The 57,671-nt window shown below is 52.4% G+C and carries 48 protein-coding genes and 1 pseudogene (2 of these 49 only partly in view); 35 read left to right on the forward strand and 14 right to left on the reverse strand.

Annotated features, from left to right (window positions below; genetic code table 11):
* Together L6H70_RS19990 and L6H70_RS19995 are read left to right on the forward strand one after the other, a co-directional pair.
* A protein-coding gene (locus L6H70_RS19990) for a glycosyltransferase family 39 protein (protein WP_236335825.1) crosses the window boundary here: on the forward strand, positions 1-1,744 show its 3' portion. It extends 377 nt beyond the left edge of the window; only the last 1,744 of its 2,121 coding nucleotides appear in the window; its start codon lies off the left edge, out of view; it ends in the stop codon at positions 1,742-1,744.
* A gap of 54 nt (positions 1,745-1,798) precedes the next feature.
* A complete protein-coding gene (locus tag L6H70_RS19995; RefSeq protein WP_236335826.1) occupies positions 1,799-2,782 on the forward strand; it encodes a glycosyltransferase family 2 protein in 984 nt (327 codons plus the stop codon).
* Positions 2,783-3,207: 425 nt separating this feature from the next.
* Here the strand turns inward: L6H70_RS19995 and L6H70_RS20000 are convergent, their stop codons facing one another.
* From L6H70_RS20000 to L6H70_RS20010, 3 genes are all read right to left on the reverse strand, one after another.
* Positions 3,208-3,774, reverse strand: a complete 567-nt coding sequence (locus tag L6H70_RS20000; protein ID WP_236335827.1) for an FAD-dependent oxidoreductase — start codon at positions 3,772-3,774, stop codon at positions 3,208-3,210.
* 207 nt (positions 3,775-3,981) lie between these two features.
* Positions 3,982-5,685 (reverse strand): sensor histidine kinase, encoded by a 1,704-nt coding sequence (locus L6H70_RS20005; RefSeq protein WP_236335828.1) that lies wholly within the window; start codon positions 5,683-5,685, stop codon positions 3,982-3,984.
* On the reverse strand, positions 5,682-6,368 hold the full coding sequence (locus L6H70_RS20010) for a response regulator transcription factor (protein WP_236335829.1): 687 nt from the start codon (positions 6,366-6,368) through the stop codon (positions 5,682-5,684). The genes L6H70_RS20005 and L6H70_RS20010 overlap by 4 nt, the downstream gene beginning before the upstream one ends.
* A 474-nt stretch (positions 6,369-6,842) precedes the next feature.
* Between L6H70_RS20010 and L6H70_RS20015 the strand changes: the two genes are divergently transcribed.
* From L6H70_RS20015 to L6H70_RS20025, 3 genes are all read left to right on the forward strand, one after another.
* On the forward strand, positions 6,843-8,006 hold the full coding sequence (locus L6H70_RS20015) for a glucose-1-phosphate adenylyltransferase (RefSeq protein ID WP_236335830.1): 1,164 nt from the start codon (positions 6,843-6,845) through the stop codon (positions 8,004-8,006).
* A 22-nt stretch (positions 8,007-8,028) separates the two neighbouring features.
* A complete protein-coding gene (gene glgD, locus L6H70_RS20020) occupies positions 8,029-9,132 on the forward strand; it encodes a glucose-1-phosphate adenylyltransferase subunit GlgD (RefSeq protein WP_236335832.1) in 1,104 nt (367 codons plus the stop codon).
* Positions 9,133-9,239: 107 nt separating this feature from the next.
* On the forward strand, positions 9,240-11,669 hold the full coding sequence (locus tag L6H70_RS20025; RefSeq protein ID WP_236335834.1) for a glycogen/starch/alpha-glucan phosphorylase: 2,430 nt from the start codon (positions 9,240-9,242) through the stop codon (positions 11,667-11,669).
* Between the two features lie 89 nt (positions 11,670-11,758).
* Here L6H70_RS20025 and L6H70_RS20030 read toward each other — a convergent pair whose 3' ends face one another.
* Positions 11,759-12,238 carry a GAF domain-containing protein gene (locus L6H70_RS20030; protein WP_206103007.1) on the reverse strand — a complete coding sequence of 160 codons (480 nt, stop codon included), beginning with the start codon at positions 12,236-12,238 and terminating at the stop codon, positions 11,759-11,761.
* Between the two features lie 210 nt (positions 12,239-12,448).
* Here L6H70_RS20030 and L6H70_RS20035 point away from each other — a divergent pair, with 210 nt between their 5' ends.
* Positions 12,449-12,748 (forward strand): hypothetical protein, encoded by a 300-nt coding sequence (locus tag L6H70_RS20035; protein WP_236335913.1) that lies wholly within the window; start codon positions 12,449-12,451, stop codon positions 12,746-12,748.
* Positions 12,749-12,888: 140 nt separating this feature from the next.
* Positions 12,889-13,440: a GNAT family N-acetyltransferase gene (locus tag L6H70_RS20040; RefSeq protein WP_236335836.1), complete on the forward strand. Its 552-nt coding sequence runs from the start codon at positions 12,889-12,891 to the stop codon at positions 13,438-13,440.
* A gap of 150 nt (positions 13,441-13,590) precedes the next feature.
* On the opposite strand, the gene L6H70_RS20045 is transcribed toward L6H70_RS20040, so the two are convergent.
* Positions 13,591-14,058 carry a MarR family winged helix-turn-helix transcriptional regulator gene (locus L6H70_RS20045; RefSeq protein ID WP_236335838.1) on the reverse strand — a complete coding sequence of 156 codons (468 nt, stop codon included), beginning with the start codon at positions 14,056-14,058 and terminating at the stop codon, positions 13,591-13,593.
* A gap of 367 nt (positions 14,059-14,425) precedes the next feature.
* Between L6H70_RS20045 and L6H70_RS20050 the strand changes: the two genes are divergently transcribed.
* The 3 genes from L6H70_RS20050 to L6H70_RS20060 all read left to right on the forward strand — a co-directional run bounded on the left by L6H70_RS20050 (position 14,426) and on the right by L6H70_RS20060 (position 17,835).
* Positions 14,426-15,739 (forward strand): MFS transporter, encoded by a 1,314-nt coding sequence (locus L6H70_RS20050; protein WP_236335841.1) that lies wholly within the window; start codon positions 14,426-14,428, stop codon positions 15,737-15,739.
* Between the two features lie 72 nt (positions 15,740-15,811).
* Positions 15,812-16,543, forward strand: coding sequence for an ABC transporter ATP-binding protein (locus tag L6H70_RS20055; RefSeq protein WP_236335843.1), 732 nt, complete (start codon positions 15,812-15,814; stop codon positions 16,541-16,543).
* The gene (locus L6H70_RS20060) at positions 16,540-17,835 is read left to right on the forward strand and encodes an ABC transporter permease (RefSeq protein WP_236335844.1); all 1,296 of its coding nucleotides are present in this window, start codon (positions 16,540-16,542) and stop codon (positions 17,833-17,835) included. Before L6H70_RS20055 ends, L6H70_RS20060 begins: the two co-directional genes overlap by 4 nt.
* A gap of 90 nt (positions 17,836-17,925) precedes the next feature.
* Here L6H70_RS20060 and L6H70_RS20065 read toward each other — a convergent pair whose 3' ends face one another.
* Positions 17,926-19,188 (reverse strand): BaiN/RdsA family NAD(P)/FAD-dependent oxidoreductase, encoded by a 1,263-nt coding sequence (locus L6H70_RS20065; RefSeq protein ID WP_236335846.1) that lies wholly within the window; start codon positions 19,186-19,188, stop codon positions 17,926-17,928.
* A gap of 210 nt (positions 19,189-19,398) precedes the next feature.
* On the opposite strand from L6H70_RS20065, the gene L6H70_RS20070 reads away from it, so the two are divergent.
* The 3 genes from L6H70_RS20070 (at position 19,399) to nadE (ending at position 22,633) form a co-directional block, all read left to right on the forward strand.
* A complete protein-coding gene (locus tag L6H70_RS20070) occupies positions 19,399-21,069 on the forward strand; it encodes a two-component system sensor histidine kinase NtrB (protein ID WP_236335848.1) in 1,671 nt (556 codons plus the stop codon).
* A 121-nt stretch (positions 21,070-21,190) separates the two neighbouring features.
* The gene (locus L6H70_RS20075) at positions 21,191-21,625 is read left to right on the forward strand and encodes a BrxA/BrxB family bacilliredoxin (protein ID WP_236335850.1); all 435 of its coding nucleotides are present in this window, start codon (positions 21,191-21,193) and stop codon (positions 21,623-21,625) included.
* A 198-nt stretch (positions 21,626-21,823) separates the two neighbouring features.
* Positions 21,824-22,633 (forward strand): ammonia-dependent NAD(+) synthetase, encoded by an 810-nt coding sequence (nadE, locus tag L6H70_RS20080; RefSeq protein WP_236335852.1) that lies wholly within the window; start codon positions 21,824-21,826, stop codon positions 22,631-22,633.
* A 117-nt stretch (positions 22,634-22,750) separates the two neighbouring features.
* On the opposite strand, the gene L6H70_RS20085 is transcribed toward nadE, so the two are convergent.
* Entirely contained in the window at positions 22,751-23,584 is an 834-nt protein-coding gene (locus L6H70_RS20085) for an alpha/beta hydrolase family protein (RefSeq protein ID WP_236335853.1), read from the reverse strand.
* A 238-nt stretch (positions 23,585-23,822) separates the two neighbouring features.
* On the opposite strand from L6H70_RS20085, the gene acpS reads away from it, so the two are divergent.
* Entirely contained in the window at positions 23,823-24,239 is a 417-nt protein-coding gene (acpS, locus tag L6H70_RS20090) for a holo-ACP synthase (protein WP_236335854.1), read from the forward strand.
* A gap of 53 nt (positions 24,240-24,292) precedes the next feature.
* Entirely contained in the window at positions 24,293-25,531 is a 1,239-nt protein-coding gene (gene mutY, locus L6H70_RS20095) for an A/G-specific adenine glycosylase (RefSeq protein WP_236335855.1), read from the forward strand.
* A gap of 444 nt (positions 25,532-25,975) precedes the next feature.
* Here mutY and L6H70_RS20100 read toward each other — a convergent pair whose 3' ends face one another.
* Positions 25,976-26,584 carry a superoxide dismutase gene (locus L6H70_RS20100; RefSeq protein WP_054943040.1) on the reverse strand — a complete coding sequence of 203 codons (609 nt, stop codon included), beginning with the start codon at positions 26,582-26,584 and terminating at the stop codon, positions 25,976-25,978.
* Between the two features lie 597 nt (positions 26,585-27,181).
* On the opposite strand from L6H70_RS20100, the gene L6H70_RS20105 reads away from it, so the two are divergent.
* The 5 genes and pseudogenes from L6H70_RS20105 (at position 27,182) to folE (ending at position 31,231) form a co-directional block, all read left to right on the forward strand.
* Entirely contained in the window at positions 27,182-27,601 is a 420-nt protein-coding gene (locus L6H70_RS20105) for a GNAT family N-acetyltransferase (protein WP_236335856.1), read from the forward strand.
* A 199-nt stretch (positions 27,602-27,800) separates the two neighbouring features.
* On the forward strand, positions 27,801-28,418 hold the full coding sequence (gene lepB, locus L6H70_RS20110; protein WP_236335858.1) for a signal peptidase I: 618 nt from the start codon (positions 27,801-27,803) through the stop codon (positions 28,416-28,418).
* Between the two features lie 52 nt (positions 28,419-28,470).
* Positions 28,471-30,232, forward strand: a pseudogene (queG, locus tag L6H70_RS20115) (tRNA epoxyqueuosine(34) reductase QueG).
* Positions 30,233-30,334: 102 nt separating this feature from the next.
* The gene (locus L6H70_RS20125) at positions 30,335-30,586 is read left to right on the forward strand and encodes a YneF family protein (RefSeq protein WP_206103028.1); all 252 of its coding nucleotides are present in this window, start codon (positions 30,335-30,337) and stop codon (positions 30,584-30,586) included.
* A 51-nt stretch (positions 30,587-30,637) separates the two neighbouring features.
* The gene (folE, locus tag L6H70_RS20130; protein ID WP_236335864.1) at positions 30,638-31,231 is read left to right on the forward strand and encodes a GTP cyclohydrolase I FolE; all 594 of its coding nucleotides are present in this window, start codon (positions 30,638-30,640) and stop codon (positions 31,229-31,231) included.
* Positions 31,232-31,369: 138 nt separating this feature from the next.
* Here folE and L6H70_RS20135 read toward each other — a convergent pair whose 3' ends face one another.
* Together L6H70_RS20135 and L6H70_RS20140 are read right to left on the reverse strand one after the other, a co-directional pair.
* Positions 31,370-32,554: a Fe-Mn family superoxide dismutase gene (locus L6H70_RS20135; protein ID WP_236335865.1), complete on the reverse strand. Its 1,185-nt coding sequence runs from the start codon at positions 32,552-32,554 to the stop codon at positions 31,370-31,372.
* A 176-nt stretch (positions 32,555-32,730) separates the two neighbouring features.
* Entirely contained in the window at positions 32,731-33,771 is a 1,041-nt protein-coding gene (locus L6H70_RS20140) for an alpha/beta hydrolase (protein ID WP_236335866.1), read from the reverse strand.
* A 225-nt stretch (positions 33,772-33,996) separates the two neighbouring features.
* Here L6H70_RS20140 and L6H70_RS20145 point away from each other — a divergent pair, with 225 nt between their 5' ends.
* Together L6H70_RS20145 and L6H70_RS28725 are read left to right on the forward strand one after the other, a co-directional pair.
* Positions 33,997-34,740: an IclR family transcriptional regulator gene (locus L6H70_RS20145; RefSeq protein ID WP_206103034.1), complete on the forward strand. Its 744-nt coding sequence runs from the start codon at positions 33,997-33,999 to the stop codon at positions 34,738-34,740.
* A 133-nt stretch (positions 34,741-34,873) separates the two neighbouring features.
* Entirely contained in the window at positions 34,874-37,099 is a 2,226-nt protein-coding gene (locus tag L6H70_RS28725; protein WP_279306777.1) for a response regulator transcription factor, read from the forward strand.
* Positions 37,100-37,180: 81 nt separating this feature from the next.
* Here L6H70_RS28725 and acnA read toward each other — a convergent pair whose 3' ends face one another.
* A complete protein-coding gene (gene acnA / locus L6H70_RS20155) occupies positions 37,181-39,925 on the reverse strand; it encodes an aconitate hydratase AcnA (protein WP_236335867.1) in 2,745 nt (914 codons plus the stop codon).
* Positions 39,926-40,247: 322 nt separating this feature from the next.
* Here acnA and L6H70_RS20160 point away from each other — a divergent pair, with 322 nt between their 5' ends.
* The 9 genes from L6H70_RS20160 to L6H70_RS20200 all read left to right on the forward strand — a co-directional run bounded on the left by L6H70_RS20160 (position 40,248) and on the right by L6H70_RS20200 (position 47,975).
* On the forward strand, positions 40,248-41,276 hold the full coding sequence (locus L6H70_RS20160; protein ID WP_236335868.1) for an amidase domain-containing protein: 1,029 nt from the start codon (positions 40,248-40,250) through the stop codon (positions 41,274-41,276).
* Positions 41,277-41,295: 19 nt separating this feature from the next.
* Complete coding sequence (locus L6H70_RS20165) at positions 41,296-42,387, forward strand: D-alanine--D-alanine ligase (RefSeq protein WP_236335869.1); 1,092 nt, start codon at positions 41,296-41,298, stop codon at positions 42,385-42,387.
* A 51-nt stretch (positions 42,388-42,438) separates the two neighbouring features.
* Positions 42,439-42,756 (forward strand): hypothetical protein, encoded by a 318-nt coding sequence (locus tag L6H70_RS20170; protein ID WP_036723794.1) that lies wholly within the window; start codon positions 42,439-42,441, stop codon positions 42,754-42,756.
* Positions 42,753-43,760, forward strand: coding sequence for a UV DNA damage repair endonuclease UvsE (uvsE, locus tag L6H70_RS20175; protein ID WP_236335870.1), 1,008 nt, complete (start codon positions 42,753-42,755; stop codon positions 43,758-43,760). Before L6H70_RS20170 ends, uvsE begins: the two co-directional genes overlap by 4 nt.
* Before the next feature lie 161 nt (positions 43,761-43,921).
* On the forward strand, positions 43,922-44,806 hold the full coding sequence (locus tag L6H70_RS20180) for an inositol monophosphatase family protein (protein WP_236335872.1): 885 nt from the start codon (positions 43,922-43,924) through the stop codon (positions 44,804-44,806).
* A 15-nt stretch (positions 44,807-44,821) separates the two neighbouring features.
* Positions 44,822-45,112, forward strand: coding sequence for a hypothetical protein (locus L6H70_RS20185; protein ID WP_236335873.1), 291 nt, complete (start codon positions 44,822-44,824; stop codon positions 45,110-45,112).
* Positions 45,113-45,218: 106 nt separating this feature from the next.
* Positions 45,219-46,517 (forward strand): stalk domain-containing protein, encoded by a 1,299-nt coding sequence (locus L6H70_RS20190; RefSeq protein ID WP_236335875.1) that lies wholly within the window; start codon positions 45,219-45,221, stop codon positions 46,515-46,517.
* A 93-nt stretch (positions 46,518-46,610) separates the two neighbouring features.
* Entirely contained in the window at positions 46,611-47,174 is a 564-nt protein-coding gene (gene def / locus L6H70_RS20195; RefSeq protein ID WP_236335915.1) for a peptide deformylase, read from the forward strand.
* Positions 47,175-47,363: 189 nt separating this feature from the next.
* Positions 47,364-47,975 carry a hypothetical protein gene (locus L6H70_RS20200; RefSeq protein WP_236335876.1) on the forward strand — a complete coding sequence of 204 codons (612 nt, stop codon included), beginning with the start codon at positions 47,364-47,366 and terminating at the stop codon, positions 47,973-47,975.
* 126 nt (positions 47,976-48,101) lie between these two features.
* Here L6H70_RS20200 and L6H70_RS20205 read toward each other — a convergent pair whose 3' ends face one another.
* Together L6H70_RS20205 and L6H70_RS20210 are read right to left on the reverse strand one after the other, a co-directional pair.
* On the reverse strand, positions 48,102-49,418 hold the full coding sequence (locus L6H70_RS20205; RefSeq protein WP_236335877.1) for a glutamate-1-semialdehyde 2,1-aminomutase: 1,317 nt from the start codon (positions 49,416-49,418) through the stop codon (positions 48,102-48,104).
* A 101-nt stretch (positions 49,419-49,519) separates the two neighbouring features.
* Positions 49,520-50,569, reverse strand: a complete 1,050-nt coding sequence (locus L6H70_RS20210) for an LCP family protein (protein WP_236335878.1) — start codon at positions 50,567-50,569, stop codon at positions 49,520-49,522.
* Positions 50,570-50,694: 125 nt separating this feature from the next.
* Between L6H70_RS20210 and bcp the strand changes: the two genes are divergently transcribed.
* Entirely contained in the window at positions 50,695-51,162 is a 468-nt protein-coding gene (gene bcp / locus L6H70_RS20215; RefSeq protein WP_236335879.1) for a thioredoxin-dependent thiol peroxidase, read from the forward strand.
* 122 nt (positions 51,163-51,284) lie between these two features.
* Positions 51,285-55,565 carry a 2-hydroxyacyl-CoA dehydratase gene (locus L6H70_RS20220; protein WP_236335880.1) on the forward strand — a complete coding sequence of 1,427 codons (4,281 nt, stop codon included), beginning with the start codon at positions 51,285-51,287 and terminating at the stop codon, positions 55,563-55,565.
* Positions 55,566-55,624: 59 nt separating this feature from the next.
* Here L6H70_RS20220 and L6H70_RS20225 read toward each other — a convergent pair whose 3' ends face one another.
* Positions 55,625-56,329, reverse strand: a complete 705-nt coding sequence (locus L6H70_RS20225; protein WP_236335881.1) for a DinB family protein — start codon at positions 56,327-56,329, stop codon at positions 55,625-55,627.
* A gap of 265 nt (positions 56,330-56,594) precedes the next feature.
* Between L6H70_RS20225 and L6H70_RS20230 the strand changes: the two genes are divergently transcribed.
* Entirely contained in the window at positions 56,595-57,047 is a 453-nt protein-coding gene (locus L6H70_RS20230; RefSeq protein ID WP_236335882.1) for a MarR family winged helix-turn-helix transcriptional regulator, read from the forward strand.
* Positions 57,044-57,671, forward strand: partial view of a DHA2 family efflux MFS transporter permease subunit gene (locus L6H70_RS20235; protein WP_236335883.1) — the start only. The gene runs 914 nt beyond the window's last position; the window shows 628 of its 1,542 coding nt (coding positions 1-628); its start codon is at positions 57,044-57,046; the stop codon falls past the right edge of the window. The genes L6H70_RS20230 and L6H70_RS20235 overlap by 4 nt, the downstream gene beginning before the upstream one ends.

The raw sequence follows: 57,671 nt of genomic DNA on the forward strand, positions 1-57,671 counted from the left end.
TACACCCGTAGCTGCAGCAGTCAGCCGTACGAACAATATCGATGCCATGCTGGTGTTTACGCTTTTGCTGGCCGCATGGTTTTTATTCAGGGGAACTAAACAGCATACCATCGGCAGTCTTCTCATCGCCTTCGGGCTGATCGGGGTCGCCTTTAATGAGAAGATGCTGCAGGCATATATGGTTGTACCAGCCTTTTATCTGTTCTATATTCTAGCGGCAAAAGTGAATTGGAAGAAGAAAACCGGTGTACTGGCAGCCTGCACTGCTGTGCTGCTGGTGATCTCACTCTCCTGGGCGGTCATCGTTGACTCCATCCCGGCAAGCAAGCGGCCTTACATGGGGAGCAGCGGCACCAACTCTGTGCTTAATCTGGCATTCGGCTACAACGGGGTATCCCGGTTGACGGGTGACCGCAGCACTGGCGGCAGCGGGGGAGGAATGCCCGGATTTGGCGGCGGCAATTTCGGGAATGAAGGGCAGATGCCGGGAATGAATGGCGGAATGCCGGGCATGAGTGGCGGACAAATGCCGGGCATGAACGGAGAGAGGCATGTGATGGGCAGCACAGGGAGACCGGCGGGCGATGACGGCGGAATGCCTGGACAAGGTGCGGGAGGCAGAGCGGACGGAGAAGGCCGGCAGTTCGGCGATACTGATGGCGCCCAAGGCCGCGGCATTATGGACGGTGGTATGAACGGCGGCGGGATGAACGGCGGTGGCATGTTCAATACGGGTACAGCCGGACCGCTTAGGCTGTTCCAGTCGGCATTGTCCGGGCAAGCCAGCTGGCTGCTGCCCTTTGTATTATTCGGCGTAATCGGAATCTTTGCCGGCCTGCGCCGGAAGAACTTCACTATGAAGCATAAGGAGGCTTTGTTCTGGCTCGCCTGGCTGGTGCCGGCTATGGGATTCTTCAGCATCGCCGGATTCTTCCATCAATATTATCTGATCATGATGGCTCCGCCGGTTGCGGCGTTAGCCGGTGCGGGCTGGTCACAGCTCTGGAACTATTATAAGGAACGTTCAAGCTGGCTCTCCTGGCTGCTGCCTGTAGCCGTGTTGGCTACAGCAGCCTTCCAGTGGTACATTATTCATCCTTATGACGATACGATTGGCAGCGGATGGTCGGCGGGGGTTCTGGCGGCAGGTATTGCCGCGGCGCTTCTTCTGATTATCGTTAGAATCATTAAAGGCCGAGAGAAGAGAGTCTTTGCCCATGCAGCAGCGGTAATGGGGCTGCTGGTGCTTATGATTGGGCCGCTCTACTGGGCGTTTACGCCGATCACCTACGGGCTGAACAGCATGACTCCGGCAGCCGGACCCGACAGCAGCGAAAGCGGCGGCTTCGGAGGCGGGGGCAGAAATAACCCTACCGGAGTGAATGAGAATCTGCTGGCTTACCTGAAGGAGCATAACACCGGTGAACAATATCTGTTCGCTGCAATGGATTACGGAACAGCAGGTCCATATATCATTGACGAAGGCGAGCAGGTAGTCATTCTGAACGGGTTCAACAACTCAGATGTACCCTATACGACGGATACCCTAAAGGCACTCGTTGAGAGCGGCAAAGTGAAGTATTTCCTCGTTACCAGCGGCGGTATGGGCGGCGGAAGGGGTGGCGGAAACTCTGAAATTACCAGCTGGATCACCGAGAATGGTACAGCGGTGCCTACAGCGGATTGGCAGGGAACCGAAACAGGCGTGAATGGCGGAACATTGTATGAAATTACCCTTAAGTAAGGGATGAACCTAAGAACAAACATTCAGTACAAAACTTTGTAGGAGGAGCTGCTCATGAGTACCAACGTGCGCTATTCCGTAATAATACCGATGTTTAACGAAGAGGCAGTGATTCAGGAGACCTACCGGCGGATCAAAAAAGTGATGGGAACGACAGGCGAATCCTATGAATTACTCTTTGTTAATGATGGCAGCACAGACAACTGTGCACAAATGATAGAGGAATACAGCTACTGGGATGAGTGCGTGAAGCTTATTGATCTGTCCCGCAATTTCGGGCATCAAATCGCGATTACGGCCGGCATGGACTATTCCCTGGGCGATGCGGTGATCATTATCGATGCCGATCTTCAGGATCCGCCCGAGCTGATCCTGAAGATGATTGAGGAATGGAAAAAGGGTTACGAGGTCGTATACGCCAAACGCATCAAACGCAACGGAGAGTCACTGTTCAAAAAATGGACAGCCAGCGTCTTCTACCGGATACTCAGGTATTCTACGGATATTTCCATTCCGGTCGATACCGGTGATTTCCGGCTGATTGACCGCAAGGTCTGCGATGAGCTCAAACGTCTGCCGGAGAAAAACCGGTTTGTACGCGGCCTGGTCAGCTGGGTAGGGTTCCGCCAGAAGGCGATCGAATATGAGCGTGACGAACGGCTGGCTGGAGAGACCAAATACCCGCTCAAGCGCATGATTAAGCTGTCCCTGGACGGCATCACCTCTTTCTCGTACAAACCGCTAAAGCTTGCGGGTTACCTGGGAGGTCTGCTGTCAGCCGGAGGTTTTCTCTACCTTATGTATGTGCTCTACCTGGCGCTCTTTACGGACGCGGCCGTTAAGGGCTGGGCGTCGATGATCGGCATTACCTTAACCTTCAACGGGTTCGTCCTGATCATGCTGGGCATTCTGGGCGAATATGTAGGCCGGATCTATGACGAGACCAAAGGCCGTCCGCTGTACATTGTACAAGAGTTTTATGGAGGCAGGGTGCAAAATACCGGGCCGGAGCCCCGGGTAGCCCAATTAAACAAATAACGGCGGAAGGAGCTGCTGAGGTGAAGACGTGACAGGTTAGACATAACCGAAAGGGCTATTCTGAAGGACTGGCTTATTATAGTGGGAAAACCTCCCTCAAATTCTTTTATTTTCGCCTAACAACCTAGTTTAGGTGGAATTCCTCCTGCTAAGTTTATTGGAAACGCCGGTTTTACTCCGAATGGGAGGAATTAGATGGAGAAAATCCCGCTATAGACAGACTTCGTTTCGCTCGCAGGAAATTAGGTGGGGAAAATCCCTCTACTGCGCCTCCGTCCCGTCAAAGCAATTGTCGTTCATGTAGTTCCCTACCTAATAAAGGGTACCGGCCGCATGCTGAATAACCTTCCCTCATGGTACAAAAAAGGCCAGCCGGTAATTCCCGGCTGGCCTCTTACTGCGCAAACAGCAGCAAACGTAATGAATTATGCCTTCAGCAAATCGTGGTCCACATATCGGGTACCGTTCAGCTCGCTGATGATGTTAATGGCCACCTTCGCGCCGTCACCGGCAGTGATAATCGCATGTACACTGACTCCGGCCACGGTTCCCGCTGCCCAAATGCCTTCGATATTGGTTTTGCCCTCCGCATTCACGGCAACCACAGTTTTGATTCTCGGCTCCGTGCCGTCTTTGGTCTCCACGCCCGCCTTAGCAGCGAGATCTGTCAGTACACCTGTAGCCAGGATCACATGCTTCGCTTCATAGGTAGCTCCGCTTTCGCTCTCAATGACTACACCCTCGCTGCCCGCAGTGAGATTCACGGCCTGATCGTTCACAAGCTCAGCTCCGAATTTGACGGCTTGCTTATGTCCGGTTTCTACGAGGTCTGGGCCGCCGATTTCAGCGATTCCGTAGAAGTTCTCATACCAGCCTCTGCGGGTCATGCCCTTGTCATTATCGATCAACAGCGTTTTTTTGCCCGCCTTGGCGGCGAACAGGGCAGCACTTGCACCGGCAGGACCGGCTCCGATAATTGCAATTTCATACATGGATTGCGACCTCCTAAAAGTTTTGTGAGCATAGCTTCCTTGAATAGTCTTCGTACAAAACTCGCTTCGAAAGCATATGCTTAAGTTTTGTGAGCATAGCTTCCTTGAATAGTCTTCGTACAAAACTCGCTTCGAAAGCATACGCTTAAGTTTTGTGAGCATAGCTTCCTGCTTACTATTATAGCGTTGATTACAGCTTATTATCTACTAATCCAATAGACACGGTAAGGTAATAATGAAGCTTGTGCCTTCACCCGGTGTGCTCTCGACGCTGATTGCTCCGTTATGCGCCTCGATAATCGATTTGGTGATCGACAAGCCTAGGCCAGATCCGCCGTATTTCCGTGTGCGCGACGAATCGCTGCGGTAGAACCGCTCAAAAACATGGGGGATATGCTCGGCTGAGATGCCGCTTCCGTTATCACGAACGGCAAGTTTCGCTTCCGTATTCCGGGCGTGCAGCGAAATATGGATACTGCCTTTTTCGGTATCCGTATGCTGCACGGCATTATGGAATAGATTAAGAATGACTTGTTTGATTTTGTCGGAGTCAACCATTCCGTTGATCCCGTATGAAAGATCAAAAGTAACCTTGCGGTTGCCGGCAAGCACCAGCAGCTGCGGCTTCATTTCGTCGATGACTTCGTCCAGCGGCAGCTGGCTGACCCTGAGCTGGGGGGCTCCATCCATTCGGGCCAGCAGCAGGAGATCCTCAACCAGCTTGTTGATCCGCTTCGATTCCCCGTGCATGCTCTTCAGCGCATTGTAGAGCTGCTCTTTGTTATCGGCAGCTCCTCGCAGCAGCACCTCCAGGAAACCGTGAATCGAGGTGAGCGGTGTCCGCAGCTCGTGGGAGGCATCGGCGGCGAACCGCCGCATCTGTTCTTTGGCTTCACGCTCATTATGAAAGGAGATTTCCAGCCGCTCGAGCATCCCGTTGAAGGATTGGGAAAGCTTGTCGATCTCCATTTGTCCCTGATCAACGGGAAAGCGGACGTCCAGATTACCGGCATCGATACGCTGCGCCGCCTCGCCCATATTGGATAAAGGCACTAATGTTGTGCGCAGCGCAGGCAAATAGAGGAATAAACCGGCAAGCAAAGCCACTACCGACAAGGCAGCAAAGATAAGCAGCTGCTGCAGGATTACATCCTTCAGCGGTCCCGTCTCCACACTCATCTGCAGCAGGATTCTATTTCCGCCGGGTCTCCCCAGATCCATGAAAACAGCCAGATGATGGCTTCCGTCCGCGGAGGTGATCAGCTTGTATTTTCCGTTTGCCTTAGCTGTAGTATGGCTCAGCAGCTCATCGTATTCCTCATTGCTCAGCCGCGGGGCAGCAGACTCGGACAGGGTGTCCTGCTGCAGATCCTTAAACGTGCCGTCTGAGCTGTATACAGCGATGGTGGTATGGGCGTCAAGCAGCAGCGGGCGTCCGTTCTCTCCCGTCCGCTGCTTTCCCGGATTTACGCCCGGCAGTCCGCCGAGATTGCCTCCCCCGTTCTCCTCCGGCATAAGCGAGCCTTGGCTGCTGCCCGCCAGGCCATTCTGCCCGGAGTTATTGCTGTGTCCGGAGCTGCTGTCTGCTCCGCTGCCGGATGCACTGCCGGAGGCGGAGGTGTCAGCGCTTGGCTGACTTTTCTCCTGTCCTGCATTGTTAATATTCTCAGGATTAATCCCCGCATTCCGGGAATATAGCGCATAAAAAAAATCGCGCGGCACGGAATGCAGCTGGGTTTCCATGGATTCAGCCCTGTTGCTGTAGATGAAATTGCGCATCAGCACATATTGCAGTACTCCGATGAGCAGGAGGAGTACGGATAGAATAAGCAGTGAAGTGGCAAGCAGCTGCTTACGCAGGGAGCGTGGTGCGGAATGTCTGCGTAAGAGGCCAGACAGGCGGGCAATCATAACAGGTCCACCCGGTACCCTGCACCGCGCAGCGTGCGGATAATCCGGTGCTCCTTATCGCCGAGCTTCTCACGGAGGGAACGGATATAGACCTCGACGATATTTTCTTCGCCACCGAAATCATAGCCCCATACCTTGTCCAGAATCATCGGCTTGCTCAGCACGAGGCCATGGTTGATGACCAGATATTGCAGCAGCTCATATTCGGTAGGGGAAAGCTCCAGGACCTCGTCCCTGTGGCGGATTTCTTTGCGTCTGCCGTCAATCCGGAACGGGCCGCAGCGGACTTCCCCGAGCAGTCCGGGAAACTGATTCCGCAGCCGGGCCTGTATCCGGGCCAGCAGCTCATCGAAGCTGAACGGCTTAACCATGTAATCGTCGGCACCGATGGACAGACCCTTGACGCGGTCATCCACTTCGTCTTTGGCCGTGAGCATGATCACGGCTATTTCCGTTTCTTCTGACCGGAGGTAGCGGCAGACCTCGAATCCGTCCATTCCCGGCATCATCACATCCAGGATCGCCACATGAGGCTTGAAATCAGCAGCAATGGCGATTGCACTCGCCCCGTCTGGGGCGGTTTTTACTTCAAAGCCTTCGTTGATTAATCCCAGTTCCAGGAACTGGAGTATATGAGGCTCGTCATCAACGAGCAAGAGTCGTACACCTTGGGCAGCTTTCATCATAAGTTCCTCCATTTACAGTAAGCGGTAGCTACATTATTACACATCAGGTTGAAGGTTTGCTGAAGACTTCTTTTTAAATCAAAGATTAGAAAATCTCGTTCATGGTTAATCATAATGGTTAAATCTATTTATAAGGATTATGAATGTCAATATTAAGGAAAATAGTTGGAAATTTAACTTTTTGAGCCTGTAATAAAGGGTTTTGACGGCGGGCCTAGAACAATTTACAATAGGGATACTACCCGGATTGTTTAAGACTTTTTAACCAGTCCGGTAACTTGTTCCGATTCCGTTTGTTTTCCCCCGTTTGTTAATCTTATCAAATTTCCTATCAAACACATTTCTTTCATTTGACTTCTTTCTGATACACTTCTTTCTGGAATTCCGCGTTTGAGTCTGATCTGCAACATATGATTTTTTCAACCCATTTATTTACATGCTTCAATACCCATATGTCAAGGAGGCTCTTCCATGAAGAAAAAAGAAATGGTAGCCATGCTATTGGCGGGAGGCCAAGGGAAAAGGTTGAAGGGATTGACTAAATCTCTCGCCAAACCCGCTGTATATTTTGGAGGAACCTATCGGATTATCGATTTCCCGCTAAGTAATTGCTCTAACTCGGGTATTGATACGGTTGGTGTGCTGACGCAATATGAGCCGCTTGTTCTCCACTCATACATCGGGGTAGGCAGCGACTGGGATTTAAACCGTAAAGATGGCGGTGTGTTCGTCCTGCCGCCGCATGAACGGGAGAACGGAAGCAGCTGGTATCGGGGAACGGCGGATGCAATTTACCGTAATCTCAAATTTGTAGACCAGTTTGACCCGGAGCATGTGCTTATCCTGTCCGGGGATCATATTTACAAAATGGACTATAACGCAATGCTGCAATACCACAAAGCAAGAAACGCCGACTGCACCATCTCGGTCATTGACGTTTCGCTGGAGGAAGCAAGCCGCTTCGGGATCCTAAATACGGATGAAGACCTCAAGATATACGAATTTGATGAAAAACCCGCCAAGCCGAAGAGCACACTGGCTTCCATGGGTGTATATATTTTTAAATGGGATGTTCTGCGCAAGCATCTGCTGGAGGACGGCGAGAAGGTAAGCTCCTCCCATGACTTCGGCAAAGATATCATTCCTTTGATGCTCGAGGACGGCAACTCCCTGTACGCTTATCCTTATGTAGGCTATTGGAGGGACGTTGGTACGGTTGCCAGCCTGTGGGAAGCTAATATGGACCTGCTCAGCGACCATCCTCCGCTGAACCTGAATGATCCGAACTGGCGGATCTTCACCCGTAATCCGAATCAGGCTGCGCAATATGTGGCGCCTGAAGCGAAGGTGTCGAGCTGCATTATTAATGAAGGCTGCATTGTGCATGGTGAGGTTAAGCATTCAGTGCTGTTTTACGGTGTGGAAGTGGGCGAAGGCAGTGTCATTACCGACTCCGTCATTATGCCTAAGGTGAAGATTGGAAAGAATGTAAAAATTCATAAAGCCATCATTAGTGAGAATACAGTCATCGAGGATTATATGGAGATCGGTATCGAACGGGAGAATGAGGATGAAATTCTGCTGATCGACAATCGCAGTAAGAAACGGAAATCAGTCGCAGCCAAAACCATATAATCATAAAGGACGGTGACCCGCGATGAAAGAGCTTTTGGGCGTAATCAATCTTGACCATGAACTGGACAAATTGAATGAGTTAACTTATTTCCGCTGCGGTGCGGCCGTACCTTTTGCCAGCCGTTACCGGCTGATCGACTTCGTTCTGTCCAATATGATGCGGGCGGATCTGGAGAGTGTCGGGCTGTTTGTCCGCCGCAAATACCGTTCGCTGATGGACCATCTCGGTGACGGCAAGTCCTGGGATATGAACCGCAAGCACGGGGGATTGTTCATTCTTCCGCCAGACTGGAATGATCCGACGGATACATCGATCGGAGATTTGCAGCATTACCACAACAACCTGGATTTTTTCAAGCGGGCCTCAGCCAAATATATTGTATTCTCCGGCAGCCAGCATATTAACACCGTTGATCTGCAGGATGTGTTCCAGTACCACTTGGAAAAGGGAGCTGATGTCACGCTTGTCTATAAAGCGATCGACCAGCTTCAGCCGGAGCATGATCCGTGTCTGCGGCTTGAATTGAATGACGATAACCTCGTTACCGAGATTCACCAGGAGAAACATCATCCGAACGTGTACCTGGACATTTTCATCATGGAGAAGAAAGTATTCCTGGAGCAGGTTGAATACTGCATTGCGCACGGAGAGAGCTTCTTTTTCCGCGATGTTATTCAGAAGAACCGGGCTAACTTTAAAATTGCAGGCTATGAATATAAGGGTTATCATGCGGTAATCAATTCACTGGAGAGCTATTATAAGAATAGCCTTGAGTTGCTTAAGCAGGAGAATTACCGGGATCTGTTCCTGGAGAATCCGGTGCAGACAAAGATCAAGTATGAAGCGCCTACCCGTTATCTCGACAGCGCGAATGTCAGCAATTCCCTGGTCGCTAACGGCTGTATTATCGGCGGAACAGTAGAGAATAGCGTGATTTTCCGGGGTGTGCAGGTTCGTGAAGGTGCGAGGATTATTAACTCTGTCATCATGCAAAAGTGTATTATTGAAGAGAACGCTGTGATCGAGAATGTCATTATGGATAAAGATGTGCATTTAAGCAAGGAACGGATTCTCGTCGGGGATAGCAAACGGCCGTTTGTCATCGCCAAGAGCAGCAAAATTTAACCCCAGGATCAGCTGGACTGTGCACTATAGCAGTCTGGCTGGTCCTGAGTTTCAATAGAGGCCAGGTATTTCATACAAATTATGCATCTGACAGGAGGAACCTGCTGTTGTTCAACGACAAAGAAACCTTTAAAAAAGTGTTCCGCGAGACCCTCATCGGGAAGCTGGGCAAGCCGCTGGAAGAAGCATCGAATGGTGAAGTGTACAATATCATCGGTAATATGATCCGTGAGAATGCGGGGAAGAACTGGGCAGAGACGAATCAGAAGTATAAGAATAATCAGGATAAGCAGGTCTACTATTTCTCCATGGAGTTTCTGATCGGCCGGCTGCTTGGCAATAATCTGCTGAATATGGGTGTGCTTGAGGTTGTGCGCGATGGCCTTGCGGAGCTTGGGTTCGATCTGCGGGAGGTGGAGGAGGAAGAATCGGATGCAGGGCTTGGCAATGGCGGCCTTGGCCGATTGGCTGCCTGCTTCCTGGATTCCCTGGCTTCCCTGCAGTATGCGGGGCATGGCTGCGGCATCCGTTACAAATATGGCTTGTTCGAGCAGAAGATTGTGGACGGTTACCAGGTAGAATTGCCTGACTATTGGCTGCAAAATGATAATGTGTGGGAAGTGCGCCGGGAAGACAAGCAGGTAGAAGTCCGGTTCTGGGGGCGCATCGAAACCCGTGAAGAGAACGGCGAATTGGTCTTTGACCACAAGGATTATGAAGCGGTACGCGCGGTCCCTTATGATGTTCCGATTATTGGTGCCGACCGCAAGCATGTGAATACACTCCGCAACTGGAGCGCGGAGTCGATTACTCTGGCTTCCCGGATGTCCGGATCACTGACGGGCTCGGATTATCATAAGTTTCTGGAATACAAACGTTCGGTGGAATCCATCTCAGAATTCCTGTATCCGGATGATTCGCAGTACGAAGGCAAGCTGCTCCGGCTGAAGCAGCAGTACTTCCTGTGTAGTGCAGGTCTGCAAAGTATACTGCGGACATTCAGCAAGACCGGAGCTCCGATTGAATCCTTGCCGGACAAAGTGGCGCTGCATATCAACGATACCCATCCTACCCTGGTTATCCCTGAGCTCATGCGGATTCTGATGGATGTGCACGGTATCGGCTGGGATCAGGCCTGGAGCATGACGACACGGATGGTGTCTTATACGAACCATACCATTCTGAGCGAAGCACTTGAGAAATGGCCGATGGGCATGGTTAAGGAGCTGCTGCCGCGCATCTTCCTGATCATTGAAGAAATCAATGCCCGGTTCTGCGGCGAACTGATGAGCAAATATCCTGGTGATCAGAACCGGATCAATCAAATGGCGATCATTCATGATGATCAGGTCCGCATGGCTCATCTGGCAATTGTAGCGAGCCATAGTGTAAACGGAGTAGCGGCGCTGCATACCGAGATTCTGCAGAAGCGGGAGATGCGGTTATTCAATGAAATGTACCCGCACCGGTTCAATAACAAGACGAACGGGATTACGCACCGGCGCTGGCTGCTGCATGCCAATCCCGAGCTGGCCGGACTCATCAATGAATCCATCGGTACCCGCTGGATCCATCAGCCGCAGGAGATGATCGGGCTGATCAAATACTGTGAGGATGCGTCATTCCAGGAGCAGGTGGCTGCGATCAAACGCCGCAATAAGCTGCGCCTGTCTGAATACATCACCAAGAAGCATGGCATCCCGGTGGATCCTGATTCGATCTTTGATGTTCAGGTCAAACGGCTGCATGCCTACAAGCGCCAGCTGCTGAATATTCTGCATATTATGCACTTGTACAATCAGCTTAAGGATAACCCTTCCATGGATATGGTACCGCGCACCTTTATTTTCGGGGCTAAGGCAGCGCCAAGCTATCATTTGGCCAAGCGGATTATCAAGCTGATTAACACTGTCGCTGATGTTGTCAACAAAGATCCGGATATTAAGGGCAAGATCCGTATCTTTTTCCTGGAGAATTATTCGGTATCCCTGGCAGAGAAGATTATCCCTGCTGCCGATGTGAGCGAACAGATCTCTACGGCTAGCAAAGAAGCCTCCGGTACGGGCAACATGAAGTTTATGATGAACGGCGCGCTGACGATCGGCACCATGGACGGGGCGAATGTAGAAATGCATGAAATGGTCGGGGACAACAATATGTTCCTATTCGGTCTGCGGGCGGAGCAGGTGCTAGATTACTACCAGTTCGGGGGATATCACTCCCGCGATATCTATAATGGCGACGGGCGCGTCAAAGAAGTGCTGGACCAGCTGGTGACACCGGGACCCATTTGCTGCAATACCCAGGAATTCGATACGCTGTACCAATCACTGGTTGACAATAATGATGAGTTCTTTGTGCTCAGGGATTTTGCCGGCTATGTGGAGACTCATGTCAAAATCGATCTTGCTTACCGTAATCAGAAGGAATGGCTGAAAAAGTCTGTCATCAATATTGGCCACTCTGGTAAATTCTCCAGTGACAATACGATCAGCCGCTATGCCACTGAAATTTGGAACATTAATCCGGTTAAATAATGAGGTAACAGATCAGTACCAGAGCAAAGAGGCCGTCACGGGCGCAGATCATTCCTGCATCAGTGACGGCCTTATGTTGTTCGCGGTACCTACAGAACTTCGGCAACCATCTCTGCGAACCGTTCCAGAAAGCGCCGTTCCTCATCGTCAAAACGGTGTTTAAGCGGACTGTCTATATCGAGCACACCAAGCAGCCGGCCCTCTTTCAGGAGGGGAACGACGATTTCGCTGTTCGATGCGGCATCGCAGGCAATGTGTCCGGGAAAGGCATGGACATCGTCTACGACAAGCGTGCGGCGTTCCTCCGCCGATGTTCCGCAGACCCCGCGGCCCAGCGGAATGCGAATGCATGCGGGCAGTCCCTGAAAAGGTCCGAGTACAAGCTCCTTGCCGTCAAATAAATAGAAACCGGTCCAGTTGGTATCCGGTAGAGAGAATTTGAGCAATGCCGAAGCATTTGCCAGATTGGCAATAGCATTCGGTTCGCCTTCCATCAGCGCCGCAAGCTGCGTCAGCACTGCTTCAAAGCGCTCGCTGCGTGTCCCGTCGTAGGGCATCGCCTGAAACATGAAGCATCACCTTCCTGTACATGGGGTCAGTAATGAAACCATAACTGTACCTAACAACATAGTACAGCAAGACTCGATACGTCAAGTATTACCGGATTTTTGCAGAAGGTACAATGGATACCTTAAATGGAGCGGGAGCAGTGTTTCCCCATGCGCTTCCCAGGGTAATTGCTTAATATATCGAAGGCTCTTGGCCGGAAGGAGTGGAATATGCGCGCCGATGTACAGAACTTGTTCATAGGGATCCATATGCTTTATATTGCACGTGAGAGGGACTTAACATTGTCGGAGATGCTGCCGGAACTTGAGGAACTGGGGTACCGGGTAGCGGAACGGGAAGTGAAGCAGGAACTGGAACGGCTCACTCAGGAGAATTTCCTGACAGCCCATGGCGATGCGTTCAGTATCACCGGTACGGGCATCGAAGAATTCAAGGATATTCAGGTGAAGCTGCAGGTACTGTGCTCTGAGGTGCTTACACCGGCCAAAGCGGCGAAAGCCTCAGGTTAGGTCATATCAGGCTAGGAAATGAAACAGCGTCAGCATCAGGGGAGATCATTGCCTGGTGCAGGCGCTTTTTTTGTGAGAGAGGAATGCAGAAAATCCTTACTGATGAAGTATACTTATAAAGATGAAAGGGGACGAGGGTATTGTATCTAAGCCGTGGGGTAGCACCGACACTGAGCGGAACAAGAATAGAGCTGCAGCCGATTGCTGCGGACCATGCTTCTGCGCTGTTTGAGATATGGACTCATCCTGCTGTCGCCCCCTGGCTGGATACCCCGCCGCTGGCATCCGTCAGGGATGCGGAGCAGCTGATCACTCTCCTGCTGCAAATGGGCAAAGAGGAGGAGAGCCTGCGCTGGAGCATTACCCTGCCGGATGGTGAGATTATCGGCAGCTGCGGCTATAACCAATGGCAGCTGCCGGGAGCCTACCGTGGAGAAATCGGCTGCGAGCTGTCACCCTCCTGCTGGGGACAAGGGTATATGCGCGAAGCACTGGGGCTTGTGCTGGACTTCGGCTTTGGCACGATGGGCCTGAACCGGATTGAAGCCTTATGCCACCCCGGCAATATCCGTGCGCACGGGCTGTTTAAGGCGCTGAACTTTTCGCAGGAAGGCCTGCTGCGCCAATACCGCCATACTGCTTCAGGTTTTCAGGACGTGAGCCTTTACGCTCTGCTGCGTAATGAGAAGTAATAATGTTAATCGAGATATCATGAGTCGTAGGCGGATCATATAAAGAAACGGCTGCACAGTCCTGAGGGGACCGTGCAGCCGTTTCTGTATTATCAGGAATTAAGTCTTCAAAAGATAGTGAATAGATTCACAACATCTGCTCTGCCAATCCTACTTGCGGGGCAGCGGCGAGAGCTTCTCCGCTTGGAGACCCATCTTCTTCAGCAGAATAATCATCTGTTCTTTCTCATCATCGTTCAGACCGCTGAAAGCCAGGTGCAGGCGTTCTGAATATTTCGGGTACATCTCGCTCATCAACTGTTCGCCTTCTGCTGTCAGCTCAGCGAAAATAACACGCCGGTCATTCGCACAAGGTTTGCGGTGCAGGTATCCGCGTTCTTCGAGCTTGTCAATCACGTAAGTAACGTTGCCGCTCTGCAGCAGCAGTTTGGCACCGATCTGCTGAATCGGCTGAGGTCCCTTATAGTAGAGAACCTCCATCACAGCGAATGCTGTCGGATTGAAGCCTTCAATCTTGCTTCCGGTAACGGCATGCTCGTTGATGCTTTTGAAAGACTTGGCAAAAACCCGGTACAAATGCAGCGTTAATTGAGTATCGCGTTCATAGGATTGTATCATGCTTCTCCACCCTCTATCGTTATCGTTAATTGTGTGGGTTTCCCCGCAAATTTGGAATCATTGCCCGTATGCACGCTTCGTAGGTGCAGTAAAACTTAAGATAACTTTACAATACGTCAAACAATGGATGAAGAACATGTGATTTGTCACAATGAGCACACTTTTAATTATTAAAAATCAAACAATTTTTTGACGGTGCTTAAATTTTGTGAAAAAAGAAGGCCATTTTGGCTATCCGCCTGCAGATTGAAGAGTTTTTCAGTCTCTGGCACCGCACATAGTTACAACCGGGGATTGATGAAGGGAGCCGCGAGTTCCTTTACTATAAATTACAAATAAGGAATAGTGGCAGGGAGTGGTGAAAAGGATGAAGAAATCTAACAACGATGTGGTGCAGGCAGAGAAGCTGACGGCAAACCGGCCGTTTATGCTGCTGATGTCCGCGCAGCTTATTTCCAATGTAGGGGATTGGCTGCATCTGCTTGCGCTGCTGACGATGGTCGGCCTGAAGTGGCAGGCTACACCTTGGGAGATTACAGCAATCTCACTGTGCATGGCCGTGCCTATGCTGCTCGGCGGTCCGCTGGCCGGATATTTAAGTGACAAAATGGACCACAAAGCGATCATGATCGGCTCGGATCTTGCGCGTGCGGGGATTGTAGCCTGCCTCGTATTTGCCGGTTCGTTGTGGCAGGTCTACCTTTTGCTGATCGCCAAAGGGATCCTGGATGTACTGTTCTCCCCGGCCAAAAGCGGGAAGCTCAAAGAACTGGTGCCTTCCGGGCAAATGGATCAAGCCATTGCCCTCAGCTCATCTATTGAGCAAATTACCAAAATCATCGGCCCCGCGCTTGGCGGTCTGCTTGTTGCGGCTTTTGGGATCTCGGCCTGCTATGTGCTGGACTCGGCTACCTATCTGGTTTCTGCAGTCATTCTGCTGGCGGTGCCGCAAGCCGGGAAATACCGGACGGACAGAGGAACAGATACGTCAGAGAAACTTCAGGGCCGCAACTCCTTCCGCAGGGAAGTGAGCAGCGGACTTCGGATAATTACCGGAATGCCTGCGGTGCTGGGCGGGGTGGTCATGCTTGTAACGGTACTGCTGGTACTGCAGATTGCGGATTCCCAGACGGTGACTCTGTTCCGGGGTATTCCCGGAATCAGCGGGGATTTGCTGGGCTGGTGCCTGGCGGCGAGCGGTTTGGGAACGCTGCTCTCAGCCCTTGCCTCCAGCCGGATGGGCAAGCGGCCGCTGCTTTTTATGAGTGCCGGTGCGATCCTTATGGGTTCAGTATTTACAGCCGCAGCGCTGGTAACGGCATACGGAGAAGCAGGTCTGTGGATGAATATCATGCTGTTCAGTTCGTTTACGGCCGCGGGAGCGGGGGCAGGCCTGGTCTTTATCCCGTTTTACGCGATGCTGCAGCGGAGAACACCGGAAGCGTACACGGGACGGGTATTTGGGACGGTCAACAGCCTGACCAGCGCAGCGGTTATTCTTGGCCCTGTAGCCGGTGGCGCACTTGTGACAGCCTCGGGACCGGTTTCCGCATTCATTCTTTCGGGTGTACTGGCCGCGCTGCTAGGCCTTGCAATGCTGATGCTGCGCAGCAGAATCGAGAACAGGGACAATGCGGGAAGGCTGGACACACAAGTAATGTTTGAAGTATCTCAGCCATAGTTCGTATAATGGTAGAAAGCCCAGATTCGATTCGGGACAATGGGTATTCAACATTAGGAGATGGAAAGCTGTATGGAAGAGATAGATGAGTTGGAGGACGAACGGGGAATCGTATTGGAGGTTCTCATTGATGAGGCCGGTTACGAAGCAGGAGATAACAGGATATCGGGAATATCCTTCCAGGTACGCCAGGGTGAGCTGCTGGGCTTGATCGGCCCGAATGGAGCCGGGAAAAGCACGACGATCAAAACGCTGCTCGGTCTGCTCAAGCATGCCAAAGCAAAGGTAACGATTGGCGGAGAGAACAAGTCCTACGCCTATGTGCCGGAACAGCCTGTGTTTTATGAGGATCTGACACTCTGGGAGCATCTGGATCTGGCAGCTGCGGCGTACGGACTGCCCTATGATAAGTTCGAGGCAACCGCAGGGAAGCTTCTGGTGCAATTCGGGATGGACAATGTGCGCGACGACCTGCCGGCAGGCTTCTCCAAGGGCATGAAGCAAAAGATGATGCTGATGCTCGGGTTTCTGGTCCAGCCGGATGTGTACATCGTGGATGAGCCGTTTATCGGACTTGACCCCCGGGCCACGAAGGATTTCCTTCGGCTGCTGGAGGCGGAGCGGCAACGCGGTGCAGGCGTGCTCATGTCTACACATGTGCTGGATACCGCTGAGAAAATCTGCGACAGCTTCGTGCTGATTTCCGGAGGGAGAATGACAGCAACAGGCACATTGGAGGAGATCCGGGACATCGCGGATTTGCCGGAGGGGTCGTTGTTTGATTGCTTCGACGAATTAACATGAGCGGACGGAATAATGCGGTAATACACAGTAATCCTCCGAAAAGCAGATCGGCCTACGCGTTCCCTACGGGTCCGCGTCTGTTCCGGCGGCGGCTGTTCTCGCATTGGCGCGAGCAGTCTGCGATTATCCGGACCGCAGCGGACTGGACAGTGCTGCTCTATATCATCATCCCTGGCGGCCTGCTGGGAGGGCGCTTCTATTACGGATTCTGGAAAGGGGACATGCCTGCCTGGACCTCGTTCCTCCCCTTTATGATGATTCCTCTGCTGTTTGCCATATTGCTTGTAACCGGGGGAATGGTACTGCTGTTGCAGGAAGGCGATTTGCTGTTTCTCAGGCAGCGGCAAAACTGGATTAATAGCATCCTGCTCCGCGGAATAATCTATAGTCTTATTGTTACCACGCTGAAAATTGCTGCTGTCTTCGCCGTTCTGCTGCCCTTTATAATCCGCGGCTACGGCCTAAGCCCTGGAGCAGCCGGATCGCTGCTGCTGCTTACCATAACCGCCGGCTGGAGCGTCAAGCTGCTAGGACATGTCGTCAAAGTGCAGCGCCAGGGCTTCCGCCGCTGGCTGTGGCTGATTCCCGCAGTCACTGTACCTTCCGGAATCTATATCCGGCTGGCTCTCCTCTGGGAGAACAGCCCGCTACTGCTGCTCGCTGCCGCAGCTGTGTACGCGGCGGTGACCGTATGGGCGGTCCGGTACCGTCTTCGCTTGCGCGGGACCTTTCTCAGCGATGTGCGTGAAGACTATAAGCAGCGCATGAGAATCGCAGGGCTCCTGCTGCGGGGAGTACTTGATAAGCCTCGTCCCACCCGGTACAGACCCTGGATCTTCCGCAAATCGCAGCCGCTGTTGTCCTCGACGCTGCCCGAAAGCCGCTTCACGGCGGCGGGAATCAAAGCGCTTGTACGCAATCCGGCGCATTTGAAGCTGTATTTTGCATTCACAGGGGTATCCATGGGGGCGTTATTTATTGCTCCGGCCTTTCTGAGGTGGATCCTGCTCATAGTGTTGACTTTATTAATGTGCTACTGGCTGAGTTCCTTCTGGCTGCTCTTTGCCGGAGATGACTACATCGGCATCCTGCCGTTTACTAAGTCACAAAAGGCTGAAGCCGGCTCAAAGGCGATTAAAATTCTGATCCTTCCCTATACTGTGGTGTGTTCCGCAGTGGTGTTTATTCCTTTGTATGGATGGCTAGGACTGTTGCTGTTTGTACCCTTGGGCTATGGCCTGGGAGTCTTCATTTCACGAATATATAGCACTATCCGCCTGACAGAGCATTAAGCTGTCTCATCTAAAAAGCGTTGCCTGCGATCCTGCGCAAGCAACGCTTTTTTTTGTTGAAAAATTACAGGGGCAGTCAAGCCTGAACGGCTACAAATGTCCGGCAGCATGCTTGCCTGCAGTATAGCCTGTGGAGAAGGCGGCGGTAATGTTGTAGCCGCCGGTGTATCCGTGAATATCCAGTACTTCCCCGCAGAAGTAGAGGCCTTGGGTGAGTTTCGATTCCATGGTTTTTGGATCGATTTCTTTCAGGTTGACGCCTCCGCCAGTTACAAAGGCCTCGGCCAGAGAACGGGTACCGTGTGCAATAACAGGCATCCGCTTCAGCAGGGCTGCTAGAGACTGCAGTCCGCTTTTGGGCAGATGATGGCCGGTAAGATCCCCGTCCAGCCCGGCTTTGGACAGCAGAAGCGGTATCAGGCGCTCGGGAAGCAGCCCCTTCAGTGAGTTGCGGATCGCTTTTTTAGGCTCAAGCTCGAGTTTGTGCAGCAGTTGTGACTCTACTTCCTGCGGCTGGTGGTCGGGAAACAGGTCAATGGACAACTCCACGGCATCGGTTCCCGTTTTACGCTGGACCTGGCGCAGAAACTGGCTGCAGCGCAGGGCAATCGGACCGGACAGCCCGAAGTGGGTAAAGATCATATCTCCGCGGTGGGAGATGAGCTTTTTGCCTTTGGGATTCCAGACGGAAAGTGTCACATCGCGCAGGGATAGCCCCTGCAGATCCCCAGACTTGATCCACTCCTCGCGTGACACGATGGGTACTTCTGTCGGGAAAAGCTCCGTAATCGTGTGTCCCGCTGCCTCAGCCCACGGATAGCCGTCTCCAGTGGAGCCCGTCTGTGGTACAGATTTACCGCCGGTGGCAATAATCACGGCCGCAGCGCCGAAGGCTTGTCCTGATTCCAGCCGTACCCCCTGCACGGCACCTTCCGTATAGAGCACTTCCCGCACCGGACTGTTGGTCATTATCTGTACGCCGAGACTCCGGACCTTGCCAATGAGTGCAGAGACGACGCTTGAGGCTTTATCGGATACAGGGAACATCCGTCCGTTGTCTTCCTCCTTAAGGGCAATCCCCAGGTTCTCAAAAAACTCGATAATATCACGGTTATTAAAATGATCGAATGCGCTGTACAAAAACCGGCCGTTGCCGGGAATATGGGCGATCAGCTCTGCGGTTTCCTTAACGTTGGTGACGTTGCAGCGCCCGCCGCCCGAGATTCCCAGCTTCCGGCCCAGCTTGCCCCCTTTATCAATCAGCAGCACGGAGGCGCCGTGCTCTGCTGCGGCTACGCTGGCCATCAGCCCGGAGGGGCCGCCTCCAATGACGATTACATCATAGTTGCTCATGAATCTTCTCCTTTATATGCTTGAGGTTGTGCGGACTTCTATCTCTGCTAACGGAATCATACCACCTACGGCAGGGCGTATCCAGAGCAGCTGCCCCGTCTTGCAGTTATCGTTGTCAGAAATGTCTGGCTGTGTTTTAATCTTAAAGGAAAGGAAAAATGTCACACTCTGGGAGGGATTGCAATTATTAATGCGGTAAAGGATATCTTATTGCAAATATCGGCAGCCTGCTCCTTTTTATTTCTGTTTCAATGGTGGATGGATAAAGGCCTGACGGCCCGCAGAAACCGGCGTTTTCCCGATGATCAGGCATTTTTGATTATTGGCTGTGCATTTAGTATTACCTTCAGTACAATCCTCTCAACGACATTAGTCGGGGAAGTTTATTTGAATTTGGCGATCTTACCGGCATACATAGGTATTCTATATGGCAACAGCCGTTCCGGATTATGCTTGGCCGGATATTTTTTGCTGAGCACGGCTTTGTTCTCGGAGCCATCCGGACTCAGCTATATGGTCATTGATACAGGCATCCTGATGTATCCGCTGCTTTTCGGCTTAGCGCGCCTCTTTAAAGAAGTTAAGCTTATGGAGAAAATAATTATACTATGGGTCGTGTTGTTCCCTAGTATGCTATTCATAGTCCTGGTTCCCAAAATGAAGGGGGTTCGTGCATTTGAGACCTATTCACCCGAATCCATTCTGGTTACGCTTTATCTGTTCACTACGCTTTTGATCGGCGGTCTTTTGGTTTACTTTATCGAAACCGCTTGGGATAAGGTTCAGATTAAGGAAAAGATGAAAGGGATCTCTGAGAGATTCATGTGGGAATCGAAGAAGCTGGAGCAGGTTACTGATATCGTACAGCTGAATATAATGTCAATGAACGAACGTGGATATATAACAGAGCTTAATGAATTCATGCTGAAGCTGGTCCGACGGCATTATCCCCATTTCACCAGAGAGATGATTCTTTCCCGGCCGGCTTCGGTGTTGTTCGGGGACAGCGTGGACAAGCAGACCTATGGCCAGCTTCAGGAAATCTTCTACAACAAACAGCGCTCCAATGCCAAAATAAAGTGCGGCAGCTATACTTATCAAATCTATATCGCCCCGCTCCAGCAAGGTGCAGAACCTCCGGACGGAGTAGTAATGATTGTTCAGGACGTGACGGAGGAAGAGAATATCCGCACCGAGCTGGGCCATGTGGAGCGTCTGACTCTGGTAGGGCAGATGGCGGCCGGTATCACTCATGAGATCCGCAATCCCATGGCGGTGGTGTGCGGGTTCTTACAGCTCATGAGAGAGAAAAGCCCCGGGGAGCTTGATTCCTATTATCAGATCGTAATGGATGAACTGGACCGGGCCAACGGAATTATTAATGATTTTCTGTCACTGGCTCAAAGCCGGATCTCGGATAAAGAAGAGGTGCAGCTTCATCTTATAATAGAAGAACTTGGTCCTCTCATCTGGGCGGACGCCAATCTGCGCGGCCAGAGTGTTGAGCTTAGCTTAAATCCTTCGCTGCCGCTGCTTAAGCTGAATGTCAGGGAAATCAAGCAGCTGATCCTTAATCTGGCCCGCAACGGAATGGAAGCGATGGAGGCCAAGGGAGTACTCACATTGGAGACACGAATGAATGGCAATAAGGTTGAATTGATGATTAAGGATACAGGAAGCGGTATTCCGCAAGATAAACTCGGAAATTTATTTGCCCCTTTTTTTACAACTAAAAGTCATGGTACAGGCCTTGGCCTGCCTCTCTGCTTAAGTATTGCCGAGCGCCATAACGGCACAATCAAGGTAGATTCGGTGTCTGGCAGAGGTACTGTTTTTACAGTTGCTTTTCCTTTTGAAGCGGAAGAGAACCGGGCGGGATAGTGACGCGGAATTAGCCGCCATTCCTTGCTTTCACAGGGTATGTATGTATAATAAAGTTAGTAAGTGCTGCGGTAATGCAGCCTGAACAAACACTTTATAAGGCAAAGGAGAGTGCAGAAGAATGTCCATGTCATTTAATCAATATATGCGGGATTCGATTCAGCCTATGCGTGACGACCTGACTAGTATCGGGTTTCAGGAGTTGTTAACTCCAGAAGAGGTGGAAGCCACTCTTCCAACCGCAAAGGGAACGTCGCTTGTTGTTATCAATTCTGTCTGTGGCTGTGCAGCCGGCCAGTGCCGTCCCGGTGTAGCCCAAGCTTTGCAGAATGAAATTTTGCCGGATCACCTGTTCACAGTGTTCGCGGGCCAGGAGAAGGAAGCCACGGCCAAAGCACGTGAATACTTCGCTCCATATCCGCCTTCTTCGCCTTCCATCGCTTTGATGAAGGACGGGGAGCTCGTTCATTTTATTGAGCGTCATGGGGTCGAAGACCGCTCGGCTGCTGAAATCGCTGCTGAATTGAAAGAAGTGTTTAATCGTCTGTGCCAGTAAATAATCAGTAAGTTTACGTGATCTCGCGGCGGCCGGCAGTCCGGCTGCAGGCGGGATTTTTTTCGACATAGAAGAATTTATATGTTTTACGCTATAAATACTCCTTCTATTTTTCGCAGAAACGATTACCGTCCCTGAGAGGACGGCGAAGCCGTTTCTTCTTAACATAGAAGCAAAAACCAGAAACGGGGGATGGTTGTGAGTTTGCAAGAAGAGATTATTGCTGCCTTGGGCGTAAAGCCGGCTATTAATATAGAAGCAGAGGTTGAGCGGCGGGTAGACTTCCTGAAAGCCTATGTACGGCAGGCTGGTGCAAAAGGGCTGCTGATTGCAATCAGCGGCGGTGTAGACAGTGCGGTGGCTGCAGGACTGTGCAAACGGGCAACGGACGAGCTGACCGCCGAGGAAGGCAAAGAATATATTACACTCGGTGTTTTCCAGCCTTACGGGGAACAGGAGGATATTGAGCACAGCTATGCGGTGGCTGAAGCGTTTGGGCTGACCCACAAGGTAGAGACCAATATTGAGGAAGCCGTTAATGAGATCGCGCTTGAAGTAGAGCATAGCCTGAAGGCGCTGGGACAGCACCGCCATATTACGCATCAGGGCAAGGGCAATGTGAAGGCTAGAACACGGATGGTGATGCAGTATGCGCTCGCCTTTGAGAATAATCTGCTGGTGGTAGGAACCGATCATGCTTCTGAAGCCATTACCGGATTCTATACAAAGTGGGGCGACGGTGCCGTTGATATTACTCCGCTGAGTTCGCTTAATAAGCGGCAGGTACGTCAGCTTGCTGCCTATCTGGGTGTGCCGGAAGAGATCGTGACCAAGGCGCCGACAGCGGGGCTTTGGCCGGGTCAGACGGATGAGACGGAGCTGGGTATCACCTATGATGAGAACAGCGACTATCTGGAAGGCAAGCAGATCAGCCCGGAGGCTGCAGAAAAGCTGGAGAACTATTACCGGAGAAGCGCGCATAAGCGAAATGTCATCCCGGGTATTTAGCCAATGATAAAGAAGATATAGTGAGAAAGAACACTTTTGTTAGTCGCAAAAACCGCCGAAGTGCGCAACAGCTCACTTTACGGCGGTTTTGTTTGGTTGGCGGCTTCTGAGAGCGGGTTATAAAGTGCTGTTCCGGGATGCCAGCGTATGTTGGATAAAAGCCTCCGAAGCAGCAATGGCCTGCTCCAGCTGCGGAGTTGGTCCGTTAAACGGGTGGACCGTGCAAAAGGTATGATTGCCTCCGGTGATTTGCACCCACTCGATATCTGGGCGGAGCTTAATTAACTGCTCTGATCCCTGCCGCAGCCGCTCGCCGTCTTCAGTCCCCTGGATAAGGACGGCCGGAAAGCTGGCTGACTTCATCCGCTCTAGGATATCGTAGCGGTCGGCCTGGCGCTCCAGATCTTCTATGAGTACAGCATCAAGCGGCATCTGCTGCCCTGTGCGGCCGTTCAGCACATGACTCCGGCCCAGCGTTTTCATTTCGTATTTTTGTTCATCTGTGAACAAATCAAGGTTCGTGAGTCCGTTCCAGGAGATCACTCCGGCAATCTCATCCGGATGGTCCAGTGCGTACAGCAGACTGTCGCCGCCGCCGCGGCTGTGTCCCAGCAGGAACAGAGGCAGAGCACCGAATTTATGATGCTGGCTCAGATATGAGAGGAGAATTTCCATATCTTTAATTTCACGGCTATAAGTATTGCGGGCGAATTTCTCGAGCTCGGTGAAATTCTGCAGATCCCCGCCGATTCCGGCATGGGAGAAATTAAAGGAGATTACTTCATGCTCCTTGCTGAGCGAAGCTGCAACGTAGGGAAACATTCCCCAATCCTTGAACCCCTTGTAGCCGTGTGCGATGATAATCAGGCTTCGGGCCTTATTCTGGGCAGGGAAATGCGAGCAGCGCAAAACAGCATCTTCTCCGGCGGGCAATTCGAAATTGCGGTTCATCGGGCGAACCCCCTCTTTTCTATCGAATTAAGATTCCTCGGTGAAGGTCATGATGCGGGGAAGAAGCCAGGCCGATAGACTTTGGCGGCTTTTTCTTTTAAGATAGCAGAAAGAATCTCAGACTATAATCTATTCTATATACCAAGAATATACATGAAGATCATACCATTAATAAAGCTTTAAAGGATAGATATCAGATTGAGGCGGTTGAGGACAAACGTCATAAGGAGCGGAGATTGTGATTTACGGAATCGGGCATGATGTGGCGGAAATCCAGCGGATCAGTGCTGTAATGACAAGAGAATCAGGAGCAAGGCTCATCCGGCGCATTCTCACACCGGGGGAACGGGTACTGGCAGAGGGGCGAAAGAGCAACCTCGCTGAATTCGTTGCCGGCCGGTTTGCAGCTAAAGAGGCTATTGTTAAGGCACTGGGCTGCGGCATCGGACGCGAGGTGGGCTTCCAGGATATTCAGATTCTGCCGGATGCCTCCGGCAAGCCGAGTGTGTCGCTCTCGGGAGAAGCCTGGTCCAGGCTGGGCATGAAGGAACAGGAGTATAGGATCCATCTTACAATTACCCACAGCCGCGAGCTGGCTTCCACGTTTGCAGTGGTAGAGTGGACTATAGAGGATGCTAAAGAACGGTCTATATAGATTGAGCTAGAAAATATTGATACACAGAGAATACAGAAGCAAGGAGAAAAACGATGACAACGCATGAACAACAGGAGCAGCAGGAGCAGAACGTAAAGTTGTTTTTCAGCTCGCATCTGCTGGAATGGTATCATGGGCAGAAGCGGGACTTGCCTTGGCGGCGCCACCGCAATCCGTATTATATCTGGATCTCGGAAATTATGCTGCAGCAGACGAGAGTAGACACGGTCATTCCTTATTTCAACCGGTTTATCGAGCGTTTCCCGACGGTGGAGTCTTTGGCGGATGCGCCGGAAGAAGAAGTGCTTAAATGCTGGGAGGGACTGGGCTATTATTCGCGTGCCCGGAATTTGCAGCATGCGGCGCAGCAGGTTAAGGAGCTGTACGGGGGACAAGTCCCGGATGACCGCGATGCGGTATTCGGGCTTAAGGGCGTGGGCCCCTATACGGCCGGAGCTATTCTCAGCATTGCCTTCAACCGGCCTGAGCCTGCGGTAGACGGCAATGTGATGCGGGTCTTGTCCCGCTACTTCCTCCTGGAGGACGACATTGCCAAGGGACCGACCCGCGTAAAGATGGAGCGCCTGGCGGCAGAGCTGATCCCGGAGGGGGAGGCTTCGCATTTCAATCAGGCGCTGATGGAGCTGGGTGCGCTGGTCTGCACACCAAAATCACCGCGCTGCCTGCTCTGCCCGGTGATGGAGCACTGCGCTGCGCGCCTGGCGGGCTGCGAGACCTCGCTGCCCGTCAAGACCAAGGCCAAGCCGCCGCGCCCCGAGGAGCGGCTGGCGGCCCTGGTGACCGGCAGCGGCGAGCACGCCGGCCGGGTGCTGATCCGGCAGCGGCCACAGAGCGGGCTGTTAGCCCGCATGTGGGAGCTGCCGCATTGGCCGGCGCCGCCTGCGGAGGGCGGCGCTGCTGGCGCGCTGCTGCCGGAAGCGGCAGCGCTGGACCGGCTGCGCCGGTCCCTGCGTCAGGCCGGGATCTTCGCCCGGCCTGAAGGGCACTGGACGGCTGCGGAGCATACGTTCAGCCATATTGTGTGGACTCTGCAGGTGTACACCTGCAGAGAAGAGGACGCCCTTGCGCTGCCGCTGGCGGCAGAAGCGCGGGCGCCCTATGCGGCGGCTGCGGAGCCGCCTGTGGAGCTCTTTGCCGATGGCAGCGAGCATCCGGAGGACGGCGGCGCAGTGCGCTGGATCAACCGTGAGGATATGGAGAGTTATGCCTTTCCGAATGTGTTCCTTAAGCTGCTGAACCGTTACTTTGATGAGGCAGAGCAGCAACAGTAGCCTGAACAAAAAGAGGGCCTTGCCGGGAACTAATGCCGGCAAGGCCCTTGTCAGAGGCAGGGAACCGATCTCTTTTCTGACCCTCATGACTGCACTTTGTACAACAGATTTCACATTAATCTATTACGAACTGCATTCTGTTGTATTTGGTGCAACAGATTTCGGGATTAGGGGGCAAAAAAACCTGGATTACATGTTTCTAATGTACAAAGTGCAATAGAAACAGTTTATCGGACGATTAAAGGGATATCTGCTGCAGAAAGTGCAACAGATCGGCACGCACCTTAATTAGACTATGCTTCTGGACTGGCCATTTGAAATTTAATTTATGAATTAACACAAAAACGGCTGCATCCTGTCCTCAGCGGACGGTGCAGCCGTTATGCTTAAGCTATGAAATATCAGGCGCCCAGAAAAGGCGGCAGCTGTTTAGGCTGCGGAACCTTATTTTGCGCTTTCGTAACGTTTGCCGACTTCTTCCCAGTTGACTACATTCCAGAAAGCTTTGATGTAATCAGGGCGTTTGTTTTGGTAGTTCAGGTAGTAGGCATGCTCCCAAACATCAAGGCCGAGGATCGGTGTTGCGCCTTCGCTGATCGGGTTGTCCTGGTTAGGTGTGCTTGTTACAGCCAGCTTGCCGTCTTTAACAACGAGCCAGGCCCAGCCGCTGCCGAAACGGGTAGTTGCTGCAGTAGCGAAATCTTCTTTGAATTTATCGAAGCCGCCTAGTTCGCTGTCAATAGCTGCTGCGAGTGCGCCTGTTGGTGCGCCGCCGCCGTTCGGTCCGATAACTTCCCAGAACAGGGTGTGGTTAGCGTGTCCGCCGCCGTTGTTGCGGACTGCAGTGCGGATCGCTTCAGGTACTGCATTCAGGTCAGTGAGGAGTTCCTCGATGCTCTTGTCTTGCAGTTCAGGCGCCTTTTCCAAAGCAGCGTTCAGGTTCGTCACATAGGTGTTATGGTGTCTGTCGTGGTGAATTTCCATCGTTAATGCGTCGATGTGCGGTTCGAGAGCGTTGTTCGGATAAGGAAGTGCCGGTAATTGAAATGCCATGGAAAAATCCCTCCTGAGTTTATTAGAATTTGTATGATAAAGAATTTTGGCGGTCTTGACGTCAAAACCCCTTATGTCCGATGCGTCTTATAGGGTATGTAACCAATAAGATACTATTATTAAACCGTATCTGGAACAATAATGCAACATTAAACAAACATAAATGTTTGTAAAGTAAATCCCTCTATTACCTGACCGGAAGTGTTAACGCTATGTTAAAAATATAGATTCTCCCGGAGTGTGAACGTTTATACACGAAAAGTTACCTTTATAAAGAAATTGTGTAAAGTTGTTCAATGAAAGCGCTTGATATAAAGCGCTTTCTAAAGAAAAATGGTGATATCACCAGAAAAGTATGCTTTAATAGAGATAAAAGCAGGTATTCCTCGATTTTTGAACATTGAAGATGTTTCGGGCCGCTTAACATTCGGTTAATAATTCTTTAACCAGGAGAAAAATCTCTTCAGACGATGGATCCGTTAACTTCTTCGAAATCATCCATTGGGTTTTTCTTATGCTTTTTTTTCTTTGTTTACTGTTACGGGAACTCCTTCTTTTTGTTAAATTCTAAGCCATAGAAAAGGGAGATTTTAAAGAATGCACGTTCGTTCCTTTCAATTAAGCGACGTTACCCCTGTGACTGAATTGCTGCAGACCGCATTATCGGAAGAATGTTTCGAGAGCACGATCGAGCCCTTCTCCAGGCAGCTTTCTTGGGATTCCGATCTCATTGTAGTTGCTGAGGAAGAAGGAGAAATTGTTGGTGCGCTGATTGGTACGATCGAGAAGAACCATGGCTGTTATTTCCGTATTGCCATTCATCCCGATTACCGCCGCAGAGGAATTGGCAGAAGTTTGGTATCGGCGATGGAGAACAGGTTCCAGGCACGCAAGGTTAGCGGTATTTTTGTAGCCGTTGATGAGCATAACGCCTTTGCACTGCCGCTGTATGAAGCAATGGGTTATAACGAGGATCAAATCTTCAAATCAGTACGTAAGCTCAGCATCGTCGGATAACTTTCTTTGATTTCGGCGCGGCGAAAGCGGAAACATTTACTAGAATAGAGAACTATGACGACTTGCATAGTCTGTTCCATTATACTAAAGCATATCTTCCCGGTGTCCATTGCAAATGGCAGGGAGATATGCTTTTCTATTGTTACGGGCAAAAGTTTCAGCAGGGCCTTATTTATCATTTGAGGCAAGAGGGTGGCATATGAACGGGGAAATTGAAGGGGAATTCAAGCGTGGCCGCAAGCATAGATACCGCTCTGTCACCCATACCGGCTCCAGAAAAGGGCAGGGGCCCAAATGGATTATCGAACTAAGGAACTGGCTCATCACAGCCGTAATTATATTTGCAGTCATGTCCCTGCTTAATATATTTGTGTTCAATGTCTCCACTGTAATAGGTCACTCCATGCAGCCTACGCTGTATGAAGGGGAGAAGCTGGTCATTAATAAGATTACCCTTAGCTTTGCAGCCCCCGGACGGGGGGATGTAATTGTACTCCATGACCCCAGTACCGGGCCGGACCGGAAGGAATATCTGGTGAAGCGGGTGATCGGGATCCCGGGAGATATTATAGAAGTAAAAGAGCATCAGCTATATGTAAACGGTGAACTGGCGGATGAACCTTATATTGATACGCAGATTGAGGATTCCGATTTCCCGGCGCTGACGGTTGAGAAGGGGAACTATTTTGTTATGGGGGACAACCGCCATGCCGGAGCCAGCAAGGACAGCCGCTTTTTTGGCTCTGTCCCGCTGTCATCCATCGTTGGAAAGGCCGAGTATATCTGGTGGCCTCTGTCTAAGCTGGGCACATTGTAAGAACGGATAGTTAGGCCGTATAAATAAGAAGCGAGTAAAGGAGAAGGCGGAAATGAACAACAAAGCGCAGTCAGCATATGCCCCGCCGCTATCCAAGTGGGAACATCTGAAGGCTGAAATTAAGGCGGCGGCACCGCAGCTTGGCATCGACGATATCGGGTTTGCTGCAGCCGACCCTTTTCTATATTTGAAAAACATTCTTCAGGAGCACCGGGATAAGGGGTATGAATCCGGTTTTGAAGAACCGGATCTGGATAAGCGGACAGTCCCGGCGCTGAAGTCCGGTGAACCATTGTCTATTCTCGCAATTGCTGTAGCTTATCCCTCCAAAATGGAGAATCCGCCAAAGTCGGAACCCGGGGCGCGGCGGGGCATACTCGCCCGGGCTTCCTGGGGCCGTGATTATCATCATGTGCTGCGTGAAGCGCTGGAGAAGCTCGAAGGCTTCATCCGGGAACGCGTACCTGATGCGGTAATGGAAAGCATGGTCGATACCGGCGTGCTGGTGGACCGGGCTGTAGCAGAACGGGCGGGAATCGGCTTCAGCGGTAAGAACTGTGCGATTATTTCTCCGAAATGGGGATCATGGATCTATCTGGGGGAGATGGTGACGAACATTCCTTTCCCTCCCGATGCCGCGGTTGAGGATGGCTGCGGAGAGTGCACCAAATGTATTGATGCCTGTCCTACGGGTGCTCTGGTTGGACCTGGACAGCTTAACGCCCAGGCCTGCATCTCCTTTTTAACCCAGACCAAGGGGTTCCTGAGCGAGGAATACATGACGAAGATCGGCAACCGCTTGTACGGCTGCGATACCTGCCAGATTGTCTGCCCCAAAAACCGGGGCAAGAGCTGGAATCACCGTCCCGAGCTGCAGCCGGATCCGGAGGTTGTAAAGCCGCTGCTCCTGCCGATTCTTGATCTCAGTAACCGTGAATTCAAAGAGAAATTCGGCATGAGCTCGGCGGCCTGGCGCGGTAAGAAGCCGATCCAGCGGAATGCGGTTATTGCCCTTGGAAACTTCAAGGAAGCTGGCGCCGTTCCGAAGCTTACGGAGATTGTCCTGCGGGAAACCCGTCCGGAGATGCGCGGAACCGCAGCCTGGGCGCTGGGAAAGATCGGCGGCAAGGAGGCGCTGGGAGCTGTGGAACAGGCGCTGCAGAGTGAAGAGGTTGCCGAGGTGCGGGAGATGCTGGTCTGGGCCCAGGATAAGCTGCTGAACCGGGGGGAGGAAGCCGATGAATAAGCTTGCAGAGGCTGGGGCCAGCAACCGGACGGCGGTTTATTACGGTGAGCTGGAATCGCCGATTGGCCCCTTGACGTTATGTGCAACAGACCTGGGGCTCTGCCTGATCAAGTTCGGGTCACTCGCAGAGACCCGGGAGAGTATGAATAAATGGCTCAAGCTGCAGGTCGGGGCAGTGGAATTAAGGCCTGATGAAGAGAAGCTTGCCGAAGCCAAACATCAGCTTACGGCGTATTTTGCCGGAGCGCTGCGGGAATTCACGCTGCCGCTGGATATGCGCGGAACGCCGTTCCAGCGGCAGGTATGGGGAGCGCTGCTTACGATTCCTTACGGTGAATCGGCTTCCTATAAAGAGATTGCGCTGGCGGTCGGGAATCAGCAGGCGGTGCGCGCAGTCGGCGGAGCCAATAACCGTAATCCCGTGCCGGTAATCGTGCCCTGCCACCGGGTAATCGGAGCCGCAGGTGCGCTTGTGGGATATGCCGGAGGCCTGGCTGTTAAGAGCCGCCTGCTGGAGCTGGAAGCCGGGCAATCGGCACAGGACCAGACCGGAATATATCTCTTTTAACTCATGGGATTTACCAATTGCTGTCCGGTTGTTGAAATGCTATGATAGAATCGCGTGCCCAATCGGGCAATGCCGACAAAAGAGTGCAGAGGTGGACTTTAGATGAATATTGCATTACCTATTATTACGCTTGTCGTAGGTCTGATCGGCGGATTTGCCATTGGTGTTTTCTATCTGCGCAGACAAATGACAACGATGCAGAATGATCCTGAAATGCTGCAAAAGGTTGCAAAACAAATGGGCTATAACCTGAATGGTAAGCAAATGCAGCGTGCCCAGCAAATGCTCAAAAACAATAATCAGCCTGGACGTGCTCCTGCTGCTAAATCAAAACAGGGCCGCAAAGGCAGATAAACGGTTCCGGATAAATGAGATAAGGATAACCGGACGGAAGGGGGAGGCTTCATGGGAGGCATCAAGGAATACGTGAACGGCAAAGTTTCGGCGAACCGTGAGCAGATCGAGTACCACGTTGCGAAAATATTGGAATTAATCGGAGAAGACACCAGCCGTGAAGGATTGCTGGAAACGCCGGCACGAGTCACGCGGATGTACGAGGAGATATTTGGCGGTTATTCAATAGATCCCCGCGAGGCGCTCGGTGTAACATTTGATGAGTCTCATGAAGAACTGGTCATTGTAAAAGATATCGTCTATTACAGCCAGTGTGAGCATCACATGGCCCCTTTCTTCGGCAAGGTGCATATCGGCTATGTTCCAAGCGGACATATTGCCGGGCTTAGCAAGCTGGCCCGGCTGGTGGAGGCTGTAAGCCGGCGCCTGCAGGTGCAGGAACGCATTACAGCACAAATCGCGGACATTATGGTAGAGGTGCTGGGCCCGCATGGTGTGATGGTAGTTGTGGAGGGGGAACATCTGTGCATGTGCTCCCGCGGGGTGAAGAAACCTGGCAGCAAGACGGTAACCATGGCGACCAGAGGTTCTTTCCGTGAAGATGCTTCTGCACGCGCAGAGTTTCTGGCCTTGATTAAAGAATAGAGCGGAGAAGGCATAAACCCGATCCGCATCAGTCCAAGAAGCCCGCCCGACACTACGGTGTTGGACGGGCTTTTTGGGTTCCGCCGGGGAAGCGGAGCTCTTTCAGGCAGCTACAACGGAGACGGCGGCACGGTCAGTTTAATAAGGCTGCCACACCAGCTTGCGGGCTGCGGCATAACGTTCAGAGACGTAAGGCCAATTGACGACTTTCCACCAGTCTTTAATATAGCCCGCCCGATCACTCTGGTGCTTAAGGTAATAGGCATGCTCCCAGACATCCAGAGCCAGCAGCGGAACCACATCCCATTGCGACAGATTCTGGTGCTTCTCTGCGGTCAGGATTTCCAGCCTGCGGCTGCGCGGGCTCCAGACGAGAATCGCCCAGCCGCCGCCTTCAACCTTAGCCGCCGCTTCGCTGAACTGCGTCTTGAAGGCATCATAGCTGCCAAAGCTGCGTTCAATGCCATCAAGCAGCGCTCCGGTGGGGCGTCCGCCGCCTTGAGGCGACATGACATTCCAGAAGATCGTATGCAGATAATGACCGGCACCGTTGAAGGCCAGCTCCCGTTCCCAATGCTTAACGAGGTCAAAATCACCGCTTTTGCGGGCTTCTGCCAGCTTAATTTCCGCTTTGTTCAGTCCGTCTACATAGCTTTTGTGGTGTTTGTCATGATGTATAGTCATTGTCTTTTCATCAATGTACGGCTCCAGTGCATTATAGGCATAGGGAAGCGGAGGCAAGGTGTGACCGCCGATAGGTACACTGCCCGTTTCCCGGGCTTCGGGCAGCGAAGCATTGAGCCCTGCCTGCCCCTGCTCGCCCGGGCTGTCCGTCCTGTTATCCGAGGGGAGGGGAACTGGCTGATCCACGGCTGCATTCCGCATGAGTCCGGTGACCTGACCCGGGGTGCCCAGCGTTCCCAGCACAGCCAGGAAATACTCCGACTCGCGGATAATATGCAGGAGCACTGTTCCGGCAAGCGGCTGGGCCTTTACAGCTTTGCTTGCTTCCCGTAGGGCGTTCAGCTGGCGGATGAACTCGCGGGATTGGGCGCAGGAGGTGTGCACCAGCTGTTCCGTTTCGGCGGCAAGTCCTGCGTGTCCCGCAGGTGAGGGGCCGAGCGAGGCTTCCAGTAGCCGCCGTGCGGCCTGCTCTGTAGCTCCAAAGACCACAGCCCATTCGTCCAGCAATCTGACGTAAGGCTCCTCCAGGTTCGGAACAATCGCTTTGATGACCTCGGTATGCTCCTTCTCCTGGGTTTTCCAGAAAATAATTTCCTCGAGAATGCGCACAGGCAGCAGCGGCCCGTAGATATATAGCATTGCTGGCAGACCTCCCGTCATGATTCATTAACGCTTAAGTATATGAGCATAAAAGGGAGGTTATGAGAGTTAAAGGGTACGGCGGGAGCGCCAGCTGACAAAAAAGAATAACAAAAACGCACAGAGCCGTATTTTTTAATACACTCTGTGCGCTATTTTGCCTAAAGGTCCAGCGATTATTTGCTTGCGGTCGAAGTCTGGCTGTTCTCCTGAGACTTGGCCAGCTGGACATTGCCGAGAAAGGCGGAGACACGCCGCAGATACTCGCGGGGATGCTCACGGAAGAGCAGCTCATGGTGGCTGTCTTTTATAATCCATGAATCGGAGTACGGATTGCTCTGGTTTGCCGCCAGCTCCTCCGCAATCGGATAAGGTGCCTTATCATCCAGGGTGCCGTGCATGAACAGAATCGGGAAGGCATAGTCCTGTTTTTTTACCTTGGAGTAGGGAATCTGATTCAGCCCTGTACCGTTCAGCACGGGAAACAGCATTTCCATAATCTCAAGAGAAGGCTGGCGGGGAAGGTTGATATTCTGCTTGATATTATGGTAGAGCGTGTCCGGCTCCAGCAGGAAGGTGCTGTCCAGAATCATCGCATCGACATCCTTCGTCACAAGTCCCGCCTGGAGTGCAGTTCCTGCACCCATCGAGAAGCCCCAGACGACGATTTCGCTGGCTCCCCTCTCTTTGGCGAACTTGATGGCACCGAGCAGCTGCTGGGATTCTTTTTTACCGCCGGTGGCGATGTCCTTGTTAGTCTGGGAAGCAAAGCCGTAGTCGAACATGACGACATTGAAATTCAGGCTGTGCGCATAGTGTGCCAGGTCATACATCGGAACCCAGGTTTCTTCGCGGTTGGCCCCATACCCATGGCTGAAGACGATAGTCTTGGTAGAGCCTTTGGACGGAATGTACCAGCCCTGCATCGTACGGCTTCCATCCAGTGCAGAGAAGGCCACATCCTCATATTCCAGCCCTTTAGCGAGCATAGGTGTGGAATAAAGAGGGGCTACCGTCGGATTGGACAGCACCCAGGCGATGTAGGCATGGAGTGCAATGAAGCAGAAAACAAAAAAGAAAAATATCGACAATAAAAGTGCTACAACAATATGTTTAACTCGAATCATCCGCAGAGAAAGCTGGTGTGCTGCACCTGGCTTTTGCTTATCAGGCTTACGGGAGACCGGGGTGCCAGTTCGTGTAGTTGCCAGATCCATAACGTCCACTCCTAGAAAATAGTTCATATGTTTAATCGTAGGGTCATGACCCGGTAAAGTCAATGAATTCGCTCGTTTTGTAATCTAACTGTAAACTGGAACCCAAGCTTTTCCGGACCTGTGAATATGCTGGACTTTCTTTGGACTTTTGCTCTAAGATAGAGTTGATTATGTAGAATAATGTAACCGGGTTTCATTTAATGAAACAGGTAAGGGGAGAACGCTGTGGAGGACCGTAAATTGACTGTTCGCGCCGTAGAACGTGCGCTGGATATATTGCTTTGCTTTACACAGGAGAGCGATTTAAGCCTGACGGAAATTGCCGCCAAAATCAGTCTGCATAAAAGCACAGTACACCGGCTGCTGACGACACTGGAGGAGAAGGGCTTTCTGCTGCGCAATGAAGCGACGGATAAATACCGGCTCGGCATCCGCATCTGGGAACTGTCCACCCACCTGCCGACACTGGATGAACCGGCGGCACTGCTGCTCCCGGCAATGGAGCGGCTGCGTGACCGGCTCGGGGAGACGGTCAGCCTGTACTTGCGCGATGACCTGGAGCGCGTACGCATCCAGGCGGTTCAGAGCCGTCAGGCAATCCGGCGCGTAGCGCAGATTGGGGCCCGGCTGCCGCTGTCCGTAGGCGCCTCCAGCAAGGTGCTGGCTGCCTACGCGCCGCCTGAAGTGCAGGTGCGTCTGCTGGCTGACTCCTCCTGGCCGGAGGCGGTCGACCGAAGCCTCTATCTGGAGCAGCTGAAGGAAATTACACGCTGCGGCTATGCGACCAGCTTCGAGGAACGGGAACCCGGAGCGGCTGCAGTGGCCGTACCGATCGTCGGACGCAGCGGCAAGGTGGTGGCAGCCCTGTCACTATCGGGGCCGGTCAGTCGGCTGTCCCGGGAGACGCTGGAGCAATATGCGGCCATTCTGACAGAAAATGCAGCCGAAATGGGCCTGATGATCGATTAAACAAGACTATCCGTTATAGGAACGTAAGATGAGGGTAAATAAAAGTAAAGCAAAGGTAAAGTGGGAGTAAATTGGAAATGAAGAATTTGTCTATCTATGAGTTTTCGGTTGATTTTGGGTATGGGGTGATTCTATGAATATGAAAGTGGGAATACCCGATTCTTTGATGGAGGAGATTCAGCAGCTTCAAGACACGTTTGGTGCTGTGATGAGTCAGGCTATTGTGCTTACCGATCAGGAAGGGGACATGATCACCCGTCCCACAATCACCGGAAAGTTCTACGGGGAAATGCTGGCTTCACTGCAGGGATTCGAGCGGCCCTTTGGACCGCCGCTGCACCGGCTGGGCCCGATCTCACACCCTACCGTCTTGGAGGAGTGGATTCCGGGGTTGAAGTACGTTGTCAGTCCGCTGGTTTCGGGGTATGGCCAGACTTACTATTTATGGTCAGGACTTTACATGGAGCAGGGAGCCAAGGAACAGGTGCTGGAACTTTTCGGGGCCCGAATGAAGCATTACCCCGAATATAAGCAGCTACATGCTGAGCTTCTTGCTATGCCTGAATATAGCCAGGAACAGATAGCGGAAATCAGGGAGAAATTAACGGTTCTGGGCAGTCTGCTGTGTAAGTTGTTTGCCGGCTGGGTGGTTAAACCGCAGGAAGAACGAAGCAGTATGATTATGACCCGGCTTCTGGGCAATCTGGAAGAAGATTTTCTGAATATTGAAGCAGTACTGCAGATGCTGGCCGAGACGGCAGCGGGAGATTTGTATGCCTTGGCCATAGAAACGGACGAAGGCCAATTCAAGGTGAAGTATGCTGCGGGAAAGGATGCCCGTCTGCTGCTGAATGCGGTTTTTCAGCAAGGGGACGGCTTTTTGGGTCAGGCTGCGCTAGGTAAAGAGCCTCGTCATTGGCAGGCAGTTTCCAAAGATCCGAGAGCGCTCTTTTTCACTCAACTGGGACTGGAAATGCCCGAATATCTATCTTGTTATCCTGTTCGGATTAACAAGGGCAAAAGAGCCCTTATGTTCACAGCCGGCACAGGAAGAAACAGTTTGGAGAGCGGTAGCGGGCACCAGGAGAGAATGATTGCTTCGCTTCTGGGTATCTCAGAGCGGGGAGAAGAGCTGCTGCGCCAGGCGCAGCTATGCAAGGAAGGTACACTATGGCTTAAGGAAGCGGCGGCATTGCTTCCGCAGAGTGGATCTTTGCAAGAGCTGGGAGCACAGATACTTAATGTAGTGATGGGACTGCCATTTTATCCGTCTTCTGTACTGGTATACTTCCAGGATAAAGGATATCCTGCTAATACATATTTCGCCAGAGGATGGACGCCTGAGTCTGAAGCCTACTATATTCAGGAGCTGGAAGCCCGCTATTCACCGCAATCTTTTCTGTCGTCAGCCATTTTCCACGAGACTGCCATGGGGTCCCTCCTGCTTGAATGTCCATTGATGTCCGGGAATGAATTCAGGGGAGTGTTATCCGTTGGATTCAGGCAGCGGGAAGAAGCAGAGCGGTGGATGCCCCTGTTGGAGACTGTTGCCGCCCTGGCCGTGACGTCCATATGTCTTATCGAGAAGGACGCCAGATATTTGAAGCAGTCAGAATTGTTTCTGAGAAATTTACGCGAGTTTCTTCAGAGCAATCATTCCTTATTACAGAATCTCTCGCTGGATGTATCGGACATGGCCTGTACCTTTGCCCGCTTCCTCGGCCTTTCAGAAGCTGAATCGGAACAAGTGAAGCTGGCGGGTCTGCTGGCTCCGTTCCGGATTGAGCTTGTCGCGGAATACGGCTTTTTCAAGCCTGAGCTTATGGTGCTTAAACAGGTGGACCAATTGCCAGCCTGCCATTCAGAAATGGAGAAACCGGTCTTGCCGCCAGTTGTTCAGGTGCTGGCGCTTGTGCTTCACCATATCGGAGGACAGGCCGAGCCAGAACAGCTTGAAGGTTCTCCGCAAAAATGGATCGATCCGTCCAGGTTCCGCCTGAACTCTGCGGTGACTGCTATGGTGGGGGATCAGCTGCTGTCTTCGTTTCAGTCTTTTCTGCGGATTCATGAGGATTCACCGCCGAAGAAAAGGGTGATTGCCGGCAAAAGGCTGCTGGACAGTGCGGCCTTGACGCTGCCAAAGGAAGAATGGGGCATATCTCCGCGTGAGGAAGAAGTGCTGGAGCTGATTGTGCACGGGAAGACGAACAAAGAAATCGCCAGCGCCCTATTCATTAGTGAGCATACCGTCAAGAACCATTTGAGCCGTATCTTTACTAAAATGAATGTGACTGACCGATCACAAATTATCGCCTTGGTCTACAAGCGGATTTTGAGCTCGGAACGGATTGAGATTTAATATAGAAACAGCCCCCGGTGCTCACAGAGGAGCGCCGGGGGCTGTTTCTATATTTCTGATTCTATTGCGGTTAAGGCAGGTTTATTCCACCGGCAGTGCTGTTTCCGAAGCTGTAGCATCAGCCAGCATCTGGCGGAGCACTGTCTGCAGTATGCCGCCGTTGCGGTAGTAATCAATGTCAACGGTACTGTCCAGCCGCGCAATGACCGGGAAGTCGAACTGTGTGCCGTCTTCACGGGTGGCAGTGACGGTCAATTCCTGGCCCGGCAGCACGTTGTTGTCGAGACCGGTGATGTTGAAGGTCTCGCGTCCGGTCAGCCCCATGCTGCTCCAGCCGTGGCCTTCCTGGAACTGCAGCGGAAGTACGCCCATACCGACTAGGTTGCTGCGGTGAATCCGCTCGAAGCTCTCAGCGATGACGGCTTTGACACCAAGCAGCAGCGTGCCTTTGGCTGCCCAGTCGCGTGAGCTGCCTGTGCCGTACTCCTTACCGGCAATAACGACCAGGTTCTGTCCAGCCGACTGGTACAGCATGGAAGCGTCGTAGATGGACATGACTTCTTCACTTGGCAGGAAGGTGGTCACGCCGCCTTCTGTACCCGGAGCAACTGCATTGCGGATCCGGATGTTAGCGAATGTACCGCGCATCATGACCTCATGGTTTCCGCGGCGGGAACCATAGGAGTTGAAGTCGGCGCGTTCTACACCGTGACCGCGCAGATATTCCCCGGCAGGGCCGGAAGTGGAAATATTGCCTGCAGGCGAGATGTGGTCAGTTGTAACGGAATCACCCAGCAGCGCCAGCACACGTGCATTGCTGATGTCCTTGATATCGCCGATGCCGTCAGCCAGATTCTCAAAGAATGGCGGGTTCTGAATGTAGGTAGAGTTATCATCCCACTCATACAGCTCGCCTTCCGGAACAGGAATCGAATTCCAGCGTTCGTTAGCGGTGAAGACATTCTCATATTTGCGGCGGAACATTTCCGGACTCAGGGAGAGACCGATTGCTTCGCGGATTTCAGCGGAAGTTGGCCAGATATCCTTCAGGAAGACAGGCTCTCCCTGCGGGTCATAGCCGAGCGGCTCGGTCTGCAGGTCAATGTTAACCGTACCAGCCAGGGCGTAAGCGACAACGAGCGGCGGTGAAGCCAGATAGTTGGCTTTAACCTGGGCATGCACGCGGCCTTCAAAGTTACGGTTACCGGAGATCACAGCGGCTACTGTCATATCATGCTCTGAGATGGCCTGACTCACTTCGTCCGGCAGCGGACCAGAGTTACCGATACAGGTCGCGCAGCCGTATCCGGCCAGGTAGAAGCCCAGGGCTTCCAGCGGCTTCAGCAGATCAGCCTTCTGCAGATATTCGGTAACCACAAGGGAACCCGGAGTCAAGCTGCTTTTCACGTATCCCGGTTTGGTGAGTCCGCGTTCTACAGCCTTTTTGGCGAGCAGCCCCGCTCCGAGCATAACGCTTGGGTTGGAGGTGTTCGTGCAGCTGGTGATCGCGGCAATAACAACGGCTCCCGTGCCCATCTTGCTGGTGGTTCCGTTCTTATGCTGTACCTCAACAACCTCGGCAATCTTCTCATCGCTGAGGCCATATCCGCCTTTATCAACCGGTGTGCGGATAATACCTTCGAAATTCTCCTTCATGTGTGTCAGCTCTACCCGGTCCTGCGGACGTTTCGGTCCGGCAAGGCTCGGAACAACGGAGGCCAGGTCAAGCTCGATAATGTCGCTGAACTGCGGATCAGGAGTATCAGCAGTGCGGAACATGCCCTGTGCCTTATAGTAATCCCCGACTAGTTCAACCAGTTCATCCGGACGGCCGGTGCTGCGCAGGTAAGCCAGTGTCTCATCATCAACAGGGAAGAATCCGATTGTTGCACCATACTCAGGAGCCATATTAGCGACGGTTGCGCGGTCAGCCAGACTGATGTTGGCCAGACCCGGACCGTAGAATTCTACGAATTTGCCGACTACGCCCTTTTTACGGAGCATTTGGGTAACGGTCAATGCCAGATCGGTTGCTGTAGCACCTTCTACCAGACTGCCGGTAAGCTTGAAGCCCACAACATCCGGTGTCACAAAATACAGCGGCTGCCCCAGCATTCCGGCTTCGGCTTCGATACCGCCTACACCCCAGCCGACGACGCCAAGGCCGTTGATCATGGTGGTATGGGAATCGGTGCCGACGAGGGAATCCGGATAGACTACCGTTTCACCGTCGACGGTTTTGGTTGTTGCAACCGAAGCCAGATACTCCAGGTTAACCTGATGCACGATTCCAGTTGCCGGCGGAACAGCGCGGAAGTTGTTGAACGCAGTCTGTGCCCAGCGCAGGAAGCGGTAACGTTCTTCATTCCGTTCGAATTCAACGTTCATATTATAATCGAGTGCATCGGCAGTCCCGAAAGCATCAACCATTACGGAGTGGTCAATAACAAGGTCTACAGGCACCAGCGGATTGATCTTCTTGGGATCGCCGCCTGCCTTCTTAACGGTGTCTCGCATGGCTGCCAGATCGACAACGACCGGAACACCGGTGAAGTCCTGCAGAACGATACGGGCTGGGATAAACGGAATTTCTTTATTGCGGTCGATGCCGCCGGACCAGCCGGCCAGCTGCTTAACATGTTCTTCGGTAATCGCCCGGCCGTCATATTGGCGGACAGCGGCTTCAAGTAGTACTTTGATCGAAAAAGGCAGGGAGGAAATGTCGCCTGCACCTTGCTCTTCGAGGGAATTAAGATGATAGTAGCGATAAGTTTTGCCGCCTGACACCAGGCTCTTGGATAGCGAAAAATGGTCCTTGCTTGGCATAAATGCGCCTCCTTGTTTCATCTAATGAAACTCCATTTCATATTGCGTATATCTAAAGTATAACGGTTACATAGAGGAGAGTAAAGTTTTTTTTGCGGATTATTCGGCCTAGTTTTCCCCTGCTGCGGGCCGTTCCACACAGGCTTTTCCGTCATATGGAAATAGAAGGAGGATTGAAGAAGGGGCTATTTTCCACCCGAATTAAACACTGCTGCAGGGAGTCCGTGCCCAATCCCAGTTCCTGCCTGTTTCCGGCTGTATAGCTGCAGAGCTTCGCTCATATACATAGGACAGCAGCCAAATAGCGAAAGGCGGTCGTGAAATGGAGCAGGAGTGGAAACAGAGTCTCTATGTTTATGTGGATCAGGAGAATAAGGGGCGGGTCGCTCCGGGGATTATGCCGGTTCATCACTCGGTCAAGGACAGCCGGTTTCTCAAAGCCCATGGCGAACGGTCCCGCCGCCTTGCGGAGTGGTATGACCGCCGGGGAATTACACCGCTGCGCGGGGAGACCGGTGTCCGCACACTGCGGACCGTCCGGCAGAGCTCTGGTGAGGTTGTGGCCGATGTAGCCCTGCACAGCGCGTTTTATTATGAGAAGGGCGGAATCACGCACCGCGAGGATAAAATTGAATCGGAACGCCTGACCTTCGTCCGGACAGGGAAGAACTGGGATATTGTGAACATTGAGCGTAGTGTGCCCGAGAGGAACCTCCTGCGAAGAGCGGTTGAAACGGAGCCGGCACTGCGGATGTCCAAATGGGGGGAAGTTCTCCCTGACCCGCGTCCGTCACAGCCGCTGCTGAACCGCAAGGTGCAGCGCAGCATCAGCGGCGCAAAAGAGGTGCGTTACCGCCGGGAGGAGGCGGCTGCCTATGCCGACCGCTGGTGGAAAGACGGCAATCCGGAGTTTGAGGTTTTCGAGGTGGATTGCACGAATTACGTCTCCCAATGTCTCTTTGCAGGGGGAGCGCCTATCAACTATACTGGTAAAAGAGAAACGGGCTGGTGGTACAAAGGCTATAATGGAGCCCAGGAATGGTGGAGCTTCAGCTGGGCCGTGTCGGACAGCCTAGAGCGTTATTTGAGCGGCCACCGGAGCAGCGGTCTTCGCGCTGAAGCCATGGAGCGTCCGGACCAGCTTAGCCTCGGCGATATTATCCAGTATGACTGGGACGGCAACGGCCATTACCAGCACAGTACCATTGTTACTGCTTTTGACGCGGAAGGTATGCCGCTGGTGAATGCCCGGACCGTCAGCAGCCGCCATCGCTACTGGGATTACCGTGATTCCTATGCATGGACCGACAGAACGGCCTACCGTTTTTTTCATATCAATGACTACTTATAATTCAGAAAGAGGTTAGGGCATGGGGAATACGAAATGTACCGTAGGACTGGTGTACGGAGGCAAATCCGGAGAGCATGAGGTATCGCTGCAGACGGCTTTTGCAGTCATGAACGCTTTTGACTACGATAAATATGAAATTATTCCATTCTATATTTCCAAGCAGGGGTTGTGGAAAGTGGGGGAGAAGCTGACAGCCCCGTATAGCGGGATAGAGCAGCTGAAGCTCTCTGATGCAGCAGGAGATATGGGAACAGCACTGAACGCCGTATTCAGCGGGCTAAGCGGGGGCGCGCAGGCGGTTGACGTCATGTTCCCGCTGCTGCATGGAACGAACGGGGAAGACGGTACGATTCAGGGATTATTTGAAATGGCGAATATCCCTTATATCGGTGCAGGTGTTCTGGCTTCATCCGCAGGGATGGATAAGGTTGTGATGAAGAAGCTGTTCGGCGAAGCGGGACTGGAGCAATGCGAGTATTGCTATTTCAGCGCCGGTGCATGGAAGCGTAAAAGCCATGAGCTAATCGTCGGTGTGGAGGATAAACTCGGTTATCCGGTATTCGTCAAGCCGGCCAATCTGGGCTCGAGCGTCGGCATTTCCAAAGCTGTAGACAAAGAGAGTCTGGTTAAGGCTGTCGAATTTGCCCTCCGTTATGATACCAAGGTTATTATTGAGGAATTTGTTGATGCCCGTGAGGTAGAAGTTGCCGTTCTGGGGAATGAGGAGCCTGAAGCTTCGGTTCCGGGTGAAATCGTATCTTCTGGAGAATATTATGACTATGCGGCAAAATATATCGACGGCAAGTCGCAGATGCTGATCCCCGCCCCGCTGGATTCTGAAGTCGCCGACCGCCTGCGTGAAGCGGCACTGCAGGCTTTCCGGGCGATTGAGGGCAGCGGCATTACACGGGCAGACTTCTTCCTGCGCAAATCAGACGGCAAAATTCTGATCAATGAAGTAAATACGATGCCGGGCTTTACGCCTTTCAGTATGTATCCGCTCCTGTGGCGCGAAACCGGTGTGTCCTACCAGACGCTGCTGGACCGCATGATCGAGCTGGCGCTGGAGCGGTATCAGTTTAGACAGGGCCTCAAATACGACAACGAATAATATCAAAGCTGAGCGGCGGATTTCATCCGGCCGGGAAGGAGAATCGAAGCTATGGGATTTCAATCGGAATTCAATTCAGTCTGCAAATTCAAGAATGAGCAGGAGCTATACGAACTGCTGGAGTACGGGCGTACCAAAATGGTAAAGCAAGGCTTCCGCGTGTATCCTACCGGCCAGAAGGTCATTGCCTACACCCCTGAGAATGTAGCGGTGGCGATTGTCAAGATTTCCGCCTCGATTGCAGAGATTAATTTTCAGGGCAATGAAGTAACAGCGGTTGAGATGGACCTGGTACGCAAGCTGAATGAGGAAGAGTCACGGGTGCAGACTGCGCTTGCCTATGAAATGTTCTTCGGGGAAGAAGGATGATTGTCCGCTTCGGTTATGTGGCCATGTCAACAGTCATCAAAGATTGCTCTCCCTCCAAGACCATGACCATGTCCAGCTTCAACAAGCTGGGTGACCGCGAAGCTGCGCTGCGGCGTCTGGAGCAGCTGGCAAAGATGAACCTGCATAATACGCTGCGGCTCTTGAAGCATAACGTCGGCTCGGATATTAAGGTGTACCGGTTGACGTCCAAGCTGATCCCGCTCGCGACGCATCCCGACTTGCAGGACTGGAACCCTTTTGCGGCGCTGGCCGAGGAGTTTGCTGAGGTCGGTGAATATATTAAAAAACACGGCCTCCGGGTTTCCTTTCACCCGGATCACTTCACCGTCCTGAGTACGCCCCGCCCCGAGGTGCTGGCCAGTTCCGTCCGTGATTTACAGCATCATACCGATATGCTGGATGCGCTGGGACTTGCTGCAACCGCCAAGAACAATATCCATATCGGCGGGGCTTACGGGGACAAGCCTGCAGCATCGGCGCGGTTCAGAGAAAATTTTGCAGCGCTGCCGGCAAGGCTGCAGGAGCGGATGACGCTCGAGAATGACGATAAGACGTTCAACGCGCCCGAGACGCTGGAAGTCAGCCGCAGTCTGGGGCTGCCGATGGTGCTGGATATTCATCACCAGTGGGTCAACAATGAGGGCGAGCTGCCCTGGGAGCTGTGGCCGGATATCATGAAGACCTGGAAGAGTGAGCTTGCCCTGACGGATGTCCGGCCCGGTGAACTGCTTCCGCCCAAAATTCATGTCTCCAGCCCCCGCAGCCCCTCTGATCCCCGCAGCCATGCGGACGGGGTTGAGCCTGCGCCACTGCTTGCTTTTCTGAAGCGGATTGCGGCGGATACGCCTGCTGTCGATGTTATGATTGAAGCCAAATTAAAGGACGGTGCACTGTTCGGGCTGATGGATGCCATGAAGGAGCTGGCGGAAGCCGGTAACGGAATTACAGTGCTGGATGGAGCAAGTGTAAATATTGAACCCTAGACAAGACAAACCGGATCTCCGGCAACAAGATCTTAGACAAGGTTTGACTTGATAAGTATTCTGAAATAGGGTACGTTGAATGAAACTTAAGCAGCAGGAAGTGCGCTTAATAGAAGTGTTTCACGGGAGAGCGATCAAGTTCAAGAAAGCGGAGTGAAGAGATGAATCCTTTAAATCCTGATAACCGGAACGAACGGGAGCCCTACGTAGTAACGAGCAAGGGGTATACGGCAGCGGCAATCAACGCTGCGGCCAAGGCGGGGGAATGGATCAAGAGCAGACAGGGACAAGTGAAGGAACTGGGCAGCAAGACGTCGGCGCAGGATCTGGTTACTGAAGTAGATAAAGGTGTGGAGCAGATGATCCGGCGGCTGATCCTGACCCATTATCCCGACCATGCCATTCTTGGTGAAGAGGGTGTTATGCCGGGTGCGGACGCAGTTACAGCCGCTCTGGAGGAAGGGCGGAAGCATGAATACCTGTGGATTGTAGACCCGATTGACGGAACGACCAATTTCGTACACGGCTTTCCCTTCTACTGTGTTTCCATTGCACTTGCGATCAAGGGAGAACTGTCTGTAGGGGTTATTTATGACCCGATCCGTGACGAGATGTTTGTCGCCGAGAAGGGCAAAGGGGCTTACATGCACGGGATTCCTACCTCCGTGTCCAGTGAGACGGAGCCGGGAAGCAGCCTTATCGCTATGGGCTTTCCGCCGGACCGGACCTTCGCCCAGCCGGCGAACATGGCGGGCCTGCAGAATATTCTGCCGCAGGTTCGCGGAATCCGCGCCGGAGGATCGGCGGCACTGCATCTGGCCTATGTCGCAGCAGGCCGGGTAGACGGCTACTGGGAGGTCGGCCTAAGCCCATGGGATTGCGCCGCAGGTGTACTGCTGGTGCTTGAATCCGGAGGCAAAGTGACCGATACGCTGGGCAGTCCTTATGATATTGGTACACGCCATGTAGTGGCGAGCAACGGATATATTCATGATTTCCTGGTTTCAGCGCTGAAGGAAGCGGAAGCAACGGGACATAAGGCTTAAGGAGGCAGCCAAGGCATGGGCGATAATGATGATTTGGAGCGTAAGCTGAGCGAATTGCTGCAGGAAGGCGAAATGGAACAGGGTGACCGGAAGGCTAAGGAAATCCGCCAGATTTCGCCCAAATACGAGATCAGGATCCAGACTATGCTTGATCCTATCGTGGAAGAAACCCTGCGGTACCGCAAGATGGCTTATGAGCTGGATGACCGTTACGACAAATATCTGGAGCGTTCGGGTAAGAGCCTTAACCCGCAGCAGGAGAAGGCCAAAGGACAGACTGCTGAGCCCGGAAATGAACAACAATAGATCGTTGATTGGTAAAGGAGCGGTTTCTCAAATAATGGGAAGCCGCTTCTTTGCGGGAGGCGGGTCAAATGTTAGAATGGAATTATATTAATGTAGGAGGGATACGATGCTGATGGCATGGAAAAAGATTATGGCTGCCGGAACAAGCGGCATGCTTCTGTTCGCGCTGCTTCTTATTACATTGACAGGATCAGTTAGTGCTGCTGATGCGGCGGCAGTACAAGGAGCGGAGCAGGATGTCTTTCGCATCGTGGCGTTGGGGGATTCCGTCACTGCCGGATATGAACCAGGAATGACGGACCCGAACACCAAACCTTACGGCTATGCTGAAAGACTGCTGGAACAAGGCTGGTATCACGGAAGAAGCGCATTGAGCAATTACGGAATACTGGGGCTGACTTCAGCAGGCCTGCTTAATTATACCGCAGCCATTAAGGACGGTACGGCCACTACCCCGGATGGCATACAGGCCGGACTGCGTGATCCGCGGATCAGCCAGTTTGCCGCGCTGACGCCGCAAATCAAGACGGAGCTTGCAGCAGCGGACCTGATTACAATTACAATCGGAGGAAATGATGTCAGCAGCCTCTTTCTGAATGTCAAGGAAATGGCCACTGCGGATTTTGATGCTCAGCTGGAACAGCGTTTGGCAGCTTATGGCACGAACGTGAAGACTGCGCTGGAGAATATACGTGCTGTCAATCCGGCTGCGACCATTCTGCTGGCTGATCAATATCAGCCTGCTCCCAAAATTGCGCTCGGCGCGAACTATACTACACTGATGAGCGCTGCGGAGCGCTTTACCGGAGTAGTGGATAGCATCACGGCAAGCCTGAATAAGGCAGAGGCTCCTGTGCTGACCGCCCATGTTGCCGCACAATTCGCGGGAGTGGAGGCCTCGCTGACCCATATTATCGGCGCGGGGGCAGCGGATTTTCATCCAACCCAGCTGGGGTATGAGAAGATTGCCCGGGTCTTTGCCGAGCTGGTGTGGGGCGAGTACCGGACACCTGCTGTCCCTGCAATGACAACTGCTAACGCTGCTGCACCAATGTCTATTGTCGTAAAGGGTATAGAGCTCAATACACCGAATAAGCCGATCCTGAAGAACGGACAGAACTTTTTGGCGCTCAAGGATATTCTGAATGCCGTAGGCGCTAACGGGAAATGGGACAATAAAACCTCCAGCGCTACAATTGTATATGGCGGTCGTACGGTGGTCATTACCATCGGCTCCAAGTTTATTAAGGTCAATGGTGTGAATCAGGCGATCGATACACCGGCATTTCTGCAAAAAGTCGGCAAAGAGGATAAAACCTATCTGCCGCTCGCTGCGCTCGCTACCGGACTTGGTTTTGATGTGAATTACAGCAGCAAACTGCGGACTGCATTTATAAATCCATAATCTTTATAGTTGTAATTAATAATTAACCATATTGGCAAAGGTGGATGAAATTCGTTGTCTAATGCAAAATATAAGGCGGAATATCTCATTACGATGGATGATATTGTGCGGGAAGGCGACCCCGTGCTCCGCACTGTAACAGAGCCGGTAAAGCTGCCCCTGGGAATCCAGGACCGGGAGGCGCTGCAGTGCATGCTGCAGTTTCTCAAAAACAGCCAGGACGCTGAGCTTTCCGCCAAATATAAACTTCGCTCCGGTGTAGGCTTATCCGCCAACCAGATTGGCCTTACGCAGCGGATGTTCGTGATGTATCTGAAGGATGAGAACGGGAAAACGGTGGAGCATGCCTGGGTTAACCCGAAGATCATCAGCCATTCAGTGGCGATGGTGTATCTGCCTGAGAGCGAAGGCTGCCTGTCCGTTGACCGCCCGGTGCACGGGTTTGTACCACGTTATGAGTCGGTGAAGGTAAAAGGCTATAACCTGGACGGCCAGGAGGTTGTCATGAAATTCAAGGGGTATCAGGCGATCATCATCCAGCATGAAATGGACCATCTGGACGGCGTTATGTTCTACGACCGGATCAACCAGGAGAATCCGTTCAAGCTGCCGCAGGGTGTTGAAATCCGCAGCCTCTATGATCTAAACAGTAAATAACGCATCAGCAGAGGCCGCTGTCCGGATAAGGATGGCGGTTTTTTAGCCTGCCATTAGTTGACTGACTATTTCTTAAATTTGGGAGAATGGTATAATATTTGGTGAATAATAGAATGGTTGCTGGCTATGAACAAATAGCAAATAAAACTGTAGTGACCGTTAAACTGGGTATTGGAGGGATCAGAACGAATGTGGACGACAGTACGGGCAATACCGAATGATTACAACGATGAGGCGAAGCGGATTGATGAAAAGATTCTCGGACTGGTGAAACAGCGCAGAATCCTTGCAGGGGGACAACGGTTTTTTCCGGATCAGGAGACTGTAGAGAAGTGGGCTGCACAGTTTGAAATGGCAAAGGATCAGGTCAATTCGCTGTTGCATAATCTCAATGACGTTTTGCCGATGCGGCAGATCCGTGATGATCCCGGACGGCTCCTTGGAGTCCTGCCAATCATGAAGCGTACGGTCAGTGAAGACTGTGAATTTATCCTCAGCCATGCTATGCAGCATGAAAATGCCAGTATTGTTACTCTGGAGGTAAAATATCAGAAAGAAAATGCCGGGAACATCCATTTAAGGCCTGCGCTGCAGCTGATTATTCTTGGCGGGGAAGAGTATATCATCCGCAGAACCAGTGGCCGTGGCGGGGGAGAACGCTTTGAAATGCGGTTCCGGGTTGAGCCGGCTCTACCTGACGATCTAACGGCTCTAGAGTTTTCATTGATTCCCGGGAATGAGGAGTTCATCAATATCCAGGCGCTTGAAATCAAATTGGACAAGCAGGTCGATTTTTATTAAGGCTGCCAGTTGAGCCCGTTGTATCGGCTAGGCAACGCCAACAGCCCGCTGCATAGCTGCAGCGGGCTGTTGATTTGATTGCTGCCGATGAAGCGGCAACAGGTGCGGTCTTACTGATGGAACAGCTTACTTCTCAGCAGCCATGGCCTGGAAGGAGGCCTCAGCCGCTTCCAGTGTCGCATCAATATCAGCATCGGTATGGGCTGTAGTCAGGAACCAGGCCTCATATTTAGACGGGGCAAGGTTGATGCCGCGGTCCAGCATATGGCGGAAGAAGCTGGCGAACATTTCGCCGTCCGTATCCTGAGCTTCTTCATAGTTCGTAATCGGATGAGCGCAGAAGTGGGTAGAGAATGAGCCGCGGATCCGGTTGATCGTCAGCGGAATGCCGTGACGGTCTGCGGAAGCCTGCAGGCCTTCGGTCAGGCGGATTGCTAGCCGCTCCATTTCCTCGTACACCCCTGCGCCTTGTAGTACTTCAAGACAGGCAATTCCGGCCGAGATGGAGGCCGGGTTGCCGGCCATGGTTCCGGCCTGATAAGCCGGTCCCAGCGGAGCGACCTGCTCCATGACATGCTTGCGGCCGCCGTAAGCACCGATGGGCAGACCGCCGCCGATGATTTTGCCAAGCGCAGTCAGATCCGGGGTGATGTCTTCGTGATTATCAAGACCCGCATAGGTCTGGGTGGAGCCGTAGTGGAAGCGGAAAGCAGTGATCACCTCGTCGTAAATGACGAGAGAGCCGTTGTCATGCGCCAGCTTGCACAGTCCTTCGAGAAAACCCGCTTTAGGCATAACCATGCCGAAATTGCCGACAATCGGCTCAACCATGACTGCGGCAACATCCTCGCCCCATTTCTCCAGTGCCGCGCGGAGGCTGTCCAGATCGTTGAACGGAACCGTAATGACTTCCTGGGCGATGCTGCCCGGTACACCGGCGCTGTCCGGGATGCCGAGAGTGGAAGGGCCGGAACCTGCGGCTACCAGTATCAGATCGGAATGTCCGTGATAGCAGCCGGCGAATTTAACGATCTTGCTGCGCTTCGTATAAGCGCGGGCTACACGGATTGTGGTCATAACGGCTTCTGTACCGGAGTTGACGAAGCGTACTTTATCCATCGAAGGGATGGCTTCCTTGAGCATCTTGGCCAGCTTGATTTCAAGCTGGGTAGGCGTTCCGTAGAGGATGCCATTCTGTGCAGCTTCCGTAATCGCTGCTGTGATATGCGGATGGGCATGGCCGGTAATAATCGGGCCGTATGCCGCGAGGTAATCGATGTACTCGTTGCCGTCCTCATCCCAGAAGCGTGAGCCTCCGGCACGTTTCATGAATACCGGGGCGCCTCCGCCAACGGCTTTGAAGGAACGGGAGGGACTGTTGACGCCCCCGACAATATGCTGAAGAGCTTCCTCGTATAATTGCGCTGATGTGCTGCGGTTCATAATAGATCATCCTTTCATTTGTCCTCAGGGCAAGGGAACGGGCGAACAGCGATGGATATCGTTGTCCGCCCGTCCTTAGGCCGAGTAGGTGTAGTGCTTCACTAGTTTCCGCTTGTGGCTGATGGACTGCTCTCTGGAGAGGCTTCCGGGGATGCCGTTGGCTCGGGTGCAGTCATGGTATCCTGTACGAACTCCTTAAGCTCATCCTCGCTGCTGATGCCGATGACAGATGCGCCGCCGCTGGTCTTTTCTTCAGTCAGCAGTTCCATTGGCGGAATCTGTTCGCTGCCGCCCATCGAGCTGTCATAACCTACGCTAGCCAGCTTCCACATATCGTCAACGGACAGGTTCGTATCGATATACGGGGTAACCTGTGAGAGAATGCTTGGCAGCTTGATAATCGAAGTGGTACTGATTACCTTGTCCGCTACGGCTTTCAGGAAGCCGCGCTGGCGTTCTGTCCGGGTGAAATCGGAGGTAGCGTCATGACGGAAACGCACATATTGCAGTGCCATATTACCGTCGAGATGCTGGAAGCCCTGTTTGAGATCAATGTCGTATTCAGGCCCGTCGGCTATGGTCTTGTAAACCATGTCCTTCTCGACCTCATAATCAATTCCGCCGACCGCATCCACTAGCTTAATGAAGCCTTGGAAATCGGTGTAGACATAGTATTGAATCGGGATACCGAGCAGGTCGCTGACCGTCTGCATCGCCGTGTTGGGACCGTGGGTGATCGCTGTATTAATGCGCTCCTTGTCATATCCGGGAATATCCACGTAGGTATCACGAAGAATGGAGAATACATAGAATTTCTTCTTTACCGGATCAAGAGAGGCAACCAGCATCGTATCCGAGCGTGGGACTTCGCCTTTCTTCACTCCGCGCGCATCGACACCCATGAGGAGGATGTTTACGGGCTCGGTACCTTCCCATTTCGGAGGCTGAACAGCTTCAGCTGAAGGAGAGGGGACGGCTGCAAAAGGGGAAGCAGAACCGGTTTTGTGTAAATTGTCCAGCTGGTTGTAGATAGAGGTGAAGTAAAAGATCGTCCCGCCGACAACTAGGAGAAGTATAATTGCCAGAGTCCAGAGCAGCGGTTTCTTCTTTGATTTGCCGGCTTTTGTTTGCCGGTTCTTTCTTGGTGGCATTTCGTTCTTCCTTTCGCATTCACATTGACTACATTATAATTTCTTTTAGGAATACAAGCAATTTCGGAATATTCCGCCAAATTTTTTAGAAAAATTATAATGAAGAAGGTAAGGAGTGGATACATATGACGAATATTATCGAAATTGGGCAGCAGGTACCGGATTTTACGCTTCCAGCATCAACAGGCGGGGTGATGAGCTTAAGCCAGTTCCGCGGACGCAAGGTGCTGCTTTATTTTTATCCGAAAAATATGACGCCCGCCTGTACCCAGGAGGCCTGTGAATTCCGTGACGCCCATGATGAAATCACCGCCCAGGGGGCCGTAGTGCTGGGAATCAGCCCGGACAGTCTGGCTTCGCATGCCAAGTTCATCAGCAAGAATGGTCTGCCGTTCCCGTTATTGTCGGATGAAGATCATCTGGTAAGCGAAATGTTCGGGGTCTGGCAGCTGAAAAAACTGTATGGCAGAGAATTTATGGGCATCGTACGCTCCACTTTTCTTATCGATGAGCAGGGGATACTTACGGCGGAATGGAAAAAAGTCCGCGTAAAAGGCCATGTGGAAAAGGCCGTAGAAGAAATCATGAAATAATTAAGTATGATGGTAATGATTTCTAAATGTCTATAACATTTTTAACAGCTTTCCTAAGGCGCTCTCATGATATAGTTGCCTCATATTACTTCAAATTTGGGGAATGGCAAGGGGATGGCATGATGATGCGTATTGGGCTTGATGTCGGATCAACTACGGCCAAATTGGTTGTTATAGAGCGGAATACAATTGTTTATCAAGATTATGTTAGACACTATAGCGATATAAAAAAAGCTGCCCTATCCCTTCTGTCTGATGTCCGGGACAGATTTCCGGATAGGAAAGCAGCATTAACTGTAAGCGGTTCCTCGGGCCTGTCTTTATCGAAGCTTGGCGGGGTCCCCTTTGTTCAAGAGGTTATTGCCTGTACCAAAGCGATTAGCGAGCTGATCCCGCAGTGTGATACGGCAATTGAACTTGGCGGGGAAGACGCCAAGATTATTTATTTAAACGGCGGCATCGAGCAGCGGATGAACACCGCCTGTGCAGGCGGCACAGGCGCTTTCATTGATCAGATGGCTTCGCTGCTGCAGACAGATCCTGCCGGCCTGAACACGCTTGCGGAGAAGCATGAGCGGATTTATCCCATCGCTTCGCGCTGCGGCGTATTTGCCAAAAGTGATGTGCAGCCCCTGCTTAATGAAGGGGCGCGGCGTGAGGATGTCGCCGCCTCGATCTTTCAGAGCATCGTGAATCAGACCATCAGCGGTCTGGCCTGCGGGCGTCCGATCCGTGGCCGGGTGGCTTTTTTGGGCGGTCCGCTGACCTTTCTGCCTGCGCTGCGGGAGCGGTTTGCACAGACGCTGGGACTTAAGGAGGGCGAGATGCTGTTCCCGGAACGCTCCCAGTATTTCGTAGCGATTGGTTCAGCGCTGTCGCAATCGGAGCCGCTCGTCCTGCCGCTGGCAGACTGGATTGCACGGATTGCCGCGGTCGATTTCAAGACCGACCGAGCCGAAGACGCCGAACTGCCGCCGCTGTTCGAAACGGCTGCGGATTTGGCTGACTTCCGGCTGCGCCACGTCAAAGCTTCGGTTGCCCGTGCAGAGCTGGCCGACTACAGCGGCCCGTGCTATCTCGGAATCGACGCCGGTTCAACCACAACAAAGCTGGTGCTCACAGGTGCAGACGATGAAATTCTGTATACCTCATATGGAAGTAATAAGGGAAATCCGCTGCAGTCTGTTAGTGATGCCCTGAAGGAAATCTACCGGATTCTGCCGCAGGACTGCTATATTGCCGGCTCCTATGCGACCGGTTACGGAGAAGGCCTGATTAAGGCTGCACTGCGCACGGACGGCGGGGAAGTGGAGACGGTAGCCCATTATAAGGCAGCCTCCAAGTTCATGCCGGAGGTTGATTTTATTCTCGATATCGGCGGCCAGGATATGAAGTGCATCAAAATCCGCGGAGGAGCGATCGACAGTCTGATGCTCAACGAAGCCTGCTCGGCGGGCTGCGGTTCGTTTCTGGAGAGTTTTGCCTCTGCCCTGGAGCTTGGTATTGAGGAATTCGCCAAATCCGCGCTGGAATCGAGCAAGCCGGTTAATTTGGGCTCACGCTGTACTGTATTTATGAATTCCAAGGTGAAGCAGGTTCAGAAGGAAGGCGCCTCCCTGGCCGACCTGTCGGCAGGACTCGCCTACTCCGTCATTAAGAATGCACTGCAAAAGGTCATCAAAATCCGCAACCCTGAGGATCTAGGACGCAATATTATTGTCCAGGGCGGGACCTTCTATAATGAAGCGGTTTTACGGGCATTTGAGCAGCTGACCGGCAGAACGGTGGTAAGACCGGATATTGCCGGTGTTATGGGAGCGTACGGCTGTGCGCTGATTGCCAAGGAGAATGCCGGCGCCGGCGGATTCAGCACACTGCTTGGTCCGGAAGAGCTGGATGCATTCACCTATGAAGTTTCCCCGGGCCGCTGCGGCCTGTGCGCCAACAACTGTGCACTGACCATTAGCCGTTTCCCCGACAAGAGCTTCCACGTCACCGGGAACCGCTGTGAGCGGGGGGCGGGCGGCAAAAAGAAGAAGAACACACTGCCTAATCTGATGCAGTATAAATATGAGCGCTTTTTTGATTATGAAGGGCTGCCTGAGGAGCAGGCGGAGCGGGGAACCGTCGGGATTCCGCGGACAATGAACATGTTCGAAAATTATCCGTTCTGGCATACATTCTTTACCGCCTTGCGCTACCGGACTGTGCTATCTCCCAAATCCAGTAAAAAGCTCTACGAGAGCGGAATGGATACCATTCCCTCCGAATCGATTTGCTATCCGGCCAAAATGGCCCACGGGCATGTGCAAAGCCTCGTCAGCAAAGGTGTTGACTTCATTTTTTATCCGGCAATTGTGTACGAAAAGAAGGAGGATGACGCGGCAACGAATCATTTTAATTGCCCGGTGGTCGCTTCCTATCCCGAGGTTATCCGCAACAATATGGATAGTCTGAAGGAGGGGGGAGTTCCGCTCGTCAGCCCGTTCCTGACCTTTGACGATATTGCTGCCCTGACCAAAGGGCTGATCAAGACGTTCACAGACATTCCGAAGGAAGAAATATTCGCAGCAGTACAGGCGGGACTGGCCGAAGCGGAGCATGCCAAAAAGGATGTGCGTACGAAAGGTGAGGAGACGCTGGATTTCCTGAGCACCACAGGCACGAAAGGGATTCTGCTCTGCGGACATCCCTATCACGCCGATCCTGAGATCAACCATGGGATTGCCGATATGATCACCGGGATGGGGCTCGCTGTACTGACCGAGGATTCGGTCTGCCATCTGGACCGCAGTGAAGGCGATGTCGCAGTGGTCAACCAATGGACCTACCATGCCCGGATGTACCGGGCCGCGCGACTGGCGGCTTCCAGAAACGATCTGGAGCTGGTTCAGCTGACCTCCTTCGGCTGCGGCATAGATGCGATTACCTGTGATGCCGTCCAGGAGATTATGGAGCGGCACAACAAAGTGTACACCTTGATTAAAATCGATGAGATCAGTAATCTCGGTGCAGCCCGAATCCGCCTGCGCTCGCTTCAGGCAGCCATGCGTGAGCGGGAGAGAAGTGATGTGCAGCCCCAGCTGCTGTATAAAACCCAGGCCAATGTTCCGTTTACCAAGGAAATGAAGGAGACATATACGATTCTGGCGCCGCAGATGTCCCCTGTCCACTTCGAATTGTTCGAACGCGTCTTCCGTGATGCCGGATACCGTCTTAAGGTGCTGGAAACCACCGGGCCGCAGGAGACGGAGGAAGGCCTCAGATTTGTTAACAATGATGCCTGCTATCCAGCCATAGTCACTATCGGGCAGATTCTGTCGGCGCTTAAGAGCGGAGATTATGATCCGAACCGGACCGCAGTCATCATGTCACAGACGGGCGGAGGGTGCCGGGCTACCAACTATATTTCGCTACTGCGCAAGGCGCTCAAAGACTCCGATCTGGGGCAAATCCCGGTAATCTCCCTGAATGCCTCGGGGATGGAGAATCAGCCCGGCTTCCGCATTAGCCTGAAGCTGGCCAACCGGCTGGTCGCAGCGGCCTGCTACGGCGATCTGATGATGCGGCTCCTGCACCGGTTCAGACCGTACGAGCGGATACCGGGAAGCGCGGAACTGCTGTACCGTAAAGGGATGGAACGCTGCAAGAGCAGCCTGTCGAACTTCTCGTTCCGTGAGTACAAACGGGTGATCCGGGGGATTGTCGCCGAGTTCAGCCGTCTGCCGGTCCACTCGGCCTTGAAATCGAAAGTCGGTATTGTCGGCGAAATTCTGATCAAGTTCCACCCGGACGCCAACAACCGGATCATTGAGATGATCGAAGCGGAGGGCGGCGAAGCGGTGATGCCGGATTTCCTGGACTTTATCTTCTATTGCATCTATAACCCGATCTACAAGGCGGAGCAATTCGGCAAGAGCAAGAGGCTGGGATACATTAATCCGATGCTGATCTCTTATCTGGAAATTTACCGCAAGCCGGTCAAAGTAGCGCTGGAGGAAGCGGGCCTGGCTAAGAGCAGAGAGAACATTTACGGCCTGGCTGAGAAGGCAAGCCGCCTTGTCTCTGTCGGTAATCAGATGGGCGAAGGCTGGTTCCTGACAGCTGAGATGATGGACCTGCTGGACAACGGAGTGAATAATATTGTCTGTATTCAGCCGTTCGCCTGCCTGCCGAACCATATCACAGGGCGTGGCATGATTAAGGGGCTGAAGGAACTGTATCCCGGCGCCAACATTGCTGCCATTGACTACGATGCGGGAGTCAGTGTGGTGAATCAGGCAAACCGGATTAAGCTGATGATGTCCATCGCCAGCGAACTGGTAAGCGGCACGCATGCTAAACCGGCGGCAGCCAGTCTGATACAGCCGGCGATGCTGGGGACCTTCGGAAGCGGAGTATAGTCTTGGGCACATATATAAGCAAGCGGACCGGGGGTTCTCCCCGGTCCGTTTTTTTGTTGCTATGTACTGCGGGCAAGTGATTTCTGCAGCTTAAGCTTTACTTGCATCGCTTTGTTCAGATGGAGGAAGTTATGCCGGGTAGCCGGCATCAGCACCAGGCCGGCCAGGGTTTTGCCGCCCCAGTAATCAAGCAGCCATTGCTCGGAGGCTTTTACAGCCCCTTGCGCGCTGACTTGCCTAATCCGTTCAGGGTTTACCTTGTCCTTCAATTGATCCGGACGTAATCCCGGAATAATGGAACGGGTCCGCTTAGCGACCGCCTGCCGGTAATCTGATAACGCATCGATGGAGATAGATGCGCTTAGCTCGGCGATTTCCCCCTCGTCCATCCCGTTACCGGTATGGATGAAGCGGGTTTGCAGCTTACTTGCATAATCCTCACTGTGAAGGAGCTGCTCCTGCCCTGAGATTAGGACGTTCATCGTGAGGTCTTCGATCCGTGCACAATGCCAAAGATGCCAGGCGATGGAGTTTTGACTGTTGGAAGTCCGGACCGGATAAGCACGGAAAGTCTGCTCCCGTAACCCGCTGAGAATGGCGTCCTCATAGGTTGGCTGCACGGAAGGTTCCCGGCCGGAGGCATACAGCCATCTGTGCTGTTCCAGGAAAAGGGCAATGGCGTTAGGATACTCCTCAGGCTTGGATAGTATCCCGGTTAATATTTTGTGATTGGCATTCCAATGTTTTCGCTGCTCAAGATTCATCAGAAGTTCCCCGCTTTCCTCTAAATGATCCTCACAGCTTAATTATAAATAAAATCCAAATTTGAGCGTATTTTAGAAGTGTCTATTTTACGGCGGCAGTCCAAACTAAGCAAAGAAAGATCGTTCTTTCATACAAATGTTAGTGAGAGAAAGCAGAAAGATTGATTTTCAGAAATTTTCAGCAAGCTATTGACGAGGAAATATGTAAAGAGTAAAATAGTTCGCATGCGAAGTAATTATTATTCAAGCGAACGGGGCGATAAATGTGGAGGAAAAGGAAAAGCAGCTGGATGATATTCTCTCTTCTTTCCGTTGCATCACCCATAATTTCCAGCAGCTTTTGTGGAAAGACGCAGAAGAGCTGAATATTACATCAACCCAGTTGATGGTGCTGCGCAAGTTGGCGATGCACCCCGATATTGGAATCACTGAGCTTGCCGATCTGCTTCATTTGGGGAACAGTGCAGCAAGCGGAGTAGTGGACCGGATGGTAAAGGCTGGACTGATTACCCGGCAACGCTCGCAGAGCGACAGACGCATATTTAACCTGGCAGTAACCGACAAGGGAAAAGAAATAAGGGAGCTTAGCAAGCAATCCCTTAGGAAGCACCTGCAGCCCCTCACTGAAATACCTGCTGAGGATGCCCAGGAGCTGCTGCGGCTGCACGGCGAAATTCTGAAAATTTTAGTGCAAGGGAGAGAAAACAAGAAACTATGAGTACAATAACTGCAAACGCTGGCGGAGAAGCCAAGGCCATCCGCAGAGGCCCGATTATCGCAGCGCTTCTGATCGGTGCTTTCGTCGCATTGCTCAATCAGACGCTGATGAATGTGGCACTGCCGAAGATGATGGAGGATTTGAACATTGCCGCCAATACGGCGCAATGGCTGACTACCGGTTTTATGCTGGTGAACGGGGTGCTGATCCCGATCAGTGCCTACCTGGTGGAGAAGTTTACTACCCGCCAGCTGTTTATTACCGCAATGATATTATTTTCTATTGGTACATTAATTTGTGCAGTCGGAACGGGTTTTGAAATGATTATGGTCGGCCGTGTGGTTCAGGCTGTCGGCGCCGGCATTCTGATGCCGCTGATGAACATCGTGTTCCTCCGCATCTTCCCGATCGAAGAACGCGGCAAAGCAATGGGGCTTATGGCTGTAGCCATGATCTTTGCCCCGGCCGTTGGACCGACACTGTCCGGCTGGGTAGTACAGAATTATTCGTGGCGTGTGCTGTTCTACATCGTACTGCCGCTTGCCATTTTCTCCACACTGCTTGGGATGAAGGCGATGCAGAATGTCGGGAAGCTTACTTCTCCCAAGCTGGATAAGTTGGGTA

This window comes from Paenibacillus auburnensis, from assembly GCF_927798115.1.
GTDB lineage: Bacteria > Bacillota > Bacilli > Paenibacillales > Paenibacillaceae > Paenibacillus_AQ > Paenibacillus_AQ auburnensis.

Coding starts and splice junctions, on each gene's coding strand:
- mutY (WP_236335855.1), top strand. CDS start 24,293: ATGACAACGCATGAACAACAGGAGCAGCAGGAGCAGAACGTAAAGTTG.
- L6H70_RS20005 (WP_236335828.1), bottom strand. CDS start 5,685: ATGATTGCCCGCCTGTCTGGCCTCTTACGCAGACATTCCGCACCACGC.
- L6H70_RS20165 (WP_236335869.1), top strand. CDS start 41,296: ATGGGGAATACGAAATGTACCGTAGGACTGGTGTACGGAGGCAAATCC.
- L6H70_RS20045 (WP_236335838.1), bottom strand. CDS start 14,058: ATGATACAATCCTATGAACGCGATACTCAATTAACGCTGCATTTGTAC.
- glgD (WP_236335832.1), top strand. CDS start 8,029: ATGAAAGAGCTTTTGGGCGTAATCAATCTTGACCATGAACTGGACAAA.
- def (WP_236335915.1), top strand. CDS start 46,611: ATGGATGATATTGTGCGGGAAGGCGACCCCGTGCTCCGCACTGTAACA.
- L6H70_RS20205 (WP_236335877.1), bottom strand. CDS start 49,418: ATGAACCGCAGCACATCAGCGCAATTATACGAGGAAGCTCTTCAGCAT.
- L6H70_RS20200 (WP_236335876.1), top strand. CDS start 47,364: ATGTGGACGACAGTACGGGCAATACCGAATGATTACAACGATGAGGCG.
- uvsE (WP_236335870.1), top strand. CDS start 42,753: ATGATTGTCCGCTTCGGTTATGTGGCCATGTCAACAGTCATCAAAGAT.
- L6H70_RS20065 (WP_236335846.1), bottom strand. CDS start 19,188: ATGAGCAACTATGATGTAATCGTCATTGGAGGCGGCCCCTCCGGGCTG.
- L6H70_RS20100 (WP_054943040.1), bottom strand. CDS start 26,584: ATGGCATTTCAATTACCGGCACTTCCTTATCCGAACAACGCTCTCGAA.
- L6H70_RS20180 (WP_236335872.1), top strand. CDS start 43,922: ATGAATCCTTTAAATCCTGATAACCGGAACGAACGGGAGCCCTACGTA.
- L6H70_RS19995 (WP_236335826.1), top strand. CDS start 1,799: ATGAGTACCAACGTGCGCTATTCCGTAATAATACCGATGTTTAACGAA.
- L6H70_RS20140 (WP_236335866.1), bottom strand. CDS start 33,771: ATGGATCTGGCAACTACACGAACTGGCACCCCGGTCTCCCGTAAGCCT.
- L6H70_RS20185 (WP_236335873.1), top strand. CDS start 44,822: ATGGGCGATAATGATGATTTGGAGCGTAAGCTGAGCGAATTGCTGCAG.
- lepB (WP_236335858.1), top strand. CDS start 27,801: ATGAACGGGGAAATTGAAGGGGAATTCAAGCGTGGCCGCAAGCATAGA.
- L6H70_RS20030 (WP_206103007.1), bottom strand. CDS start 12,238: ATGTTTCAGGCGATGCCCTACGACGGGACACGCAGCGAGCGCTTTGAA.
- L6H70_RS20000 (WP_236335827.1), bottom strand. CDS start 3,774: ATGTATGAAATTGCAATTATCGGAGCCGGTCCTGCCGGTGCAAGTGCT.
- L6H70_RS20010 (WP_236335829.1), bottom strand. CDS start 6,368: ATGAAAGCTGCCCAAGGTGTACGACTCTTGCTCGTTGATGACGAGCCT.
- L6H70_RS20105 (WP_236335856.1), top strand. CDS start 27,182: ATGCACGTTCGTTCCTTTCAATTAAGCGACGTTACCCCTGTGACTGAA.
- L6H70_RS20035 (WP_236335913.1), top strand. CDS start 12,449: ATGCGCGCCGATGTACAGAACTTGTTCATAGGGATCCATATGCTTTAT.
- acnA (WP_236335867.1), bottom strand. CDS start 39,925: ATGCCAAGCAAGGACCATTTTTCGCTATCCAAGAGCCTGGTGTCAGGC.
- L6H70_RS20190 (WP_236335875.1), top strand. CDS start 45,219: ATGCTGATGGCATGGAAAAAGATTATGGCTGCCGGAACAAGCGGCATG.
- L6H70_RS20170 (WP_036723794.1), top strand. CDS start 42,439: ATGGGATTTCAATCGGAATTCAATTCAGTCTGCAAATTCAAGAATGAG.
- L6H70_RS20210 (WP_236335878.1), bottom strand. CDS start 50,569: ATGCCACCAAGAAAGAACCGGCAAACAAAAGCCGGCAAATCAAAGAAG.
- bcp (WP_236335879.1), top strand. CDS start 50,695: ATGACGAATATTATCGAAATTGGGCAGCAGGTACCGGATTTTACGCTT.
- L6H70_RS28725 (WP_279306777.1), top strand. CDS start 34,874: ATGAATATGAAAGTGGGAATACCCGATTCTTTGATGGAGGAGATTCAG.
- L6H70_RS20125 (WP_206103028.1), top strand. CDS start 30,335: ATGAATATTGCATTACCTATTATTACGCTTGTCGTAGGTCTGATCGGC.
- L6H70_RS20160 (WP_236335868.1), top strand. CDS start 40,248: ATGGAGCAGGAGTGGAAACAGAGTCTCTATGTTTATGTGGATCAGGAG.
- L6H70_RS20060 (WP_236335844.1), top strand. CDS start 16,540: ATGAGCGGACGGAATAATGCGGTAATACACAGTAATCCTCCGAAAAGC.
- L6H70_RS20220 (WP_236335880.1), top strand. CDS start 51,285: ATGATGCGTATTGGGCTTGATGTCGGATCAACTACGGCCAAATTGGTT.
- L6H70_RS20015 (WP_236335830.1), top strand. CDS start 6,843: ATGAAGAAAAAAGAAATGGTAGCCATGCTATTGGCGGGAGGCCAAGGG.
- L6H70_RS20055 (WP_236335843.1), top strand. CDS start 15,812: ATGGAAGAGATAGATGAGTTGGAGGACGAACGGGGAATCGTATTGGAG.
- L6H70_RS20135 (WP_236335865.1), bottom strand. CDS start 32,554: ATGCTATATATCTACGGGCCGCTGCTGCCTGTGCGCATTCTCGAGGAA.
- folE (WP_236335864.1), top strand. CDS start 30,638: ATGGGAGGCATCAAGGAATACGTGAACGGCAAAGTTTCGGCGAACCGT.
- L6H70_RS20225 (WP_236335881.1), bottom strand. CDS start 56,329: ATGAATCTTGAGCAGCGAAAACATTGGAATGCCAATCACAAAATATTA.
- L6H70_RS20075 (WP_236335850.1), top strand. CDS start 21,191: ATGTCCATGTCATTTAATCAATATATGCGGGATTCGATTCAGCCTATG.
- L6H70_RS20050 (WP_236335841.1), top strand. CDS start 14,426: ATGAAGAAATCTAACAACGATGTGGTGCAGGCAGAGAAGCTGACGGCA.
- L6H70_RS20085 (WP_236335853.1), bottom strand. CDS start 23,584: ATGAACCGCAATTTCGAATTGCCCGCCGGAGAAGATGCTGTTTTGCGC.